The following is a 55,367-nucleotide window of genomic DNA, read 5'->3' as shown; positions in this document are numbered from 1 at the left end:
AGAAGAGCGGCAGCAGTTGCGGCAATATTGATAATCACGACTTGCGTGCGCGGTGCAATGCGGAGCAGGGCAACAGCTCATGCGGCAACATCGATGACCATGATCAACGAGCCTATTGCAACGCCACGACCGGCGGCAGCAGTTGCGGGAATATCGACAACCATGACCTGCGCACCCGCTGCGAAGCCCTGAAACGTTGAACCTTGCAGATCAGTTCGAATTGATGGCGTTACGATATCAATGATAGAGTCCCGGGCCATTTTTCCAAGGAAGACCACTGTGCTACGTAATCGTCTCTTTATCTGTGCTGCATTACTTACTTGCAGCTTTTCCGCACAGGCCATCTCAAAAACCGAATATCTGAAAGGCTGCAAGATCCTTGAAAACGCGGCGATGGTCGTGATGCAGGCACGTCAGGATGGCGCTCCCATGGCGACGCTTTGGGACATTTCGGAAAAAAATGAGAATAAGTTGATCACCAAGATGTATCAGAGGCTCATTCAAGATGCGTATGAAGAGCCACGGCGCGAAACCGCAGAGCAGCAAACGGCCGCGACCACTGAATTCCAGAACAAATACTTCTCTGCCTGCTTGGTCAGTACGCCCAAAGAATGAGTGCCGATTTAAAGATTCTGCGCAGCCAGTGTGAAGCGATGAAGCGCTGATATCCGGTTCCTGTCACCAATAGGGGAAACCGATGCCTGAACAGGCGTCGGTTTTTTTTCGCCTAAACCATGACCATTCATCCAATACACCGCACCTTCGAGCCAGCCACTCTTCCAATGCTGTAACTCACCCAGCAAAGGAAGAACCACCATGCTGAACCATAAAATCGCGGTGTTAACCCTCGCGGCCTTGCTGTCCGGCAGTTCGCTGTACGCGATCGCGGCCGGCGAAACGCCGACCTCGACAGCGAACGACGGCAACAGCCAGACGCGTGATCCGGCGTCTCCAGCCACCAATGCCGACCCGGATGCCGACTCGCTGCCCAAGGGTGGTGATGGTGGCAAGACCGACAATGGGCCGGTGCCTTCTGCCTCCAAGCCCAGCCCTGCGGGTCAACCGTCCGGTAGCAGCGGTGGTGGTAACGGCGGTGGTTAACGGATATTGCGCACTAAAAAGCCCGGTCCTTTTGAGCCGGGCTTTTCTTTGCCTGTCGCTGGCATGGAAATCAGTCGTTTACTTCGTTTTCCAATGCCCGCCACCATTCTCACAATCAATCCGCGCCTGCGCCAAATGCTCCACGTCGTAGTAATACGTGGTCACTTGCGCGTTGTCGGGGATGTTCAGGGCTTTGGCGTTTTTGTCCTTGCTGGTGGAATGCGGGTTGGCCAGGGATTCCTGGGTGATCGTGGCGATACACGTGGCCTGATAGTGATCGGCGCAGTGTTCAACCTTGGTTTTAGTGCTGCTCAGCATGTCCTTGCTTTCGTTGCTGCACGACCAGTCGATTGAGTTGACCGGCATGCCTTCGTATTCATAACAGCTGTGGGTTTCCACCGCTGGCACCGAGGCACTGGAGGATTGGGTCTGGACGTCGCAGCCTTCGGCCATGACGCAGGTGGGGATGACGGCGAAGGTGGCGATCAGAAGCAGGAATCGAATGTTCATCGGGCTTTCCTCTCCAATGGCGCCGTGTCTGATCGAGGATTTGGCGCTGATACAGTTTCGAGATTGTGCGGAGGAGGGAGGTTCCATCGGGTTTTTGATTTGCTCCTATCGCGTACACTGCGAAACAATCGGAAACATTCAGCGCCCAAGGATTGGAACATTGCCCATGATTGAAATCGGCAGCCGCAATAACGCGCCCCCCTCGCAGCATCCATTCCACGACATCTATCTGTTTCACATTGACCCTGCAAAGCCAGACACGCCTTTCTGTTTCGAACAGTCGATGTCCGGCGGGCATATGGAGCATGGCGGTGCGCGATGGTTGGCGCTGGATGAGCTGGACGCCTGGCCGGGAGAGTGGCGTGAGCATTTGAATAAGGCTGATTGCGCGTGGGTTGCCGAGTTGATCGATGCCCATCCAAAAGCCGATCAGGCTGGTTTGGTGTCGCTGATCCTTCAGCGGCATTACGGGTCAGCGAAGCCAGTCGGGCGTCTTAAGGCCATCGGCAACTGGCTCAAACGCAACATCCATGTCGGCGGCCGCTACGGCGTTTAACCCTCGGAGAACCCCATGACCCAGACCCTCGAACGTGCAATCGCCATCGCCGCCACGGCCCACGCCGGACAGGTCGACAAGGGCGGCGCGCCGTACATTTTGCATCCGCTGAAAGTCATGTTGCGCATGACCACATTGGAAGAACGCATCGTCGCTGTGCTGCACGATGTGGTTGAGGATTGCGGCATCAGCCTCGTTGATCTGCGCAAAGAAGGCTTCAGCGAAGACGTTTTGAGCGCTATCGAATCCGTGACCAAAGTGCCGGGCGAATCCTATGAAGACTTCGTCGACCGCGCCGCACAGAACCCGATCGGTCGGGTGGTGAAGCTGGCGGACTTGGAGGAGAACAGCGACCTGTCGCGAATTGCCTCGCCAAGTTGGGAAGATTTGGAGCGGATCGAGAAGTACCGTCGCGCGATTGGACGGTTGCGCGGCTGAAAACGAATACATTCCCTGTAGGAGCTGCCGAAGGCTCCTACATGGGTTGTGGTGTGTCAGGCAGATAGCCAGGAAGGCGACTATGAAATCCATTCTCTGTTTGTTGATTGCTGCCGGTTTCGGCGCGCTGTTGCAGTTCGAAGGCGTGCCCCACGGTTTGTTGTTAGGCTCGATTGTGGTCACCGCATTGTTTGCCAGCAAAACCGATATCGCGCCGGCAACGCCTTATGGACTGGGCTACATCCAGGTCACGCTGGGTATCGCCACCGGGCTGATGTTCGAAGCGTGGGACAGCGAGACGGCCTCGACGATGTTGCCTAGCCTTGGTGTGTTGCTGATTTGCCTGACGGTGCAAATCGCGTTGGCCGGATGGTGGCTGACGCGCGGCGCAGGCTGGAACCGTACCGATGCGCTGTTGGCGGTTTATCCCGGCGCATTGGCAGCGGTGTTCGATTTACTCGAGTCGGAGAAAGCGTCGAGCAAGGTCATCATTGTGCATCTGATGCGCTTGCTGCTGATCACGGTACTGGTGAGTTTCCTGATTCCCGGCCAGGCGGCTGCGGTGGCGGTTGCCGATGGTGATCCTTTAACGACAGGCATGGCACTGACCGCGTTTTCGGTGATCGCATTGAGTGTACTGCTCGGACGCTTGCTGCTGGTGATCGGCGTACCGGCGCCGTTCATGCTCACGGCGATCATTATCACTGCCGTGTTCGTGAAATCGGGATGGCTGCACGGTTTTCATATGCCGGACTGGAGTTTGAATCTGGCGGCGCTGATTCTCGGCGTGCGGATCGGCTCAAGGTTTCAGGGGCTTGGCGTTGCGGAACTGGGGCGTCACGGGCGCACGGCGTTGGTCTCAGTGGGTTTGATGATCGTGGTAGCCGCAGTATTTGCTGAGGTGGCGGCGCGCTGGTTGGGCAGTGATCCGCTGTCGCTATGGCTGGCGTACATGCCGGGGGCGATTGAGACGATTGCGATTGTCGCGTTTGGTGGCGGGCTGAATGTGGTATTTATCCTGACTCATCATTTGAGCCGGATGGTGTTGCTGCATTTTGCCCCGGCGTTGTTGGTGCAAGTGCGGCGGGCGCGGGAGGAAACCTGACCGGAGCCACTGATGCCTGCATGTTGCGGTGTGTCAGTTAGATCCATCCCCCTCACCCCAGCCCTCTCCCCCAGGGGGGCGAGGGGGAAGGGAGCCGATTGTGGGCTGTTCAAAACTTGAGTTCGGCTCGATATTCCAGGTCGGCGTAGCTCGGAAAAACAACTCTGCAGTGGTCAACTAATTCCGGACACCTCGATAGGTGGTTTTGACGCCATCGCCCGCTCGTAAACGGTCGGTGGCAGATATCCCAGTTTCGAGTGCAGCCGTTCGTTGTTGTAAAACCCAACGATGTATTCGGTGATGTCGCGGATCGCTTCAGCGTGGTTCGCGTAGTCACGTCGCCATACTCGCTCCATTTTCAAACTCAAAAAGAAGCGCTCCATCACTGCATTGTCCCAGCAATTACCTTTACGGCTCATGCTCTGCTGCATGTCGTTTCTTGCCAGTAATTCTCTGTAAGTTGCACTCGCATATTGGCTACCCCGATCTGAGTGGGCAATCAAGCCTGGCGGCGGTTGACGCTGCGCGATTGCCAGTTGCATCGCGGTGCACACCAGCTCTGCCGGCATGTTCGGAGCCATCGACCAGCCCACTATCTTGCGTGAAAACAAGTCCAACACCACGGCCAGATACAACCAGCCACTGCGGGTGCGGATATAAGTGATGTCGGCTACCCAGGCCTTGTTTGGCGCTACTGGATCAAATTTTCTGTTCAGTACATTCTCTGCAATCGGCAGGTCATGATTACTATCGGTTGTGTGTACAAACTTGCGCTTCCAGGCTGAACGCAGTCCGTTAGCCCGCATCAATCGACGGATTTTATACAGCCCGACAAGCATGCCTTTACCGCGCAAAGCGTCGCGCAAAGGGCGGCTGCCGTAGCAGCCTCCACTCTCGGCGAAAGACGCCTTGAGTTGCACAAGAACAGGACAACTCTGCCGAACAGGCGCATCAGCACGCTTCTGAGACTCATAGAAGCCTGAACGACTGATGCTCAGCAACCGACAGACATGTGCCACTGAGTAAGCCTTCTGTTGCAGCTGCCGAACCAGTCGATACCTTACTTCAGCTCGCGGGCAAAGAAGGCGGTAGCCTTTTTTAAGATGTCGTTATCCATCTTGAGCTGCCGATTTTCTTGTTCCAATTGCCGGATGCGCTGTTGCTCTGCCGTTAATGGCTTGCCGATTCCGGCCTGCCCCAGTTGCTCTGCCTCGTATTGCTGAACCCAGCGTCGAACGGCTGTCTCACCAATGTTCAGATCCTGGCAAACCTGTACAACGGTGAGTCCCTGATCCTTGATCATCTTCACGACTTGCAGCTTGAAGCTGTCGTCGAATGCCCTGCGTTTTTTAGTCATGAATAACTCCTCGATAGATGTATTTTCCACCTATCGGGGTGTCCGGGGAAATTAGACCACTGCACTCGGTCAGTCGCCTCTCTCCCAAATGGGCGAGGGGGGAAGGGAGTCGATTGTGGGCTGTTCAAAACTTGAGTTCGGCTCGATATACCAGGTCGGCGTAGCTCGAAAAAACAACTCGGTCAGTCGCCTCTCTCCCAAGTGGGCGAGGGGGGAAGGGAGCCGATTGTGGGCTGTTCAAAACTTGAGTTCGGCTCGATATTCCAGGTCGGCGTAGCTCGGAAAAACAACTCGGTCAGTCCCCTCTCCCTCTGGGAGAGGGTTAGGGTGAGGGGCTTTTGCTCTACGTGGTCGATGCGGCACTAGCGGATGTGTGCGTCGAAGCCTTCGCTATCCGGCGCGATATCGCTCTTCAAAGTCAAAGCAGGAATCTCATACTCCCCACCATTCTGCTGCCGAAACCCAATCGGCCTCGTACTCCACAGCTCATCCAGCCGCCGCCCCAGTTCATCACAAGTCTCAGCATACCGCGCCGCATCCATCCGACTTGTCCGATACACCACAAACGGCGGCACCACTTCAAAACCGGGGTAATACAAAATCCCGTGTTGAATCGGAAACAGCAAATCATCCATCGGCCCGTTAATCCCGCGCGGCGCATAGTGCGATTCCCAGCCGCCAGTGGTAACCATCAACATCGCCCGTTTGCCTTTCATTTTCCCTTCGCCATAACGCTCGCCCCAACGACTGTCGGAATGTTCGCCGACGCCGTAGGCAAACCCATAGGCGTACACCCGATCGACCCAGCCTTTGAGAATCGCCGGCATGGTGAACCACCACAGCGGAAACTGCAGAATCAGCGCATCCGCCCACAACAGTTTTTCCTGCTCGCGAGCGATGTCGGCAGCCTGAGTGCCTTCGGCGTAGGCGACTTTCGAGTCGAGCGAAGCGTGGAACGGTTTCGTCGCATCGCGCTCAGGGGCGTCTTCGGCGTCGAGGCTGGCTTTCCAGTTCATCGCGTAGAGGTCGGAGACCTGCACGGTGTGGCCGGCGGCTTGCAGGCGCTGGACGCTGAAGTCGCGTATCGAGCCGTTGAGGGAAGTCGGTTCTGGATGGGCGTAAACCAGTAGCACTTTCATGTTGAAGCTCCGTTAGCTGAGTGACTGCAGGATCGGCGTTCAACCGGTATATTGGAAATGAATGTCTGATATGTCTGGTATAGCCATGAATAATTTGAGACGACTGGATATCAATCTGCTGCTGACCCTTGATGTGCTGCTGTCGGAGCACAATGTCACCCGCGCGGCGCAGCGCCTGAACCTGTCGCAGCCGTCGGTGAGCGTGCATCTGGCCAAGTTGCGCGACATCTTCGGTGATCCGCTGCTGTTGCCCGGGCCGCGTGGCATGCGCCCGACGGCGCGTGCCGATGAACTGCGTGAACCGTTGCGCGAAGCGTTGGAGGCGTTGGAGAGGGCGGTGGCGCCGGCCAGTGCGTTCGACCCGGCGCTGGCGACGCACACCTGGAAAATCGCCGCGACCGATTACGGCGAGTCGACGGTGGTGTTGCCGGCGCTGAGCAGTTTGCGTGAACAGGCGCCGGGCACGCGTCTGGCGGTGATCGATCTGACCCCGGCGCATCTGGTCAAACAGGCCGAGCAAGGCGTGTTCGATCTGGCGCTGCACATCAGCGAAGATGCGCCGCCGGAGCTGCATCGACGGCCGCTGTTCACCGAGCGTTATGTGCTGGCCGGTAGAGTAGGGCATCCAGGTTTGATGCAGGCGCCGAGCCGCGAACAGTTCTGCGCGCTGGAACACGTGATGGTGTCGCGCGAAGGTGGGGGCTTTTTCGGGGTGACCGATCGGGCGTTGGCCGATGTCGGGCTGATGCGCAAAGTGGTGTTGTCGGTGCCGCACTTTCTGATGGCGATGTCGGTGCTGGCGGCCACCGATCTGGTGGCGATGCTGCCGTCACGCCTGGTGCGTGGCAACCCGGCGTTGCAAGTGGTCGACGCGCCGCTGGAAGTACCCGGTTACGAGATGGCGATGTTCTGGGGTGAACGCTCGCATCGCGATCCGGCGCACAAATGGCTGCGCGAGCATTTGCTGGCGTCGGTCTGAGGCGCAGTCAGGCGTGGCCGAGGGCAATCGCAAACGACACGACGATCATGCACGCAAACGCAAAATTGAGATTCATGAGGTATTCATCCTGAGCCTTTTAGAAGTGCGGCCATTCTGAACAGGTTGAAAGCAAAGAAAAAATTCGCCTTGTCGATTCCAATGATCGAAACGATTGATACCCGGTCGGTTTGTGTTTACTTGGGGCTTTCGCTAGTCTTGCGAAACCTGCAATTACAAGCATAAACAGGCACAATCATGCACGATCATTCCGCAGCCGAACTGCCCTCTCTGCGCCGGCAGAAAATCCTTTTGCTCCTCGAACGTGACGGCAAGGTCATGGCCTCCGAGCTGAGTCAGCACTTTGCGGTATCCGAAGACACCATCCGCCGCGACCTCGCCGAACTGGACAATGCCGGGCTGGTGCAACGCGTACACGGCGGGGCGTTGCCGCGTCCGAAAGACTCCGGCAAGGACTACTTCACGCGGCTGGACGAGACGGATGAGGTGAAAATCCGCCTGGCGCAACGGGCCGCGCAGGAAATTGAAGACGGGCAGATTGTGTTGTTCGATTCCGGCTCGACCACGCTACAAGTGGCGCGCTCGTTGCGTGCAGATATCAGCATCACGGCGGTGACCGCTTCACCGATGACGGCGATTGCCCTGTCTGAATTCAAGGCTGTGAAAGTGATTCTCGCTGGCGGCCAGTTGAACCCGCGGACGATGGCGGCGGGTGGGCATGAGGCGCTACGGCTGCTGGCCGGGATCAGGGCGGATCTGGCGATTACCGGGGTTTGTGCGATTCATCCGGAAGTGGGGATCACTTCGCTGCATTTCGATGAAGTGCCGGTGAAGCAGGCGATGCTCGATGGCGCCGCGCGGGTGATTGCGGTGACCACGGCGGACAAGCTCGGGGCGGTGGAGCCGTTTGTGGTGGCGCCGTGTGCGCGCCTGCATACGCTGATCACCGAGCAGCATGTGGCATCCGGGAGTGTGGAGGATTATCGGCGGTTGGGGATTGTGGTGGAGCAGTTGCCGGATTGAGGTTTTGTGGTGGAGCTGATGGCCTCATCGCTGGCAAGCCAGCTCCCACAGGTTTTTGCGGTGTACATGAAATTTGGGTACGCCACGGACACTGTGGGAGCTGGCTTGCCAGCGATGGGGTCAGCAGGATCAACACAGGCTTAGCGAAGTCGCTCAAGCATCTGGTAATACCACATCCCCGCCGCCAACAACGGGTTACCGAGCAAATCCCCCATCGGCACACGAATGTGCTGGCACTGGGCAAACGTATCGAACTGCTCCATCTGCCCGGTGATCGCCCGGCCCATGATTTCGCCCATGATGTGCGTGGTCGCAATGCCGTGCCCCGAGTAGCCCTGGCAATACCAGACGTTGTCCGAGAGCTTGCCAAGTTGCGGGATGCGGTTGATGACGATGCCCATTGCGCAGCTCCACTGGTAATCGATCTGCACGCCTTTGAGCGCCGGGAAGGTTTGCTCGATGCACGGGCGCAGTTCGGCGGCGATGTCCCGTGAGTCCTTGCCGCTGTAGTTGGCTCCGCCACCGAACAACAAGCGGCCGTCGGCGGTGAGGCGGTAGTAGTCGAGGACGAAGCGGCAGTCGTACACCGCGAGGTCTTCGGGGTTGATCTGTTTCGCCAGATCGCCGAGCGGTGCGGTGGTGACGATGCCGCCCATGGCCGGGAAAATCTTGCCCTTGAGCTGCCCCGGTTCGAGCTTGTGATAGACGTCGCCGGCGAGCATCACCTGATTGGCGTCGATCTGCCCGTGAGCCGTGCGCACACCGGGTGTAGCGCCGTGAATGATCTCCAGCACTTCGCTGTTTTCGAAGATCAGCGCCCCGAGACTTTCCGCCGCCCGCGCTTCACCGATGCACAGGTTGAGCGGGTGCAGATGCATGTTGCGGGTATTCTTGATTGCGCCGTGGTAGAGGTCGCTTTGCAGCAGATCACGCACCTGACTGCGGTCGAGCAGGCTGACTTCATCGCCTAATCCGCGCCGTACGGCTTCTTCATGATCCTTACGCAAATCAGTCATGTGGCTGGGCTTGTACGCGGCGTGCAAGTGGCCGTGTTTGAGGTCGCATTGAATGCCGTATTTCTCGACGCGTTGCTGGATGATTTCATGTCCGCGCCAGCGCAGGTGCCAGATGAAATCATCGACTTCATTGCCGAGTTTCGCGCGCATCTGTTTGCGCATCGCGCCGTCGCCGGAAAGGCTGCCGGTGACTTGTCCGCCATTGCGCCCGGTGGCGCCCCAGCCGATTTTGTGGCTTTCGACGATGGCGACTTTGATGCCTTTTTCAGCGAGTTCGACGGCGGTGGCGACGCCGGTAAAGCCGCCGCCGATGATCACCACGTCAACCTTGTGCCGGCCTTGCAGGGTCGGGTAGTCGGTGTCTTGGTTAAGGGTGGCGGTGTAGTAGGAATTGCAGCGTTCGGTCATGTCAGTGTCCACACAAATTCTTCGGTTGTACGCGGTCCCTGTAGGCCTTCGCCTGCTCGCGATAGCGGTGTGTCATTCACCTATGATGTGACTGACATGGCCTCATCGCGAGCAGGCTCACTCCTACAAGGGATAGTGGTGAATATTCAGGCGTCGGTGAGATACCAACGCCAATCCTGCTCACCCACTTCGGCCATGAACTGCCGATACTCGGCACGCTTCACCGCCAGATACACCCCGAGAAATTCCTGCCCCAACGCATCCCGCGCCCACACTGAATTTTCCAGCGCCTGCAGCGACGTCAGCCAATCCGTCGGCAGCAATTCCTTCGCCTGCGCATAACCATTGCCCTCGACCGGCGCACCCGGATCAAGGTCTTCACGAATGCCACGATGAATCCCGGCAAGGATCGCCGCCGCTGCCAGATACGGGTTGGCGTCGGCGCCGCAGATGCGGTGTTCGATGTGCCGGGTGTTGGCCGGGCCACCGGGTACGCGCAGGCTGACGGTGCGGTTGTCAACACCCCAGGTCGGCGCCAGCGGCGCGTAGCTGTTGGCCTGAAAGCGCCGGTACGAGTTGGCGTTCGGGCAGAACAGCAGCAACGAATCGAGTAGCGAGGCGAGCATGCCGCCAATCGCCGTGCGCAGCAGCGGCGTGCCGGCCGGGTCTTCCGAGGCAAACAGATTGTGTCCCGCGCCATCGGCCAGACTGACATGCATGTGCATGCCGGTGCCGGCCAGATCATCGAACGGCTTGGCCATGAAGGTTGCCTGCATGCCGTGCTTGTGGGCGATGGCTTTGACCAGGCGTTTGTAGCGCACCGCCTGATCCATCGCCTCCAGCGCGTCGCCATGTTCGAGGGTGATTTCGACCTGACCCGGCGCGTATTCGGAGATCGCCGTGCGCGCCGGAATGCCGTGCAGTTTGCAGGCGCTGTAGAGGTCGGCGAGGAACGGTTCGATCTGCTCCAGCTCGCGCAAACCATAAACCTGGGTGTGTCGCGGTCGACCACCGTCAGCGTCCAGTGCCGGTTGCGGACGGCCGTTGTGATCGCGTTTGGCATCGAGCAAGTAGAACTCCAGCTCGCAGGCCATCACCGGGTGATAACCCTCGGCCTTGAGCCCGTCGATGACCTTGATCAGCAAGTGTCGCGGGTCGGCGATGCTCGCAGGCATGCCCTCGGTCGGGTGCATGCTGACCTGCACGGCGGCGGTCGGAATCTGCCGCCATGGCAGGCGCACCAGACTGCCTTCCAGCGGATAGGCGCGGCAGTCGATATCGCCGACGTCCCAGACCAGACCGGAGTTCTCGACGTCTTCACCCTGCACGGTCAGACCGAGGATGGTGCTTGGTAGCGGTCGACCGCTTTGGTACACGGCGAGCAGTTCTTCGCGGTGCAACAGCTTGCCGCGTGGCACGCCGTTGGCGTCGAGAATGAACAACTCGATCATGTCGATATCGGGGTTCTGGTCAAGGAACAGGCGTGCGTCTTCGATGGCTGCGAATTTCATAATCAATCACTCACGATGGCGCCGCACAGGCGCGCAGATTCGGGCCGGACACGACGCGGCAAAAAGGCGTAGGTGTCCTGGCAGGGATATCAAGAAGCAGGGGACTGTCGCGGTTCTTTAACGGACGCGATCAGATAGACCGGGCGATATCCGGCGGGCGTGCGGAGTGACGCAGCTTGGAACGGCGCAGGGCCATGGGGAGATTGACGATACGATTCATACGCCGCCCCTGTGAGAGAGGGCGCGCAGGGTAGAGACGTTCAACGATTCTGGTTGTTGTAGTGACGTACTCATAACGCGTGTTTCCGTTGGCGGAAAACGTCGGTGGCGGGGGATGCCCGCCGACCGGTGTGCCCGGATAGTAAGGGGGAATTCGCGGGCGTGTAAACGGGAGATTCGCAGGCCAGGGTTCAGCGCATCAGCTCAAAGCCCAGCCCGGCGAGGGCGCAAACGATCAACACACTGATCACACCGCGTTTGAAAACGAACAAGGCCAATGCCGCCGCAACGGCCAGCGCCACTGAAAAAACATCTGTCGCCCCGTTAAAGCCATTCGGCCAGAACACGTGATAAGCGAAGAAACACGCCAGATTCACAATCACCCCGACCACGGCGGCGGTGATTGCCGTCAGCGGTGCGGTGAACTTCAGTTCGTTGTGCGTCGATTCCACCAACGGCCCGCCGGCGAGGATGAACAGAAACGAGAGCAGGAAGGTGAACCAGGTCACCAGCGTTGCTGCCAGTGCGCCGGCGGCAAAGGCATGTTCGGGGCCGAACGCCGGTTGCACGTAGGCACCGACGAAACCGACAAACGCCACCACCATGATCAGCGGGCCGGGGGTGGTTTCGCCGAGGGCGAGGCCGTCGATCATCTGTGTCGGCGTCAACCAGCCGTAATGCCCGACGGCACCCTGATAAACGTAAGGCAGCACCGCGTAGGCGCCGCCAAAGGTAAGCAGCGCGGCTTTGGTGAAGAACCAGGCCATTTGCGTGAACGTGCCGTCCCAGCCGAACAGCACCGTTAGTAACGCCATCGGTAAACACCAGAGCACTGCGCCGATCAAAGCCAGACGCAGCAGCTTCGGCAGGCTGAAACGGGCGTGTTCGGGGGCCGGCGTATCGTCGTCGATCAACGCCGGGCCGAAGGATTTCTCGCTGTTGCGCGCCCCTGTGTTGCTGAACCGCTGCGGTGCGAACCGTCCGCCCAGATAGCCGATCAACGCAGCCCCGAGGACGATCAAGGGGAAGGGCAGATTGAAGGCGAAAATCGCCACGAACGACGCCCCGGCAATCGCCCACAGCCAGGCATTCTTCAATGCACGCGAGCCGATGCGATGTGCGGCGTGCAACACAATCGCGGTGATTGCCGGTTTGATCCCGTAAAACACCCCGGCCACCGCCGGCACGTCACCGAAAGCGACGTACAGCCACGACAAGCCAATCAGAATGAACAGCGACGGCAGCACAAACAGCGCACCGGCGATGACACCGCCCCAGGTGCGATGCAGCAGCCAGCCGATGTAAGTCGCCAGTTGCTGAGCCTCGGGGCCGGGCAGCAACATGCAGTAGTTGAGTGCGTGCAGAAAACGCTTTTCGGAGATCCAGCGCCGACGCTCGACCAACTCCTGATGCATGATCGCGATCTGCCCGGCCGGCCCGCCGAAACCGATGCAGCCGAGTTTCAGCCAGAAGCGCCAGGCCTGGCGCAGGGTGACGGGATCGGGGCGGGGCAGGTTGTTCGGCGCTGTGCTCAAGCGAGACTCCGGAGTTGAATCCTGGCGGAGTGGCTATCTAATCAGACTTTTAACCCTCACCCCAGCCCTCTCCCAGAGGGAGAGGGGGCCGACCGCGGTGTCTGGCGTTATCCATCGACCTGAAAGATCGAGTCGATTATGGATTTGATGGTCACCCGAAGGGGCCGACCGCGGTGTCTGGCGTTATCCATCGACCTGAAAGATCGAGTCGATTATGGATTTGATGGTCACCCGAAGGGGCCGACCGCGGTGTCTGGCGTTATCCATTGACCTGAAAAATCGAGTCGATTATGGATTCAGAGCCAATCTTTCAAGTCGGTGAATCTCTGCAATATCCCCCAATCAGTCCCCTCTCCCTCGGGGCGGTCCGACGTTTCGGGAGGGCTAGGGTGAGGGGCTTTTGCTTTTCAGGCATGCGCCAGGCTCCAGCGCAACGCCGCATCCCTATCGCTCTCACGGCCCTCGACCCAGTGAGAACCCTCAGGCGTAGTCTCGCGCTTCCAGAACGGCGCACGGGTCTTGAGCACGTCCATGATGAACGCGCACGCCTCGAACGCCATATGCCGATGCTTGCTGCTGACCCCGACAAACACAATCGGCTCACTCACCGACAACGCACCGACCCGATGCACAATCTCCACACCCAACAGCGGCCAGCGCTCGCGGGCCTCTTCGGCGATCTGTTCGAGGGCTTTTTCGGTCATGCCCGGATAGTGCTCCAGAAACAATTCATTCACGCTCTGACCAACATTCAGATCACGCACATAACCAACGAAATTCACCACCGCGCCGACCCGTGGATTGCGCGCGTGCAGATCAGCCGTCAACTGGCCGACGTCGAAGCTTTTGTGCTGGACGCGAATAGCCATCGATCAACCTCCGGTCACTGGCGGGAAAAACGCGATTTCATCGAAATCCTCAATCACCTGACTCGGCTGACACAACTCCTGATTCACCGCGCACATCAGGTTGCCGGCGCCGAGCACTTCACGCCACAGATCGCCGCGCTGCATGAGCATTTGCCGCACGTCTTCCACGCAGCCCAGCGTGTCAGTCAGCGGAATTTTTTCACCGCCCAGATTGAGCCGGTCACGGTAGCTGGCGAAGTAGTTGATCAGGATCATTGCGCGTCCTCCCATTGAAAGTGTCCCGAGCGACCGCCCTGTTTGCTGAGCAGGCGGATATCGCCGATAACCATGGCCCGGTCCACCGCTTTGCACATGTCGTAAATGGTCAACGCGGCAACGCTGGCGGCGGTCAGCGCCTCGAGTTCGACGCCGGTCTGGCCGGTGAGGCGGCAGGTGCTGGTGATCTGCACGCGATCCGGTTCGCAGGCCTTGAGTTCGACGTGAATCGAACTGAGCAGCAGCGCATGACACAGCGGGATCAGCTCGTGGGTACGTTTGGCGGCCTGGATGCCGGCGATCCGCGCCACCGCGAAGACATCGCCTTTCGGGTGACCGTTGGCCTGGATCATTTGCAGGGTTTGCGGGCGCATCTGCACCCAGGCTTGCGCGCTGGCTTCGCGGCGGGTCGCGGCTTTGTCGCTGACGTCGACCATGTTGGCGCGGCCCTGATCGTCAAGGTGGGTGAGGGTGTGGCTCATGCGGAAAACTCCTGGATCGGGCTGTAAATTCGCGGGGCGTTGCGGTGCGGTACATGGATCAGATTGAGTCGGTGTTTGAGTGCCCAGCGCACGGTCAACGCGGTAGGCGCGGACAGACTGACGAGGGTGCCGAGGCGGGCGCGCACGGCTTTGTGAATCAGTTCGAGGCTGCAACGGCTGGTGACCACGACAAAGCCTTCAGCGGCATCGACGGCGGCGAATTGCATCGCGCCGATCAGCTTGTCGAGGGCGTTGTGGCGGCCGATGTCTTCGCGGCACAGCAAGGCTTCACCGTCACGTCGAAGAACAGCGCGGCATGCAAGGCACCGCTGCTGCGGGCCAGTTGTTGAGCGGCTTCGATGCGTTGGCGGATGCCGTCGAAATGTTCGGCCGGCGGCAGTGCTGACGGTTGCAGAATCTGCAGTTGCGGCAACGCCTGCTCAAGCGCTTCGACGCCGCAGATGCCGCAGCCGCTGGTGCCGGTCATTTGCCGACGATGATCCTTGAGGGCCCAGAACGCCCGGCTGGAAATCTTCACATCGGCCTGACAGGCCTGATCGAAATGCGTCAGGCGGATGTCGTAGATCTCGTCGACGCTGTCGATGATCGCGTTGCTCAGGCTGAAGCCACGGATGAAGTCTTCGAGGTTACCGGGCGAGACCATCATCACCGCTTGGCTTAGGCCGTTGTAGGTGATGGCGAGGGCGATTTCCGAGGCCAGCGCGGCGTGGGAGATGGCGGCGTCGGGCAGGTATTCGCGAAACGCCACTTGCGCCGGTTGTGGCGCGGGGGCGTTGGGTTCGCTGGTGGATTCTGTGAGGGTTTCGACGTGGCAGAGCATCTGAAAAGTCCCGAAGCGCTGAAGAGTGTTCAGGCTACGGGGGCGTTAAAAGTGCGTCCAATCGCTTGTTCCGATGTGGTGATTGCTTTGGTCGATCAACCAGGATTTGTCTTGGCTGGTCAGGCCCCATCGCTGGCTTGCCAGCGATGGGGCCGGGACATCCACCCTTGCTTATTCGGCAGAAACCTCAACCCCAAACAACTTCCGCGCCTCGGCAAAACACTTCTCGGCAATCGCCGAACGCGGCTCGGTCTTGCGCATCACCAGGCCCAGCGGCGCAAGCACGCTGGCATCCGGCAACTGCATGAACGACAGGTGCTCGATCGGCTCCTCAAGACCGCTGTCCAGCGGCATGATCGCGCAGCAGAAGCCTTGGTGAATCGCCTGCAACAGCTGATAGGTCGAGTCGCTTTCCATGATCGGCTGCGGGCTGAGCCCACGGCTGCGGAAGCTCAAGTCGATGGATTTACGGTAATGCATGCCGGCGGTGATCATCCCCAGCGGTAATTCGGCGGCGTCTTCCCAGCTCATTTCCGAGCCTTCGAAATGGAAGTGGCGGTTGTCGTAGAGCAGGCCGACGCGGGTCTCGCCGATTTCGAAAAACTCGAAATAGTTCGGGTTGACGTGGTCCAGATAGCAGACACCCAGATCAAGCTGATTGTTGCCCAGCCCGGCGATGATCTCGTCGGAACTGAGCGATGACAGGCTGAACTTCAACTCCGGATACGTCCCCGACAAACCCTGAATGTAATTGACCGGGTTGAAGCTGCTCAGCGGCACCAGACCCAGACGCAAGCTACCGACCAGTTGCCCGCGACACGCCGCCGCTTCGGCGAACAAACCGTCATGCGCGGCGAGCAAGGTGCGCGCCCAGGCCAGCACGCGCTCGCCGGCCTGGGTGAAACCTTCAAAGCGCTGGCCACGGTTGACCAGCACCAGATCCAGCTCATCTTCGAGATTACGCAGGCGCATCGACAACGTCGGTTGGGTGATGTGGCAGCGTGCGGCGGCCTGGCCGAAGTGGCGGGTTTCGTCCAGCGCGATCAGGAACTTGAGTTGTTTGATGTCCACGATGGCACCTGCTCGATGGGGATTTTTTGATTGAGTATTGACGCGGATGCGCGAGACGCACGAAAAGCGCAGGGTGCGACGATCTCACTTGAACAGTTGTTCGTCCAATCGGAAGTATTTAAGGCACTATCGATCAGCTCTATCAGGCCCGGTTTTACTGGCCCTGAACAACGTGAAAGGCACCGATAGAGCTGGTCGATAATGTGGTTGGCCAGAGTGATTAGACAGTACTCATAAGTGGCACTTAGGCTGCTCGGCAATGTTGATTGACTGCTGCCGGAGAACTGCCATGAGTGCCAAAGCCGATGCCCTGTTTGTCCCCCTGAATATTGCCGTGCTGACGGTCAGCGATACGCGCGATTACGCCAGCGATACCTCGGGCCAGTTGCTGGTCAGTCGGTTGCTGGAAGCCGGTCATACGTTGAGCGAGCGCAACTTGCTCAAGGACGATCTGTACAAAATCCGCGCTCAGGTAGCGAACTGGATTGCCGACGAAGGCATTCAGGTGGTGCTGATCACCGGCGGCACGGGTTTCACTGGTCGCGACAGCACGCCGGAAGCGGTGGCCTGCTTGTTTGATAAGCAGATTGACGGCTTCGGCGAACTGTTCCGGGCGATTTCGATTCTGGATATCGGTACGTCCACCGTGCAAAGCCGTGCGCTGGCCGGGTTGTCGAACGGCACGTTGGTGTGCTGCCTGCCGGGTTCGACCGGCGCCTGCCGCACGGCGTGGGAAGGCATTCTTGCCGAGCAGCTGGACAACCGTCATCGCCCATGCAACTTCGTCCCGCACCTGAAAGCCGTGCAAGCCTGCGGGTCACGCGGATGAGCAAAGCACCGTTGATGCCGGTCGAGGACGCCCTCGACCAATTGCTGTGCATGGCCAATGAGCAACGTCTGGCCGACAGCGAACTGCTGGCGCTCGACGATGCGCGTGGGCGGGTGCTGGCCAGTGATCTGGTGGCGACCCTCGACTTGCCGCCGTGGCCGAACAGCGCCATGGACGGTTACGCGCTCAATCTCGCCGATCTGCACCGACAGCCGCTGAAGGTCTCACAGAAGGTTTACGCCGGGCTGGCACCGGACACGTTGCTGCCCGGCACCTGCGCACGGATTTTTACCGGCGCGCCGCTGCCGCCCGGCGCCACCTGCGTCGAAATGCAGGAGAACGTCGAAGTGCTGGAGGACGGCCGCGTGCGCTTCTTGCAGCCGCTGAAGGCGGGGCAGAACATCCGCGCGCAAGGTCAGGAAAATCGCGTCGGCGACATCCTGCTGCGCGCCGGCAAGCGCCTTGGACCGTTCGAACTGGCGGTCGCCGCCGGGCAAGGGCTGGCGCAACTGCACGTGGTGCGTCGCCCGCGTGTGGCGTTGCTGTCGACCGGTGATGAGCTGGTCGAACCGGGTCAGCCGTTGCGCCCCGGCAGCATCTACAACAGCAACCGCGTATTGCTCGGCCACTGGTTGCGGGAATTGGGCTGCGAGGTGATCGACGCCGGCATCCTCCCGGATCGCCCGGCGCAGACGCGGCTCAAACTTGAGCAACTGCAAGTAAGCGTTGATCTGATTCTGACTACGGGCGGCGTGTCAGCCGGGGATGCCGATTGCCTCGGGCAAGTGCTGCGCGACAGCGGCAAACCGCTGTTGTGGAAACTGGCGATCAAGCCTGGCAAACCGTTGACGGTCGGGCATTTTGGCACGGTGCCGGTGATTGGTTTACCGGGCAATCCGACCTCGGCGCTGGTGACGTTTGGCTTGTTGGCGCGGCCGTATTTGCTGCGTATTCAGGGTGTGGAAGATGTCATGCCGCTGAGTTTTACGGTCAATGCAGGTTTCGACTGGCACAAGGCTGGCGGCCGCCGTGAATACCTGCGGGTGCGGCTGGAGGCGGGGCGTGCGGTGCTCTATCCCAATCAAAGCTCCGGCGTCCTGCTAGGTGCAACCTGGGCCGATGGCCTGGTGGAAATCGCCGAGAACAGCAAGCACAACCTCGGCGACCCGCTGCGCTTCATCCCCTTCAACGAACTGTTCTGACCTCACCACCAATCAAACTGTGGGAGCTGGCTTGCCAGCGATGGTGGCAGGTCAGTTGGCATTGATGTTGGCTGACACAGCCTCATCGCTGGCAAGCCAGCTCCCACAATGATTTGTGGTGATACTTGATGTTGAGGATGTACACAGAACCTGTGGGAGCTGGCTTGCCAGCGATGGCGGCATGTCAGTCACATTGACGTTGGCTGACACGGCCTCATCGCTGGCAAGCCAGCTCCCACAATGATTTGTGGTGATGCTTGATGTTGAGGATGTACACAGAACGTGTGGGAGCTGGCTTGCCAGCGATGGTGGCAGGTCAGTTGGCATTGATGTTGGCTGACACAGCCTCATCGCTGGCAAGCCAGCTCCCACAATGATTTGTGGTGATGCTTGATGTTGAGGATGTACACAGAACCTGTGGGAGCTGGCTTGCCAGCGATGGCGGCAGGTCAGTTGGCATTGACGTTGGCTGACACGGCCTCATCGCTGGCAAGCCAGCTCCCACAATGATTTGTGGTGATGCTTGATGTTGAGGATGTACACAGAACGTGTGGGAGCTGGCTTGCCAGCGATGGCGGCAGGTCAGTTGGCATTGACGTTGGCTGACACGGCCTCATCGCTGGCAAGCCAGCTCCCACAATGATTTGTGGTGATGCTTGATGTTGAGGATGTACACAGAACGTGTGGGAGCTGGCTTGCCAGCGATGGCGGCAGGTCAGTTGGCATTGACGTTGGCTGACACGGCCTCATCGCTGGCAAGCCAGCTCCCACAATGATTTGTTGTGATGCTTGATGTTGAGGATGTACACAGAACCTGTGGGAGCTGGCTTGCCAGCGACGGCGGCAGGTCAGTTGGCATTGACGTTGGCTGATACGGCCTCATCGCTGGCAAGCCAGCTCCCACAATGATTTGTGGTGATGCTTGATGTTGAGGATGTACACAGAACGTGTGGGAGCTGGCTTGCCAGCGATGGCGGCATGTCAGTCACATTGACGTTGGCTGATACGGCCTCATCGTTGGCAAGCCAGCTCCCACAATGATTTGTGGTGATGCTTGATGTTGAGGATGTACACAGAACGTGTGGGAGCTGGCTTGCCAGCGATGGCGGCAGGTCAGTTGGCATTGACGTTGGCTGACACGGCCTCATCGCTGGCAAGCCAGCTCCCACAGGGTTTTGAGGTGTCTGGAGAGCTACGGATCAGCTCAGCACATAGTCCACTGGCTTCAGCGCCGGCGGCACTTCGGCGCCCAGTTCGGCGAGGATGTCGCGTTCGATGGTGCGTACCAGCGCATCAGTCGGCAGGTCGTTTTCGTCGCGGCCAAACGGGTCTTCCAGTTCATCGGCAATCGCATCGAGGCCAAAGAACGTGTAGCTGACAATCGCCGTGAACAACGGTGTCAGCCAGCCCAGTGGTTCCGCCATGGCAAACGGCAGCAGGATGCAGAACAGATAAATCGTCCGGTGCAGCAACAGCGTGTAAGGAAACGGCAGCGGCGTGGTCTTGATCCTCTCGCACACGGCTTGCGCCTGGGTCAGGCTGGTCAGGTGATTGGCCAGCAGCATATAGCGCCACTCAGTCAATTCACCGTTCTGATGCAGATCGGAACACTGCTGGCCGACCGTTTGCAGAATGCGCCCACTGTAATCGGGCGTCTGTGGATCAGGTTTCGGCATGATCCATTGGCTGCTCGCATCCGCTTCGCTTTCTTTACGCAAGCGCGCGTTCAACGCATGGGCAAAACCACAAAGATTGAGCAGCAACGGTTTACGCTCAGCCGATTCACGAATCACATGGGTTTCGCGAATCACCGAGCGAATGTGCACGATCACTTCGCCCCAGGCTTTACGCGCCTCATACCAGCGGTCATAACAGGCGTTGTTGCGAAAATTCATGAAGATCGACAGCGACAAACCGAGCAAGGTAAACGGCGTGGCATTGACCTTGGTGAAGTTGCTCGGATGGAGGATTTCCACCAACACAATGGCCGAGGCAAGGAGGGTGACCATCAGCGTGCGCAGGGCGATGCGTTTGGCGATCGAACCCTTGAGGGTGAAGAGAATGGCGAACTGGTTGACCTTGGGTCTGATGATCATGCTTTGCGGTTCCGATAACCGATGAAACTGGCGGGATCAGCCGCCGGTCATGTTCATGAAGCGCACAACCTGAACATCGTCGTTCACTTCGAAATTATGTCGATACGGCTTGAGCTTCATCGCCTCGACGATGGCTTTTTCCAGCCGCTGCGGTTGCCCCGGGTGGGCGCGCAGCAGCGCTTTCAGATCCACCGAATGCTCGTTACCCAGACACAGTAGCAGGCGCCCTTCAACGGTGAGGCGTACGCGGTTGCAGGTGCCACAAAAGTTGTGGCTGTGCGGCGAGATAAAGCCCAGGCGAATTTCCGGCGCTTCGGCCAGCCGCCAGTAGCGCGACGGGCCTTGCGTCGACTCGGCCGAGTCGATCAGGGTATAGCGTTCGGCAATCTTTTCCCGCACCTGGGCGCTGGAGAAAAACGACTCGGCGCGACTGTGTTCACTGATGATCCCCAGCGGCATCTCTTCGATGAAAGAGACGTCGAGCTGACGGTCAATGGCGAAGCTGACCAGATCGTTGATCTCTTGATCATTACGGCCCTGCATCACCACGACATTGAGTTTAGTGCGGGTGAAACCGGCCTTGCGCGCAGCATCGATGCCGTTGATCACCTGCGCCAGATCGCCGGTGCGGGTCATCTGTTTGAAGCGCTGCGGATCAAGACTGTCGAGGCTGATGTTCAGGCGTTTGACCCCGGCGTCGAACAGCGGCGCCGCGAGTTTGCCCAGTTGCGAGCCGTTGGTGGTCATGCACAGTTCGCGCAGGCCGGGCAGGGCGGCGATCTGCTCGCAGAGCTTGACCACGCCCGGGCGGATCAACGGCTCGCCACCGGTCAGGCGAATCTTGCGCGTCCCCAGCGCCACAAAGCTCTGCGCCAGTTGATAGATTTCCTCCAGCGTCAGCACTTGTTGGCGGGGCAGAAACTGCATGTCTTCGGCCATGCAATAGACGCAGCGGAAGTCGCAGCGGTCGGTTACCGACATGCGCAGATAGTCGACGCGGCGGTTGTAACCATCGATCAAGACACGCTCTGACATGACAGCCTCGCAGGAATGAAAACCCCGGTTGAAGGAGTTTGGTCAGCGCAGGTTATGGGCAACTTTGAGTGCCGTCCAATCACTGTTAATGAACAGCTGATTGATGCCGTCGATGATGAAATATTTTTCGCCGAAAGTTGCTTCGTTAGTTTCGCAAAGCCCCGTAAATAAAGGGTTTTAATCCGTGATAGATGCTTTCGATAAGTCGGTCATTAATAGCGATTAGACAATGTTTTGTAACGGTTCATATCCTTGCCCCGGCAAACCCAACGACCCCTTTTCAACCTTGAAAGTCGGCCGTAGCTGTTTAACCGAATCAGGTTCATGCCTGTGTGCATCGTCATGGAGAGTCCCATGTCACAAGTCGACCGTTACAAACCCTACAAAGGCGCCGCTGCCGGATGGGGCGCTGTCATCAGCCTCACCAAGAGCTGGCTGGGCAGTGAAAACGCCCTGAAAAACATCCGCGCCATGCTCAAGACCAACCAGAACGGCGGCTTCGACTGCCCGGGTTGTGCCTGGGGTGAAGCGCCCGGCGCGAGCATGTTGAAGTTCTGCGAAAACGGCGCGAAAGCGGTGAACTGGGAAGCGACCGGGCGTTTGGTCGACCCGGCGTTCTTCAACAAGTACACGGTGTCGAGCCTGGCCGAGCAGAGCGACTACTGGCTGGAATATCAGGGTCGTCTGACCCACCCGATGCGCTACGACGCGCGGGTCGACCGCTACGTGGAAATCAGCTGGGAAGATGCTTTTGCGCTGATCGCTGATCATCTGAAAAACCTCAAATCGCCGCACGAGGCCGAGTTCTACACCTCCGGCCGTGCGAGCAATGAAGCGGCGTTTCTCTATCAATTGTTCGTCCGCGCCTTCGGCACCAACAACTTCCCCGACTGCTCGAACATGTGCCACGAAGCCAGTGCGGTGAGCATGATCGAGACCCTCGGTGTCGGCAAAGGCACCGTGGTCTACGAGGACCTGCATCACGCCGATGCGATTTTCGTTATCGGCCAGAACCCCGGCACCAACCACCCGCGCATGCTCGAACCGCTGCGTGAAGCGGTGAAGCGCGGCGCGCAAGTGGTCTGTATCAACCCGCTGAAAGAGCGTGGCCTCGAGCGTTTCCAGAACCCGCAGAACCCGATCGAAATGCTCAGCAACGGCTGGGAAGCGACCAACACCGCGTACTTCCGCCCAGCCCTTGGTGGCGACATGGCGATGATTCGCGGCATGGTCAAATTCCTGTTGCAGTGGGAACGCGAAGCTCAGGCGACTGGCGGCGAGCCGGTGTTCGATCATGCGTTCATTGCCGAGCACACCACAGGGCTCGACAGCTATCTGGCTGAAGTCGAGGCGACAAGTTGGGAGCACATTCTCGAGCAGTCCGGCGTGCCGTTGCATGACATCGAACTGGCCGCGCGCATGTATGGCCGCGCCAAAAGCGTGATCATGTGCTGGGCCATGGGCCTGACCCAACACGTGCATTCCGTGGCAACCCTGCAGGAAGTCATCAACCTGCAACTGCTGCGCGGCAACGTCGGCCGTCCGGGCGCGGGGCTGTCGCCGGTTCGCGGCCACAGTAACGTGCAGGGCGACCGCACCATGGGCATCAACGAACTGGCGCCGAAGGACTTGCTGGACGCGTTGGAAAAACGCTTCAACTTCGACGTGCCGCGCATGCACGGCCACAACACGGTGATGGCGATCGGCGCCATGGAACGTGGCGAAGCCAAGGTGTTTATCGGTCTGGGCGGCAACTTCGCCCAAGCCACGCCGGACACCCCGCGTACCCACGCGGCGATGCGCAAACTCGACCTGACCGTGCATATTGCGACCAAGCTCAACCGCAGCCACTTGGTCACCGGTCGCGACGCGCTGATCCTGCCGTGCCTCGGGCGCACCGACATCGACATCCAGGCTGAAGGCCCGCAAGGCGTGACCGTTGAAGACACCTTCAGCATGGTGCATTTGTCGTTCGGTCAGTTGAAACCGAAGTCGGCGCACTTGAAATCCGAGCCGGCGATCATTGCCGGGATCGCCGCCGCAACACTGGGCAAACATCCGATTGATTGGGAGTGGGTGGTAGGCGACTACGGGCGCATCCGCAACCTGATTGCCGACGTGATTCCGGGCTTCGAGAACTTCAATGAAAAACTGCTGATTCCGGGTGGTTTCCACCTCGGCAACGACGCCTCGGATCGGGTCTGGAACACCGCCAGCGGCAAGGCGCAGTTCACCCCGTGCGTGCTGCCCGAGCACTTGATCAGCGAGGGCGTGCGCAACCTGCCGGTCAAGCCGCATCTGATTCTGCAAACCATGCGTTCCCACGATCAGTACAACACCACGCTGTATGGCCTCGATGACCGTTATCGCGGTGTTTACGGCATGCGCGATGTGATCTTCGCCAACGAGCAGGACATCCAGCGCCTGGGCTTTGAACCGGGGCAGAAGGTTGATCTGGTGGCGCTGTGGGATGACGAGCGCGAGCGTCGGGTCAGCGGTTTCACCCTGATTGCCTACGACATTCCGCCAGGGCAGGCAGCGGCGTATTACCCGGAGACTAACCCGCTGGTACCGCTGGAAAGCTACGGCGACCGCACGTATACGCCGACCTCCAAATTCGTCGCGATCCGCCTTGAAGCCGCGAAGGTCAGCAACCTGATCCCGTCGTCGCTGGCGTAACCCGCGACTCATAAAAACCATAGCAATTTGACTGGCTGCAGGCGTTCGCGTCTGGCGGTGGCCCGGGTTCGTGCTGCCGCTTTTCAGCCTGGATGAGGACATCATCATGTTCAATCTGGAGGCACTGGACCTGGCGCGAATTCAATTCGCGTTCACGGTTTCGTTCCACATTATTTTCCCGGCGATCACCATTGGCCTGGCGAGTTTCCTCGCGGTACTCGAAGGCCTGTGGCTGAGAACCCGCAATGACACCTACCGTGATCTCTACCATTTCTGGTCGAAGATTTTCGCGGTCAATTTTGGCATGGGCGTGGTTTCGGGACTGGTCATGGCGTACCAGTTCGGCACCAACTGGAGCGGCTTCTCGGATTTTGCCGGGAGCATCACCGGGCCGCTTTTGACCTATGAAGTGCTGACTGCGTTCTTCCTTGAGGCCGGTTTCCTCGGGGTGATGCTGTTCGGCTGGAACCGTGTCGGCCGTGGCTTGCACTTCTTTGCCACGGTAATGGTCGCCATCGGTACGTTGATTTCGACGTTCTGGATTCTTGCGTCCAACAGCTGGATGCAGACGCCGCAAGGCTTTGAAATCGTCGACGGTCGGGTGATGCCGCTGGACTGGCTGGCGATCGTGTTCAACCCGTCGTTCCCGTTCCGGCTGGCGCACATGGCGATTGCCGCGTTTGTCGCCACGTCGTTCTTCGTCGGTGCCTCGGCTGCCTGGCATTTGCTGCGCGGCAATAACACGGCGCCGGTGCGCAAGATGTTTTCCATGGCGTTGTGGATGGCGTTGATCGTTGCGCCGATCCAGGCAGTGGTCGGTGACGCCCATGGCTTGAACACGCTGGAACATCAACCGGCAAAAATCGCCGCCATCGAAGGTCACTGGGAAAACGCCGACAACGGCCCGACGCCGCTGGTGCTGTTCGGCATCCCTGATATGCAGGCGGAGAAGACCAAGTATGCGCTGGAGATTCCCTATCTCGGCAGCCTGATCCTCACCCACAGCCTCGATAAGCAGATCCCGGCGCTGAAGAGCTTTCCGAAAGAAGACCGGCCGAATTCGACCGTGATTTTCTGGAGCTTCCGCGTCATGGCCGGGTTGGGGATGTTGATGATCCTCGTTGGTTTGCTGGGGTTGGCGCTGCGCCGGGGCGGCAAGCTTTATCAGCATCGCGGCTTCCAGCGACTGGTGTTGTTGATGGGGCCGAGCGGGCTGATTGCGCTGCTGGCCGGTTGGATTACTACGGAAGTCGGGCGTCAGCCGTGGGTGGTTTATGGCTTGTTGCGCACTCACGACGCGGCATCGCATCACTCGGTGGCGCAGATGAGCACGTCGCTGGCGCTGTTCGTGGTGATCTATTTCACCGTGTTCAGCGTGGGCATCGGCTACATGATGAAACTGGTGAAAAAAGGCCCGCAGCCGCACCACGAACATCCGCCTGCGGGCGATGAGTTGCAGGCGCCGCGTCGACCGATTTCGGCGGCTACCGCCCCTATGAAGGAGCATTGAGTCATGGGTATTCAAGGTATCGATCTCTCGTTGATCTGGGGAGTGATCATCGCCTTCGGGGTGATGATGTACGTGATCATGGACGGCTTCGATCTGGGCCTGGGGATCCTGTTTCCGCTGATCCCGGATGAGCAGGAACGCGATGTGATGATGAACACCGTCGCGCCGGTGTGGGACGGTAACGAGACGTGGCTGGTGCTCGGTGGCGCGGCGTTGTATGGCGCGTTTCCGCTGGCGTACGGGGTGATTCTCGAGGCGTTGTATCTGCCGCTGATCCTGATGCTCTGCGGGCTGATTTTCCGTGGCGTGGCGTTTGAGTTTCGCTTCAAGTCTTCGCCGCAAAAACGTCATTGGTGGGACAAGGCGTTTATCGGTGGCTCGCTGTTGGCGACGTTCTCCCAGGGTGTGGTGATTGGCGCGTACGTGTCCGGGATTCCGGTAGTCGATCGGCAGTTTGCCGGCGGCGGTCTGGACTGGTTGGCACCGTTTCCGCTGGTGTGTGGCGTGGGGCTGGTGATCGCGTATGCGTTGCTCGGCAGTACGTGGTTGCTGGTCAAGACCGAAGGCATGCTGGAGTCGCGGATGCGTCTGTTCACCCGGCCGCTGGCCTTGCTGTTGATGGCGATGGTGCTGGTGATCGGCGTGTGGACCCTGCAACTGCATCCGGAGCTGGCAACACGTTGGTCGACACACGGGCATCTGCAGGTGTTTGCCGGATTGGTGGTGTTGGCGTTGCTGGCGCTGTTCGGGCTGCTGCGTACGTTGCGTCAGCGCCATACGCACTGGCCATTCGTGTTTACGCTGGTGCTGATGTTGCTCGGTTACATCGGCCTGGCGCTGAGTATCTGGCCGAACATCATCCCACCGTCGGTGAGCATCTGGGCCGCCGCGTCACCGCCGTCGAGCCAATTGTTTGCACTGATTGGCGCACTGTTCATTCTGCCGGTGATCCTGATGTATACCTTCTGGAGCTACTACGTATTCCGCGGCAAAGTGAGGATTGGCGATGGCTACCATTGATTCGCGCGAAGTGAAGAACAGCCGCTGGTACAAGCGTCTGGGCTGGCTGTTGTTGATCTGGCTGGGCAGCGTGGTGTCGCTGGCGGTGGTCGCCAGTGTGCTGAAACTGGCGATGTATGCAGCGGGGATGAGGACCCACTGAGCCTGAAAAACCGCAGCCAGGCTGCGGTTTTTTATTGCCTCAATCTTCCGAGCGACTGCTGACCCTGTGGGAGCTGGCTTGCCAGCGATAGCGGTGGGTCAGTCGACATCAATGTTGAAGGGGCGGGCCTCATCGCTGGCAAGCCAGCTCCCACAGGGTTTTGTGTTGTTCAGGGATGATGAGCATTACACCGATCATTGTGGGAGCGAGCCTGCTCGCGAAGGCGTCAGGTCAGACAATGTTGATGTTGAATGTAAGGGCCTCTTCGCGAGCAGGCTCGCTCCCACATTGGACCTCGGTTCGGCCGAAGATCTACTGATCAACTCAAGCCCCTGTGGGGGCGGTGTGTTTGAGATTTGAGTTACTGGGCGCCGAACATCGCGGTCCAGTAGATACCGGCACTGCTTTTCGGGTCGGTCGCGTAGGCGGCGCCGAGTTCCTGGTATTGCGGGTTCATCAGGTTGGCGCAGTGGCCGGGACTGGCGAGCCAGCCTTCGACGACTTTGTGCACGGTGTCTTGTCCGGCGGCGATGTTTTCGCCGACCTGTTGGCCGCTGTAGCCGGCGAGTTCGGCGCGATCGCCGGGAGTACGGCCGTCGCGGTCCTTGTGGTCGAAGTAATTGTTGTTGGCCATGTCGCGGCTGTGATCCTGGGCGATCGTGCCCAGCGTCGCGTTCCACGCCAGCGGTGCGGCAGCGGCGAACGCCTGACCACCACACTGACGCGCCTGACTACGGGCGACATTGAGTTCACTGAGCAACTTCTGTCCCTCACTTTGCGCGTCACCGAGCTTGGCCGACAGCAGCGGCCGCGCCAGCACGATGCGCCAGTCACGGTCATCGCGGCTGACACCGACATCGACGAACTGCGGATCGAGCACCACCTGACAGAAACTCTCCTGAATTGCCTTCATCGCCGACGCCGCATCACGCGGGCCGTTGAGCGTGATCGCTTGCACATTGACCATCGGGTAACTGGCGCTGGCCATGGCTTGCTGCAGATCGACGGCACCGGTAGCGCGTAATCTCAGTCGTGGATCAGCTGACAGCGGTGGCAGTTCGTTCGACGCCTGACTGCCGCAACGCTGCGGCTGGCTGCGGTAGCTGTTGATCGACTCGATCAGTTGCGATTCATCGCCAGCCATGGCCGGAATGGCAAACATAACGCCCACGGACAAAACGGCAAGACGCAAAACGGATGGCATGAAGCGCATGGAAATCTCCCTGGAGCTGAATGCGCCCATGATGCGCGAAAGGCCCCCGGGGAGTGCAATGTCTTTTTTCTTCATTCAGCGGTTTTTCTGCGCAACTTTGCCGATGGATTTGCCGTCTACACTCACCGAAGACCCCGGGATACGGGTGTCTCCCCGACGTAACACCTTGCCCGACTCGGGCGCTGCCGGAAGAACAGACATGGGATTGAAAGGATGGGCGGGTTGTCTCGTATTCACCCTGTTGGCAGGCTCTGCATGGGCCACCGATCAGGCCCCGATCAAAGCGAAGGCTGAAGAAAAAGCCCAAGTACTGGAAGAGAAAGCGGCGGACAAAGTCAGCGCCGCACCGGCACCGAAAGCCGAAGCCATTACCCCCACCGAAGTGCAGGCAGTGGACCCGGTCGGCGCCGCGCCGCTGGATGATCCGATCACTTGCCTGGCGCGCAGTATCTATTGGGAAGCCAAAGGCAAAGACACGCCGGAAATGGAGGCCGTGGCCAGTGTGGTGATGAATCGCCTCGGCCACGAAGGTTTCCCCGATACGGTATGCGCTGTCGTCAAACAAGGCTCGGAAACCAAGAGCTGCCAGTTTTCCTGGTGGTGCGACGGGCGTCCGGATCAGGTCAAGGAAGATGCCGAATACACACTGGCCAAGGACATCGCCCGCAAAGCGCTGAACCGCCAGCTCAAGGATCGCACCAACGGCGCGCTGTATTTCCACGACCGCAATGTGCATCCGAGCTGGGCCAAGGAATATCGCAAGACCGCCGAAACGAAAAAGTTTCTCTTCTACAAACCTGCCGGCGGCGACGCGCGTTAAGCGCAGACTTGCCGCACACAATCGCGCAGCCAGCGATGCGCTGGGTCAGCGTCCATGCGCGGATGCCAGAGCATCGACACACTGATGTCCGGCATCGCGAAGGGCAGGGCGAAACTGTGCAGGCCCGTGCGCAGTTTGCTCGTATGACGTTGTGGAACGGTGGCAATCAGGTCTGATTCCCGCACCAGCGTCAGCGCTGCCGAGAAGCCACCGAACGAGGTGACGATGTCCCGCGTCAGTCCGAACGCGAGCAGTGCTTCGTCGACCGGGCCGCTGCTGCGCCCACGTCGGGAGATAAGAATGTGCTGGCCACCGGCAAAGCGCTTGCTGGTTATTTTTCCCGCGCTCAACGGATGCCCCTCACGCACCACACCGATCCACTGATCTTGAAACAGGATGCGGCTGTGCAACGTCGGGTCGGTGCTGTCATCGACTACGCCGGTTTCCAGATCGACGCGACCTTCGCGCAACGGCGTGCTGTCCTTGTCGGCTTTTTGCACAAAACGCAGGCGCACGCCGGGTGCTTCTTCGGCGATCCGCGCGAGCAGGGCGGCGGCAAAGGTTTCAACAAAACCGTCGGTGTTGCGCAGGGTGAAGGTGCGTTGCAAGCGGCCGGGGTCGAGCACTTCGGCAGGTCGTAAAACCGCCTCGGCGTCTTGCACCAGATGGCTGACTCGTTCGCGTAATTCCAATGCGCGGGGGGTTGGCACCAAGCCACGACCCGCTCGCACCAGCAACGGATCTCCGGTGGTTTCGCGCAGACGGGCAAGGGCGCGGCTCATGGCCGACGGGCTCAACCGCAAGCATTGGGCGGCGCGGGCGACGCTGCCTTCACGCAGTAACACGTCGAGGGTAATCAGCAGGTTCAGATCCGGGGCGCTCATGACATGGCGTTCCATGCAGGTATTGAGTGCAAAGCATGCGTCTTGCGCCGTGTGTTGTCGAGGCTCAGGCTATGGCCGGTCACCTTTGCACTGTGAGCCTGCCATGTCCCAAGAACCCCTGAGCACTTCGGCCCGATGGGCGCTGACCAGTCTGGCCCTGTCGATGTTGATGCCGTCGCTGGACACCAGTATTGCCAACGCAGGGTTGCCGATTCTAGCGACGGCGTTCGAGGCGACGTTTCAACAGGTGCAATGGATCGTGCTGGCTTACCTGCTGGCGATCACCACGCTGATCGTCAGTGTCGGGCGGCTGGGCGATGGCTTTGGTCGACGTCGATTGCTGTTGATCGGGATCGGCATTTTCACCAGCGCTTCGTTGGCCTGCGCGCTGGCACCGGGACTGGGCTGGCTGATCGGTGCGCGAGCGGTGCAAGGCGTCGGCGCGGCGATCATGTTCGCCTTGACCGTGGCGTTGGTGGCCGATGCGGTGCCCAAATCGCGGGCGGGCAGCGCGATGGGGTTGCTGGCAACAATGTCGGCGACGGGCACCAGTCTTGGGCCGTCGCTGGGCGGGCTGTTGATGACGCATATCGGCTGGCAGGCGATATTTTTGCTCAACGTACCGCTGGGCTTGCTCAATGCGTGGCTGGTGTACCGCTATTTGCCGGCGGATCGGGCAACAGGGCCGCGAGTCGCGTTCGATTATTCTGGCAGCGTGGTGCTGGTGTTGACGCTGGCGGCCTATGCGCTGGCAATGACCCTTGAAGGTTTCACCGTGCCCTTGCTGCTGGCCAGCCTGGGCGGCGCAGGATTGTTCATCGTGGTCGAGATGAAGGCCAAGTCGCCGCTGATTCGTTTGTCGCTGTTTTGCGACGCGCGATTGAGCAGCAGTCTGACGCTGACGTTGCTGGTGACCACGGTGATGATGACCACGCTGGTGGTCGGTCCGTTTTACCTGCACCGGGGTTTGGGTCTCAGCAGCACAATGGTCGGCGTGGCGTTATCGATCGGACCGCTGTTGTCTGCGTTTGGCGGTGTGCCGGCCGGGCGTCTGGTGGATCGTTTCGGCGCGCGCCGGATCGTGCCGGGCGCGTTGCTTGGCATGGCCTGCGGTTGTGGCTTGCTGGCGCTGTTGCCGATGAGTCTGGGGTTGCCCGCCTATTTGCTGCCGATTGCAGTGGTCGCCGTTGGCTATGCGCTGTTTCAGGCGGCGAACAACACCGGGTTGATGGCCGGAGTACGTCAGGAGCAGCGCGGCGTGGTTTCGGCGATGCTCGGGCTGGCGCGCAATCTTGGGTTGATTACCGGGGCGGCAGTAATGGGTGCGGTGTTTGCGCTGGCGGCGGGGGATCCGACGCAAGCGCCGGCAACGGCGATTGCCAGTGGATTGCACATCACTTTCGGCGTCGCCTCAGCACTGATGCTGACAGCCCTGATCATCAGCCGAGCCGAGATCAAGCTGTGGGAGCGACAGCGCGCCGATTCGACCTGCTCGCGGTAGCTGCGGGGTCAGGGAAAGTTGATGTTGATCAAGCTGACCTCATCGCTGGCAAGCCAGCTCCCACAGGGTTTTGGGTTGGCCGGAAATCTGGATTCAGCGCCAATCATTGTGGGAGCTGGCTTGCCAGCGATGACGGCGGAAAAGTCGATGAAGGTGATTGCCGGGCGGGGAAGAACAATTCGAAGCAGGTGATGCCATCGACACTGCTGACGCTATAGCGGCCCTGATGCAACTGCATGATGGTCGCGACAATCGACAGGCCCAGACCATTGGATTGCGCCGAGCGCTCGCGTGACTGATCGACGCGGTAAAAACGCTCGAACAGCCGGGCTAAATGTTCAGACGCAATGGTTGTGCCCTGATTGCGCACCCGCAGATAACTGCCATCCAACTCGGCAATTGCCTCCACCTGCACCGTCGAATCCGCCTCTCCGTACTTGATCGCATTGGCGCACAGATTGGCCAGTGCGCGGCGTAGCAGCATCGGCTCGGCCCAGATCACACCGCTGCCACGGGCCTCGATACTCATCCCGACATCTGCCGCCAATCCTTCAAAGTAATCGGCAATGCGTTGCATCTCATCCGCCGCATCCAGCTCCTGGCGCTGGCTCAGGGCACTGGCCGGATCGGTGCGCGCCAGAAACAGCATGTTGTCGAGCATCCGCGTCAGCCGTTCGAGCTCTTCGACGTTGGAGGCGAGCAACTGCTGATAAGCCTCGATACTGCGATTCTGCTGCAGCGCGACCTGGGTTTCGCCGAGCAGGTTGTTGATCGGCGTGCGCAGTTCATGGGCCATGTCGGTGGACACCTGACTCAATTGCGCAAAACCCGTGGCGAGGCGGTCGAGCATGGCATTGAACGCCTCGATCATCGGCTGCAATTCTCGCGGCGCACCGCTGCTGGCGAGGCGTTCGCCGAGGTTGCCGACACCAATGCCATGTGCGTGCTTCGCCAGTTGCCGCAACGGCAGCAAACCGCGATACACCAGCAAACAACCGACCACCGCCAGTAACAGCGCCGCCAGCGAGGCGAGTCCATAAACACTCAAACGGTAATTGGCGAGCATCGCCGTGCGCTCGCTCATCAGGCGCCCGGTGGTGACTTGCAGATTGCCCAGTTCGCCGGAATCGATACTCGCCGCCACCGCCGAAAACGGCACGCCGTCGACACTCGGCAGATGCTGTACGTCTTTGAGTGTCATCGCATGATCGATGGGCACCGCTGGCAACGTCGGTGTATTCAGGTTGCCCGGGTTGACCACCAGCAGCGGCGGTTGCCCCGGCGTGCCGATGGTCAGCAGTGCTTCGTGGTTGCCGAGCATGTTCTGGAACAGCGCCGGTTTGTTCTTGATCAGCTCCAGAGTGTTGCTGTCGTTGAGAAAGGTGCGCAACTGATCGACGCGGCTGACCAGCGCTGTGTCATCACGGCGGATCAACTGCTGCTCCAGTTCGTTGTACAGCGCAGCGCCGAGGCCAGCCAGCGAGGCGAACGCAAGCAGGGCGAACACCAGCGCCAGGCGCAAGGTCAACGAATACGGCCGAGGGCTGCTCATGGCTGCGTATCGAAGCGATAACCGATGCCGCGCACGCTGTGGATCAGCTTGAGCTGGAACGGATCATCGATCTTCGCCCGCAAGCGGCGAACGGCGACATCGACCACATTGGTGTCGCTGTCGAAATTCATGTCCCAAACCCGTGAGGCAATCAGCGAACGCGCCAGCACTTGTCCGGTATGCGTGGCGAACAACTGCAGCAACGCAAACTCTTTGTTGGTTAGGGTGATGCGTACACCGGCACGGCTCACGCGGCGCTTGAGTACGTCGATCTGCAGGTCGGCGACTTGCAGTTGTTCGTCTTCATGGATCGGCCCGCGCCGGGTCAGGGTGCGCAGGCGCGCCACCAGTTCGGCAAAGGAAAACGGCTTGATCAGGTAATCATCAGCGCCCAGTTCCAGGCCTTTGACGCGGTCAGCGATGTCATCGCGAGCAGTGAGGAACAGCACCGGCGTGTCAGCCTCCTTGCGCAACCGGCGCAGGACTTCCCAGCCATCCATTTTCGGCATCATCACATCGAGCACGATCACATCGAAACTGTGTTCCAGCGCCAGGTGCAGCCCGTCGGCACCGTCGCGGGCGAGGCTGACGCTGTAACCCAGTTCCTGTAATCCGTTGAGCAGGTAATTGCCGGCCTTGGGTTCGTCTTCGACAACCAGAATATTCATCGATCAGTCTCAATGGTCATTGATGCAGCCGCTGCCTTGTACCTGATAGTCCAGCACATGTTCGCGGCCCTGATGGTCGAGATAATTCAATTGCGCCGGGACCACGCCACACGCTTGTGAAATATCAGTGCTGGACAGGACTTTGTCGACATCCAGGTTGACGTAGAAGCCGGATTTGTCATGAATCACGGCGGTGTCGGGCATGTTCGCGGCGAACGCGCTGCCGGTGGCGAGGAGGGCGGTGAAGGCGAGCAGGAGGCTTTTCATGATCAGTCACTCAGTGGTCAAGGTTGATCGGCATTGGCGCCGGGACAACTTCAGGCTACCGAGCGATCCGCACGGCAAACCGACAGCTGAATGACAAAGTTGTAATGAAAGTGACTGCGAATCTCCCTGTAGGAGCTGCCGAAGGCTGCGATTTTTTGATCTTGCTTCTAAAAGTCAAAGTCAAAAGATCGCAGCCTTCGGCAGCTCCTACAGGGGATTTGTGGTGGTCGGTCAGCTCGCGTGGGTATTGAGGATGCTCGCCACCTGCTGCGGCTGGCAGTTCAGATAAGGCGAAGACTTCAACCAGCGCTGATCCGGGTACCACGAAAACATGAACTGGCCGTTCTTCAAGCGGTCGATCACCTGCTTGGCAATCTGTGGTCGTACCGCCGGGCAGCCCTGGCTGCGGCCGATGCGCCCCTGTTTCTTGCTCCACAACGGATTCACATAGCTGGCGGCGTGAATGACGATCGCACGATCGCGGGCCATGTCATTGAAACCCGGCTCCAGACCGTCCATGCGCAGCGAATAACCGTGGGTGCCGCTGTAACTTTCCTGGGTGCGGAACAGGCCGAGGCTGGACTGGTAACTGCCTTCGACATTGGAAAACTGCGTGGCGAAATTTTCCCCGGAGTTGGAGCCGTGGGCGACCAGATCGCGCAGCACCAATTTCTTTTTGCTCAGGTCGAAGATCCACAGGCGGCGTTCGGTGGACGGTTGCGAATAGTCGATGATCGCCAGATGGCGGGACGGCTTCGCACCGTTGTTGACCGCGCATTGCATGGCGTTCAAAGCACCTTTCAGCGCTTGGGGATTGAGTTCTGGCGCGGCGTGCGCGAGGCTGGTGAAGAGAACCGGCGATGGTTTGCCGGCGGCAAAAACTGGACTGGTCACGACGATAGCGGTGGCAGTCAGCAGAAGTCGGCGCAAAAACGTCAACATTTTATAAAGTGTCCTCACTTGCTACATATTTGGCACTTTGGCTCCTGACTCCCAGTCAATACCCGCAAGCCCGCAGATCGAGCCTGACTGTTCAGCGCACCTGATGTAAGGTTGGCCATCATCTAGACGGCCATGGATTGGAGTAAAGCAGTTGTTCAAAAAGTACGCATGCTACTTGAGCATTTGTTTGCTCGCTGCGCCGTTTGTCGCTTGTGCCGATGAGCCGCTGCCACCGCTGGAGACATTGCCAACACCACCGGCGGAAATGCCGGTCGAGCCGCAAAGTCCGTTGCAGGCGGTGTTGATCAGTCTGGCGCAGTCGTGTCCGGCGATTGCCACGCGCCTCAACGGCCCGGCGCTGACGCAACTGCAAGCGTTCTACCAGCAGCAGGACTGGATGCCGGTGTGGGCCAACGAATCCGCACGATTGCCGGTGTTGCATGCGCAATTACAGCTGTTGGCCGATGATGGCCTCAATCCAAAAAACTATCCGATCGCCACCACTGCGCCTCAGGATGGCGAGTTGTGTGCCGACATCGACATCAGTCGCAACTATCTCCAGGCCCTGCAGGATTTGCACTACGGTCTCCTGCTGCAATCGCACTTCGAACCGCTGTGGCATGCCGACGCCACTCCGCGCGACCGTCAGGCGGAATTATTGGCCATCGCCGTTCCCGGCCTGCACGACATTCCCGCTGCGTTCGACCTTGCCCGTCCGCGTCTGGCGCAATATCAGGACCTGCGTCAGCTCTATGCGGCGCAACGGCTCAAAGTCTTGCCGCAATGGCAAGCGGTGGGCAACGGGCCGCTGCTGCGCCCGGCCATGGAAGACAAACGCGTACCGGAACTGGCCCAGCGTCTGTACAGCGAGGGCTATCTGACCCAGATCATTGGCACGCCCGGCAATGCGTATGACGGCGTGCTGGTCGACGCCGTGAAGAGTTTTCAGGCCAACCATTCCTTGCAGGCTGACGGTGTGGTCGGGCCGGGAACAATTGCTGAACTCAACATCAGTCCGCTGACCCGCCGCGAACAACTGCGGGTCAACCTCGAGCGTTTCCGCTGGATGGCCCAGGACCTGGAGCCCAATGGCTTGCTGGTCAACGTCGCCGCCGCTGAACTGACGCTGTATCAGGGCGGCGTGGCGGTGTGGCAAACGCGCACTCAGGTTGGCCGCGCCGAGCGCCAGACGCCGTTGCTCAAATCCCGGGTGACACGCCTGACCCTGAACCCGACCTGGACCGTGCCGCCGACCATCTGGAAAGAAGACAAACTGCCGGAAATCCGCAAGGACCAGACCTTCCTCAGCCGCCAGAACCTGCAAGTGCTCGACGCCAACGGTCAGCCGCTGGCGGCAGCGGACATCGACTGGGACAACCCCGGCAACATCATGCTGCGTCAGGATGCCGGGCCGCGTAATCCGTTGGGGCAAATGGTCATCCGCTTCCCCAACCCGTTCTCGGTGTATCTGCACGACACGCCGAGCAAGGCGCTGTTCGAAAAAGGCCCGCGCGCCTTCAGCTCCGGCTGCGTGCGGGTCGAGCATCCGATGCAATTGCGCGACTTGTTGCTCACACCCGCAGAAAAGGCCCGTACCGAAACCCTGCTGGCCACCGGCACCACCCACGAATTTCGCCTGTCAGCGCCGGTGCCGATCCTGATGACTTACTGGACGGCACAGGTCGACAGCAGCGGCCGCGTGCGTTACTCACCGGACATCTACAGCCGTGACAGCGCCTTGCTCGCGGGCCTTGATCGGGCGCATTGAGCCTCAGCGGGTGCTCCGGTTCCAGAACACCCGCGCCAACCACGCATCGACACTCAACTTGCCAGCGCCAGCGAACACCAGCGGCAGCAGCGCCGCCAGGTAAATCGCCGGCAGCTTGAAGTTGCCGAAACCTTTGTTAGTGATCGCATAACCCTGCGCCAACTCGCTCAGTGACGACCAGTCAGCCGGCCAGTGCACGGCGGCGGTGGCGACGACGGTGACCACGATCAGCGAGATCGCCGAGATCCGCGTGCCGAAGCCCACCAGAATCGCCAGTGCGCAGATCAGTTCAGCCCACATCGACAATTCCCAGTTGAGCGTTGCCGGCAGGTGATCGAACGGGAAGGGGAATTTGTCCTGGATGTCTTCGAACCAGTTCTGCCCGTTGAATTTCTCCAGTCCGGACTCGAAGAACTCCCAGGCGATGAACAGGCGCAGGGTCAGTGGGGCGAGCCAGGTACCGGCGCGGTCGAGGTTCAGGTGCAGGGATTTGACCGCAGTTGAAAGGGTGGTGGTCATGAGGCGTCTCCGGTGAATTGAGTGAAATCGACCGGGTCATTTCAGCTTTGGGGTGTATCGGTGATGTGTCGGCAGGATGGGGAATTGTGCGTTGGGTGTGTCTGCGGCTTCCGGGTATACAGTGCGATACAGGCAAAAGCCCCTCACCCTAACCCTCCCGAAACGTCGGACCGCCCAGAGGGAGAGGGGACTGACCGAGTTGTCTTGCGTCATCCATCGACCTGGGAAATCCGGTCGATTATGGATTCACCCAAGCACGTTCAGGTCGGCGTACATCGTCAATATCCCCCGATCGGCTCCCTCTCCCTCCGGGAGAGGGCTGGGGTGAGGGTAACGGGCTGGACTCATATCGACGAGCCAGTCAGCATGACCAAAAAAACGGACCCACCCTATGCGACGACTCCCCTCCCTGGCCGCCCTGCGCACCTTCGAATGCGCCGCCCGCCACGCGCATTTCGGCCGTGCAGCCGCCGAACTGTGCGTCACCGACAGCGCCGTCAGCCATCAGATCCGCCAGCTCGAAGAACAACTCGGCGTCTCACTGTTCATCCGCGAAGGCCGACAAATCCGCCCGACCATCGCCGCCGGGCGGCTGATGCAAAGCCTGCAACAAGCCTTCGAACTGATCGGCGATGCCTGCGATGAATTGCGCGATCCGTCGTCGCTGGCGGTGCTCAGACTGGCCGTCACTGCCGAACTCGCGCAAAAGTGGCTGATGAGTCGCCTCACTGATTTCTACGCGCGTTATCCGCACATCACCTTGCACCTCTACGAACAACCGATCGACGCCACGGCGCCCGGCGAAGACATCGACCTGGCGATCACCTATGGCACCGGCCCGGTGGACAGCAGCGCCTACTTCGTGCGGCCGCTGCCAGCCTTGCAGTTCTTCCCGGTGTGCAGCCCCGGCCTGTTCAACCAGGGCAGCTTGAAAACCCCGAAGGATCTGGCCCGTCACTGCCTGCTGCACGACGATCAGGACGGCAAGACCTGGACCGCGTGGCTGACCAGCCACGCCGGTGATCTACGTCCGCAGCGTCAGTTGTATTTCGCCCACGCTGGTTTGGCGTTGGAAGCGGCGGCGCAAGGGCAGGGCGTGGCCATGGGCGATAACCTCACCGCGCAGGAGGATTTACAGAGTGGTCGCCTTGTGCGGCCCTTCGCATCCAGCATGACTGCCCTTGGCCAATACGCGTTGGTCTGCGAGCGGCTGCGGCTGGAGCGCCCGGCGGTGGCGCAGATGCTCGAATGGTTCAACGATCAACTGGCCGATTGATGAGTTGAATTCAACTGTTCCGCAATAATCATCGTTGGCGGGCGTACTGTGTGCGCCCTTAGCCTGTGGTCATTCCCATCGCGAAGACGAGGTTTGACCATGGCACGTTTGCTCGACTCCACCCCCAAACAGGACGGCTTCCGTCTGCCCGGCGAATTCGAAGCCAAGTCCGGCTGCTGGCTCGGCTGGCCGGAGCGCACCGACGTCTGGCGCAACGGCGCGAAACCGGCGCAGAAAGTCTGGGTGCAGATCGTCACCGCCATTTCCCACAGCGAACCGGTCACCGTCTGCGCATCGGCCGCGCAGTTCGCCACGGCGCGTCGGCAGTTGCCGCCGCAAGTGCGCGTGGTCGAGATGACCTGCAACGACACCTGGTTTCGCGACAGCGGCCCATGCTTTGTGGTCAACGATCAGAGCGGTGAAGTGCGCGGCGTCGACTTCGAATTCAACGCCTATGGCGGTCTTGACGGCGGCCTGTATTACCCGTGGGACAAGGACGACCAGATCGCCAGCAAGATCCTCGAAATCGAGCGCTTCGACCGCTACCGCGCGCCGCTGATTGCCGAGCTGGGCGGCATCCAGAGCGACGGTCAGGGCAGCATCCTCACCACCGAACAATGCCTGCTCAACCGCAATCGCAACCAGCATCTGGGCAAGGACGAAGTCACCCGACGCCTGACTGATTACCTCGGTGCCGAGCAAGTCATCTGGCTGCCACGCGGCTGCAAGTTCGACGAAACCGATGGCCATGTCGATGACCTCGCCTGCTTTGTGCGTCCCGGTGAAGTGGTGTTGCAATGGACCGACAACCGCGACGATCCGCAGTGGGAAATCTATCAAGAAGCCTACGACATCCTGCGCAGCACCCGCGACAGCCGTGGCCGCGAGTTGATCGTGCACAAGCTGCCGCAACCGGACGTGCTCGAGTGGACCGCCGAAGAAGCCGACGGCCTCGATCAGCAGGACAGCACCCACACTCGTCAGGCCGGCACGAAAATCTGCGCGTCGTACATCAACTACTACGCCGGCAACAGCTCGATCGTTGTGCCGCTGTTTGGTGATCGTAACGACAAGGTTGCCATGGCGACGCTGGCCGAACTGTTCCCGCAGCACAAGATTGTCGGCATCGAGAACTCCCGGGAAATCCTTCTCGGCGGCGGCAACGTCGCGTGCATCACTATGCCGCAATACGCCGGCAAAGGAGTGTGATCATGCGCCTGCACAAACTGACTCAAGCGTTATTGCTGGTGCTTGCACCCCTGTGTGTGCAGGCCGCTGACTCCGCCAAACCGGTGGTTAATCTGTACATCTGGGGCGAGTACCTGGCGCCGGATACCCTGAAGAATTTCGAGGCGCAGACCGGCATTCATGTGGTCGCCGATCACTTTGATTCGCTGGAAACCGTCGAGACCAAATTGCTCACCGGGCGCAGCGGCTACGATCTGGTGTTGACCGCCGGACAGCACCTGTCGCGGGCCATCGAGAGCGGCGCGATCCAGCCGTTGGACCAGGCCCGGGTGCCGCATTTTGCAGGCGTCGGTGAAGAGTTTCGCCAGCACATGGCGGTGTTCGATCCGGGCAATCGCTATGCCGGGATTTACGCTTGGGGCACCACTGGCGTCGGCTATCAGGAGGAGGCGATCAAGCAGCGTCTGCCCGATGCACCGACGGACAGTTGGGCGATGTTGTTCGATCCGGCGGTGGTGGCGAAATTCGCCGATTGCGGGGTGAGTCTGCTCAACGATCCCAACGAAGTATTCGCCGCTGTCATGAAGTACATGGGGCTGGACATCAATCGGCAAAATCTTGATGACTTGAAACTCGCCGAGCAGCAACTGGCGAAGATCCGGCCGTATATCCGCTATTTCGACAATGATCTGAATATCAGCGATCTGGCCAATGGCAATACCTGCGTGGCGATGTCGTGGAACGGCAATGTCGCCATTGCGGCGGGGCAGGCGGAGGCGGCGAAGAAGCCGTTCAAGTTGAGTTACCGGATTCCGAAAGAGGGTGCGTTGATCTGGTTTGATGCCATGGTCGTGCCCAAGGACGCGCCGCATCCGCAGGCCGGGTTGGCGCTGATGGATTATCTGATGACGCCGGAAGTGATTGCGCCGATCACCGACACCATTCACTACGCCAATGCGATCACGGCGGCGGATGGTTTGGTCGATGCCGCAATACGCAATGATCCGGGGACGTATCCCTCGGCCGCCGTCAGGGCCACGCTGTACAGCAAAAATGATAATGGCAAGGCGTTCAATCGGGCGCTGATGCGGGCGTTCAGCCGGTTGAAGTCCGGGCTGTGAAAAGCAGACCCTCACCCCAGCCCTCTCCCGGAGGGAGAGGGAGCCGAGCGAGGAGTCTTGCGTTATACATCGACCTGAAAAACCGAGTCGATTATGGATCTAAGTCTTGGCGTTCATGGATTCAAAGACGTTATTTCAGGTCGACGTAAAATCTCCAATATCCTCCAATCAGTCCCCTCTACCTTTGGGCGGTCCGACGTTTCGGGCGGGTTAGGGTGAGGGCAGTCGATTATGGAATTGAGAAGTCTTGGCGTTCATGGATTCAAAGACGTTATTTCAGGTCGACGTGAATCTCCAATCTCCCCCAATCAGTCCCCTCTCCCTCTGGGAGAGGGCTAGGGTGAGGGCAGCGGTTTAGGCACCCGCCACAAATACCAAGCCGCCACCGTCCGAAAAGGACTCCAGGCCAACCCGATCTCAACCATCTGCCTGCGCGTTGGCTGCACCTCCAACCCCTTCAAACGCCGATACCCCTCACGCACACCAAAGTCATCGGCCGGCAGAATATCCATGCGTTCCAGGCTGTAAATCAGCAACATCTCCACCGTCCAGCGACCCACCCCGCGCAAACTGACCAAACGTTCGATCAACGCCTCATCGTCCATCGCCAGCGCCGTGGCGTAATCCGGCACCACGCCATCCAGCGTCGCCTGGGCAATCCCTTGGATCGTCGCAATCTTGCCCGCGGAAAACCCGCAACTGCGCATGCGCTCAAAATTCGTCGCAAGGATTTGCTCCGGCCGCGGAAACGACTGCCCAGGAAACAACCCCACCAGCCGCCCGACAATCGCATCGCCGGCCTTGGCATGCAGTTGCTGATAAGCAATCGCCCGCACCAGCGACTCGTAGGGATCACGCGCCGGATGCGGTTGATGCCGGCACGGGCCGACCGCTGCGATATGGCGTTGCCAGTCCGCATCGAGCGCGGCCAGAAACTCTCTGGCCGCTTGATAGGCATCAGGCATGTTATTTCAGCAAGCCGTTGACTTCGCCGTAGGTGAAAGCCTTGAGATCATGGGTATCGAGTTTGCCGCTGGCCAGAAAGCTTTTTACCAGCCCACCCATGGCGCCATAGAGGAATTCGGCGATGCCGGAACCCGCGCTCAAGCGGCGCACGCCCAGCGCTTGCAGTTCTTGCGGCGAAGGCAGGCAAGCGAAACCCAGGACATTGACCGGCAGCGTCGTGCCTTTGCAGATGGCCTCGATTTCATAGGCCGAGGTGACGCCCGCCGCGAACAAACCATCCGCGCCGGCCGCTTGATACAGCGCCGCGCGGTGCAGGGTTTCGGCGACGCGATCCTCGGCCGGCACAAGGCTTTTCAGATAGACATCGGTGCGTGCATTGATGAACAGCTGCACCTCGCGCTTGTTGGCCACCTGTCGCGCCACTTCGATCTTGCGCGCGAGCAACTCGGGATCGGCAGAACCGTCCTCGATATTGATGCCCACGGCCCCCGCTGCGATCACCGCATCCAGCACTTCGGCGACGCGCCCGAGGTCATCGGAATAGCCGGCCTCGACATCCACGGTCAAGGGAATGCTGATCACCCGGGCGATGGATTCCACCGTCGACACCAGACGTTCAAGGGGCAGGGTGTTGCCGTCCGGGTAACCGTGAGCCCAGGCCACTGCCGCACTGCTGGTGGCCACGGCTTTACCGCCCAGGTGCTCGACCAGTCGCGCACCGGTGGCGTCGGCGACATTGGTCAGAATCAACAGACCTTGCTGGTGCAACTGGTGAAACTGCGTAGCGAGCGCGTTCATCAAAAATCCTTCTTGTCAGTTGATTCGGTGGGTCAGAATGCCAGTTGTTGGGTGAGTTGCACGGCGGCGTTTTCCAGCCGCAGCAGAAACGCCTTGCGCGGTTGTCCACCACCATAGCCGGTGAGCGAGCCATCCGCGCCGATCACCCGATGGCAGGGCACCACAATCGATAACCGATTGTGCCCGTTGGCCAGACCGACCGCGCGACTGGCGCCGGGTTTGCCCAAACCGGCGGCGATGGCGCCGTAGGTGCTGGTGTGGCCGTAAGGTATCTGCAGCAGCGCCGACCAGACCTGCCGGGCGAACTCGCTGCCGGGCAGGTGCAGTGGCACGGTAAAGGTCGTCAGTTGACCGGCGAAATACTGCGCCAGTTGCTGCTCGATCTGTTGCAGATGTGGGTTGTGCCCCGGCGCGACCGCATAGCCGTAGCGGTGTTGCAGTTCTTCGACTTCGCGGGTCAGCGCCGGGCGATCAAGAAACTCCAGCAGTACCAGGCCACGCCGCTCGGCCATGGCAATCATCGGCCCCAGCGGGGTGGTCAGTCGGGTGAACAGCAGCGGCTCGCTGTGTTCGGCGCGACCGGGGGTGATGTGGAATGACTTCTGGAAAGCATCACGAAAACCGCTGAGCGATTCATAACCGGAATCAAACGCGGCGTGATCAATCGAGGTGCCTTGCTTGATCCCGCCCAGCGCCATGCCCAAGCGGCGCGTTCGCAGCCACGCATGGAAGGTCATGCCGAAGTGCTGCTTGAACCAACGGCGCAGCTTTAGCGGCTCGATGCCTTCAGCGAGTAATTGTGCGTCGCTCCAGCGCAGCTCTGGATCGGCCTCCACGGCGGTGAGCAGGCGCTGCACCCAGTCCGGCGCGATGGCCGCCGCGTCCAGCGGTTTACAACGCAGGCAGGCGCGATAGCCCGCCGACAGACAGTCATCGGCCTGGGCGAAGAACTCGACGTTCTCCGGTTTCGGCTTGCGCGCCGTGCAGCTGGGGCGGCAGAAGATTCCGGTGGTTTTCACGGCCGTAAAGAACACGCCTTCATAGGCAGTGTCGCGTTCGAGCATGGCGCGAACCATTTCGGCGTGGGGCGGCAGGACAGCGGTTTGTATGTTCATGGCTCGAGAGTAAAACCAGATTCTCGATGGCTCCACCGAAAAATCGACAGTGAATTTTCAAATCCCCTGAACTACCGTGTAGGAGCTGCCGCAGGCTGCGATCTTGATCGTTCCCACGCTCTGCGTGGGAATGCAGCCTGGGACGCTCCGCGTCCCAAAATCCCAGATCGCCGCTATCGGCAGCTCCTACCGTTTGTTGAGGTGTGCCCGATGCATCCGTTTTCCATCCAACACATTGATCACATCGTCCTGCGCGTCGCGGATCTGCAACGCAGCATCGACTTCTACGGCCAGGTGTTCGGCGCCGAAGTGGTCAAACGCAACGAACCGCTGGGCCTGATACACCTGCGCGCCGGCACTTCGATGATTGATCTGGTCGACCTGCAAGGCGAACTCGGCCGCAAGGGCGGCGGGGCGGCCGGGGCCGAGCGACGCAACGTCGATCACTTTTGCCTGCGCATTGAGCCATTTGATGAGGCTGCACTGATTGCACATCTGCAAACCTTCGGCCTCACCGCCGCAAAAGCCGAATCACGCTTCGGCGCCGAAGGCAAAGGGCTGTCGCTGTACTGCTTCGACCCGGACGGCAATCAGGTCGAACTCAAAGGCCCGTCCGAGGCTTAAGCGCGTTTGGCCATCAACAGCACCGAAGCCGCCGCCGACAGCAGGCCTGCGCAGCAACGATTGAACATTCGTTTGCCGCGCGGCTCGGCGAACCAGCGGCGCATGTGCAGGCCCATCCACGCGTAGGCGCTGATGGCGATCCACTCCAGCAGCAGAAACAGCACGCCCAGCACCGCAAACTGCGCCGGCACCGGGCGTGCCGGGTCGACGAACTGCGGCAGAAACGCGGTAAATAACAGGATCGCCTTCGGATTGCCCGCCGCCACCAGAAACTCCTGCCGCGCCAATGCAAAAAAACCAACGGTCACGCCCGTCACCTGCTGCTCGGCCTCAGGATTGGCCCGCCATAACTGCCAGGCCAAGTACAGCAAATACGCCGCGCCAATGATCTTGATCGCATGGAACAACCATTCTGAAGTTTGCAACACCACCGACAGACCGGCACCGGCCAGCGCGATCATCCCGGCGAACGCCAGAATCCGCCCGATACCCGCCGTGCAGGCGCGGCGAAAGCCATAACGCGTGGCGTTGCTGATCGATAGCAGATTGTTCGGCCCGGGGGCCATGTTCAGGGCGAAACAGGCCGGAAGAAACAGGATGAGCGTGGCGAGATCCATGGCGGCACTCCAGTAACGAGAACGATATTTTTATCACAGCCTCCGGGCGCCCAGACCCATACAGTCACGCGGTGCTGTCGCGGTACAGCGCCCGGCGCCGTTGGGCAACGCGGTCGAACTTTTTGCAGATGCCTTCACTCTGAATGACTCAGAGGGTGATGGTTTCGGCAGAAATAACTATCCGGCCGGTCAGAAACCGCGATAGCCGTGTAAAATTTCGCCGACGTTGCACTCACCCCGTTTGGCCCCAGGCGGCCCCACCAAGAGCGATCTACATGCAAGCAAAGGCCCGTGAAGTTTATGTGCCACCGGTGCTGCAAGATCTGCGAGCCGGCACTGCCGAGCTGCACATCGCGCTGGAAAAACGCCTTCCCTTTTTCTCCGATACCCTCGATACCCAGGCCTTTGTCCGGCTGGTGCAGGCCTATTACGGCTTCTATTTACCGCTGGAAAACGCACTGCAGCAAAGCGATGCAATCCCCACCGATTTTGATCTGGCGCCCCGCCTCAAAACGCCAACCCTGCGCGCCGACCTGCTAGCTCTGGGCGTATCCGCCGCAGCGCTGCAAAGCCTGCCGCACTGCCAGCAGTTGCCGATCATCGACTCAAGCGCTGCCTGCCTGGGCGTGCTCTACGTCCTCGAGGGCGCGACGCTCGGCGGGCAGATTCTGCGCCGCGAAATCTCTTCACGGTTAGGCCTGGAAGCCAACAACGGCGCGGCCTTTCTCGATATCTACGGCGCCGCCACGGGCCGGCGCTGGCGCGATTTCATCGAATATCTGGGCAATCAGCCGATGAGCGCCGATGAGCGCGCCGCCGTCGTCACAGCGGCACAAACCACATTCAGTTGTTTCGAGCGCTGGCTCGAAAGCCGGGAGGTACTGGCATGAACCCGCAAGACAAAGAAGCCTTTGAAGAACTGCTGGCCAACTGTGCCGATGAGCCGATCCGTTTTCCCGGCGCGATCCAGCCCCACGGTTTGTTGCTAACCCTGAGCGAGCCTGAGTTGGTGATCATTCAGGTCAGCGCCAATGTCGAAACGTTGCTGGCCCGAGAGCCGCAAAGCCTGATCGGCCAGCCGCTGGAAAGCCTGATCGGCGACGCCGAAGCGGCAAAAGTGCGCGAGGCCTTGCTGCAACCGTCGCTTTCCGACTTGCAGCCACTGCGCTTCAGGCTCAACGGCACCGCGTTCGAGGGTTTGTTGCATCGTCATCAGGGCGTATTGATTCTGGAGCTGGAAATCCACGTCGAGAACTTCCAGCCGCGCAACGTCGCCGGCAACCAGACTCATCTGGGGCGCATGCTTCAGCGTCTGCAAGCGGCGACCACGTTGCAGGCGCTGTACGACATCAGCGTCAAGGAAATCCAGGCCATGACCGGTTACGACCGGGTGTTGATCTATCGTTTCGAGGAGGAGGGCCACGGTCAGGTCATCGCCGAAGCCTCCGACCCGTCGATGGAAGTGTTCAATGGCCTGTTCTTCCCGGCCTCGGACATTCCCGAACAAGCGCGCGAGCTGTATCGCACCAATTGGCTGCGGATCATCCCCAATGCCGACTATCAACCAGTGCCGCTGCTGCCAAAGTTGCGCCCGGACACGAACACGCCGCTGGACCTGAGTTTCGCCACCCTGCGCAGCGTGTCGCCGATCCACTGTCAGTACATGAAGAACATGGGCGTGCTGTCGTCGATGAGCATTTCCCTGCTCAAGGGTGACAAGCTCTGGGGCCTGATCAGTTGCGGCAATCGTCAGCCACTGCACGTGCCGCACGAATTGCGCGCGGCGTGTCAGACCATCGGCCAGGTGCTGTCGCTGCAGATCAGCGCCATGGAAGCGCTGGAGATCAGCCGTCAGCGCGAAGAAAAAGTCGAAGCCTTGGCGCTGCTCAATCAAGCGATGATCGACTCGCCGCAGAATGTCTTCGACGGCCTCGCCAATCAGCCGCAGACCCTGATGGCGCTGACCAATGCCGGCGGTATTGCAATCATCGAAGACAAACAACTGCACCGCTACGGCAACTGCCCGGAGCCGGAAGACATTCGCGCCTTGCACAAGTGGCTGCAGGACAGCGGCGAGGCGGTGTTTGCCAGTCATCACCTGGCCAGCGTCTATCCGCCGGCCGCGCAGTTCCAGCAGGTGGCCAGCGGCGTGCTCGCCATGAGCCTGCCGAAACCGGTGGACAACGGCGTGTTCTGGTTCCGCCCCGAGGTCAAGGAAAACATCAATTGGAGCGGCGATCCGCGCAAGCCGCTGGACCTGGAAAACTCCGACGCCGGCCTGCGCTTGCGCCCGCGCACCTCGTTTGAAATCTGGAAAGTCGAGATGGCCGGGATCTCCACCAAGTGGAGCCACGGTGATCTTTTCGCCGCCAATGATCTGCGCCGTTCGGCACTGGAAAACGATCTGGCCCGGCAGGTGCGCCGCGAGCAGGAAGCGGTGCGCGCCCGCGATGAGCTGGTGGCGGTGGTCTCCCACGATCTGCGTAATCCGATGACGGTGATCTCGATGCTGTGCGGCATGATGCAAAAGGCCTTCAGCTCCGACGGCCCGCACACTTCGCGCCGGATCTCCACCGCGATCGACACCATGCAACAGGCTGCCGGACGCATGAACACGCTGCTGGAGGACTTGCTCGACACCTCGAAAATCGACGCCGGACGCTACTCCATCACCCCACAAAAGCTCGATGTCGCGCAGATGTTCGAAGAGGCGCAGGCGCTGCTTGCACCGTTGGCACTGGACAAGGACATCAGCATTTCCTTCGCGGCCGATCCTGATCTGCGCATTCATGCTGACCCGGAGCGGCTGTTCCAGGTGCTGTCGAACTTGGTCGGCAACGCGATCAAGTTCACCCCGCGACTGGGCAGGGTGGGCGTGCATGCCACCTCCGTCGGCAATGAAATCGTCTTCACTGTTCGCGATAGCGGCGAAGGCATTCCCAAGGAGCATCTACCGCATGTGTTCGACCGTTACTGGACGGTGAAAGAGGGCAACCCGACCGGTACCGGCCTTGGTTTGTACATCACTCAAGGCATCGTCGAAGCCCACGGCGGACGGATTTTCGCCGAGAGCGAACCGGGGCAGGGCAGCGAGTTCCGCTTCACCGTGCCGCGTCTGGACTGAGCGTAGATTTTAATGTGGGAGCGAGCCTGCTCGCGAAAGCGGTGGGTCATGTGATCGTTCCCACGCTCCGCGTGGGAATACCTCAACGGACGCTCTGCGTTCGGCTCTGAAGGGGACGCGGAGCGTCCCAGGCTATATTCCCACGCAGAGCGTGGGAACGATCAGGATCACAGGGGCATTTTCTTCAATACCGGGGATCGGGTGCTGGTTAGGGTGAGCACCTTGTTCCTCGATTTGAAGCAGGTGTGCGATGAGTCTGATTGTTTCGATGGCGGCGTTTGCGCTGGCGGCGTCCATCACGCCGGGGCCGGTGAATATTGTGGCGTTGAGTTCCGGGGCGCAGTTCGGTTTTCGCGCCAGTCAGCGGCATGTTGCCGGGGCCACGTTGGGGTTTGTGTTGCTGCTGGTGCTGATGGGGCTGGGCTTGCATGAGGTGCTCAAGCTTTGGCCGTTCATGACCCGGGTGGTGCAACTGGCCGGTGTGGCGTTTCTGCTGTTCATGGCGTGGAAGCTGGCCATGGATGACGGGCAATTGAATGCCGGTGATTCCGGACGGGCGCCGTCGATGCTGTACGGCGCGGTGATGCAATGGCTCAACCCGAAAGCCTGGCTGGCCTGCGTCGCGGGCATGGGCGCGTTTGTCGCCGATGGCGAGGCGCGGCTGGTGTGGCAGTTTGCGGCGGTGTATCTGGTGATCTGTTATCTGTCGGTCGGCTGCTGGGCGTATGCCGGGACGTTTTTGCGTGGGTACTTGAGCAATGCAACGGGGATGCGCTGGTTCAATCGGAGCATGGCGGGGTTGTTGGCGCTGAGTGCTATCTACCTGCTGCTACCGTAAACCCTGTAGGAGTGAGCCTGCTCGCGATAGCGATGTATCAGTCAATATAGATGTCGACTGATAGGCCGCTATCGCGAGCAGGCTCACTCCTACAATGAATCGCGGTGTAGCCGAGAGATCATTAGTCGAACGGCTGCTGAAAGGCGCCGCCCTCAATGTGATACACCTTTGGCTCTTCGGAAAAATATTCCTCCAGACCCAGCATGAACAGCCGATGGTCCTCACTCGCTTCAAACCCCGGCGTGTGATCCTCAAGGGATTGCCAGCGCACAATCAAATTGAACACCTCAGGCGTTTCAATTCCCTGCGCAAGCAAGTGCCCGCCGTAACCCTTGGCGTGCCTGAGCAGTGGCTCGACCCCGGCAAATGCCTGCCGGAAGGCTTCGGTGTTCCCTGTGTGAACGGGCAGTAAAGCGATCTCATAAATCATGGTGTTCTCCTCGGGGCTGGGTTCAGCGATTGGCGAGTTCGGGCGACGGCACGACAGCAATCGCAATTTTCCCTTGAACGCCGTTGTTGGGCGTTTCCAGCCGGGCATGGGCGAGGCCGATGTCGGCCAGCGGATAGACCGCGCCGACGTGCGGGCGCAACTGACCGTTGGCGATCAATGCGCTCAACTCGTCGAGTTTGCCGCGATTCTGTCGGGTGAACACGAAGTGGTAGCTGGCGTTCTTGCCCCAGGCCTGAATCAGGTTTTGCGGCTGGGCAAGGTCCACGATCGACACCACGCGGCCAAGCTGTGCGAGGGCGTCGGGGCTGCGCGCCAGGGTGTTGCCGCCGATGGTGTCGAAGACGACATCGACGCCACGACCCTCGGTTTCGCGCAGGATCGCGGCGACATAATCTTCCTTTTCGTAATCGATCAGCACATCGGCGCCCATCTGCCTGGCGAACTCGAAATTGCCTTCACGCACAGTGGTGAAGACCTTCGCGCCGATGGCTTTGGCCAGCTGAATCGCGACATGACCAACGCCGCCCGCGCCGCCGTGGATCAGAATGCTCTCGCCGACTCTGAGCGCCGCCCGCACGACCAGCGCTTCCCACGCCGTGCCGCCAACCAGACTCAGGCTCGCCGCTTCAAGATGGCTGAGCGTGGCCGGCTTCTTGCCGACAATGTTTTCGGCCGCGACGTGGTACTCGGCATAACTGCCTGGACCGTCGAAAATCTGCGGGGTGTACCAGACTTCGTCACCCGGCATGAACGCTGTCACCCCCGGGCCGACCGCTTCGACAACGCCAGAGACGTCGTGCCCGGTGATGGCTGGCAGGGGCACCAGATCGGCATAGTCGCCACGGCGCACCTGATAATCCAGCGGATTGATGGAGGTGGCGTGCACCCGGACCAGCACTTCTCCCGCGTGTGGCACTGGTTTGGGCACTTCACAAAGTTCGAACGATTGTGCGCCGCCAAATGAAGTAAGGATCATCGCTTTCATTGCATTTCCTCGTTTCGGTAAAAAGGGATATCGGGAATTATCGATATCTTGGGGCAAAAAATTACAGCTCGCTGCCGATGATCTCGGCCAGCGCACTGATCGCTGCTTCGTTACGTTTGTAATAGGTCCACTGCCCAATGCGCCTGACCTCGACCAGGCCTGCGCGTTGCAGCGTCGCCAGGTAATCGGACACCGTCGACTGCGACAGCCCGACGCCTTCCTGAATACTGCTGACGCAAACGCCCACCGTGTGCACGTCACCTTCATCCTGGGGAGGAAAGTGCTTCTCGGGATCCTTCAGGCCTTTGAGGATTTCCAGGCGTGTGCGGTTCGAGAGGGCTTTGAAGATTTCGAGTAGGTCCATGCCGCGAAGATATCGGAATTTACCGATATGTCAATATCTGAATGTGTTGGCCAGCGATTGATCGTTCCCATGCTCCGCGTGGGAATGCTTCATCGGACGCTCTGCCTCCGGCTCTGGAAGGGACGCGGAGCGTCCCGGGCTACGTTCCCCACGCAGAGCGCGGGAACGATCAATCGGGGCAAACCATCAGCCGCGATATTGGCCGGGCGTTGCCGCCAAATGCTGCTTGAACGCTCGCTGAAAATGCGCCTGATCGGCAAACCCGGCTTCCAGCGCCACATCGGCAATCAACTGCCCGCTGCGCAAACGCTCGCGGGCGAACTGGATGCGCTGGTTGACCAAAAAGGCGTGGGGCGTCATGCCGTAATGCTGTTTGAAGGCGCGGATCAGGTACGAAGGCGACAGTTGTGCCGCCGTGCAGATGTCGTCGAGGTTCAGCAGCTCGGTACAGTGTTCGCGGATGAAATCGGCCGCGCGTTCCAGCTTGAAATTGGGTTCGCGCAGCGAGGGGCCGGCGGGATTCAACCGCAGTTGCAGGTCGCTGAAAAACTCCACTGCTGCGCTCTGTTTGCGCAGTACGTCCTGCTGTTCGTCGACCAATGTTTCATAAAATCCATTCAGGTCGTTGAACAGCGCGGTGTCGTCGAGATGAGTAGTGGAGAAACGCCGAAACTCAAGATCACTGGCGAACCCCAACTGATGCTGCAAATCCGTCAGCCAGGGCGTTTCGACGTACAGCATCACATACGACCATGGCTGATCATCGATCGGATTGCACGCATGCACATCGCCGGGATTCATCAGCACCACGGTGCCTGCCGCGACTTCGAACTGCGCCTGCTCATGCACATAGGTGCTGCGACCGGCGGTGATTGCGCCAATGGAAAAGTGCGCGTGGGAATGCCGCGCATAGCAGACCTCGCGGCCATCGGCGATGGCCCGCGCTTCAATGAACGGCAGCGCCGCGTCGCGCCAGAAACGCGGGGCTTTTTCAGGGTTTTTGGCGGCAGCGTGTTTCATCGTTGTTATTCCCGGCAGGCCAGCGCGCCAGTGTATTAGCTCTGGCCGGCAAAGGCCCGTTCGAGTTCGGCAATGTCGAGTTTTTTCATCGTGAACATGGCCTGCATCGCTCGCTGCGACTTGGCGGTGTCGGCATCCAGCATCATGTGCATGAACGCCACCGGCACGATCTGCCACGACACGCCGAACTTGTCCTTGAGCCAGCCGCATTGCTGGGCTTCGACGGGGCCACCCTCGGACAGGTTGCCCCAGAAATGGTCGACTTCTTCCTGATTCTGGCAGTTGACCTGAAACGAGATCGCCTCGCTGAATTTGAACATCGGCCCACCGTTGAGGCCGGTGAAGGTCTGGCCATCGAGTTCGAAACTGACGGTCATCACCGCACCTTCCGGCTTGCCGTGAAATTCCTGACCGACCTTGCTGTAGTGGGTCAGGCCGGTGATTTTCGAATGATCGAAGATCGAGCAATAGAACTTCGCAGCGGCTTCGGCCTGATCGTCGAACCACAGGCAGGGCGTGAGTTTCTGAAAGCGTTGCATGGCAGTCATCCTCGGCAGGTTAGACACGCAGGATTAACAGCGTAGTCAGTCCTTGGTCGATTGCCGGTGCCGTAGATCGACAAGTTAGCGGGCGTCAGATCGTAGTCATAACGACTAGAGATTGAGTCAAATTGACCGGCATCTACGGCGCTTATCTCTACAACGGTCAGACGCCGATTGCGCTGCTGGTGGCGATGCACGCCCTGACCATCCTCGGCCCAACCCTGATCAAGATCGGCTACGTCATGCGCCTGCTGGCGCAGCACCGCATCCGCGGTCCCGAAACCACTGTGGGAGCTTGCCTGCAAGCGATTGCGGTCTGATATTCAACATTGATGTCGCCTGAAATACCGTCATCGCGAGCAGGCTCACTCCCACAGGTTTGTATGGTGGTCGCAAATTCCTGGCACACCCAAAACCACTGTGGGAGCTGGCTTGCCAGCGATTGCGGTCTGATATTCAACATTGATGTCGCCTGAAATACCGTCATCGCGAGCAGGCTCACTCCCACAGGTTTGTATGGTGGTCACAAATTCCTGGCACACCCAAACCACTGTGGGAGCTGGCTTGCCAGCGATGAGGCCAGCACCTTCAACATCAATGTTGACTGACCCGACGCCATCGCTGGCAAGCCAGCTCCCACAATGATTGATGGTGTTTCTGAAATCTCAGCGGCGCTCGGCAACCATCAGCAACGACTGCGGCACTGGACTTTGCGGATGCTGTGGCTCCTGCAAACCGGCCAATTGGAACCCGGCCATGTCCAGCGCATTCAGCCAACTCGACAACGTGCGGAAATACCACGGCATCGGCTGCCACTGACCTTTGAATCCCGCGAACGATTCTTCGCGCCAGCCATCCTGATAATCGCCTGCCGCGACAGACCATGGATGCAGTGTCTGAATGACCACAACACCTGTGGGAACAAGCAAGGCATTCATCGCGGCAAGCAGCGGAATTATGTCTTGATGCAGTAGCGAGAAATTCGCGCACACCAGGTTGTAGTCACGACCGATATCGACCTTGCCATCGACCAGCGCTTCGTAACTCGCAACATGCACCCGCGCCGCCCCCGCCAGACGCGCCGCCTCGATCAGCCGCGCATCGCCATCCACACCGACAGCTTCAATCCCGCGATCCGCCAGCGCCCGCAACAACCAGCCTTCGCCGCAACCCAGATCAAGTACGCGCTGCGGTTGGCGGCCCATGATCGCCAGCAGAGTCGCCTGATCGGTAACCTGCTGACGGCTTTCAATGGCGCCGCTGCGGATCGCTTCGATCCAGGCATCAGCGTTGGCATGCCAGCTCTGCAAAAGGCTGGATTCGGGGGAGGGCATGGCGGTGTCCCGACTTTTGAAAACCACAGTATGGACGCTGAACGCGGGCAAGGGCTTGTAGATCAGCGCATTCACCACAACCCCGAACGCCGATTTTCTTTAAGACATCGATATCAGGTCCATTTTCAGGTCATTTTTTCGAAGCCGCCAAAACCTCCTTGAGCGCTGCATTCGCACGTTCGGCAGTCTGCGCATCCTCGTGTTTTTTCAACTGCTCAGTGACCTCGCCCAACTGTGCCGCGCTGAGCCCGACGCGCAAGCTTGCCGCCATATGCGCGCGCAGTTGCGGTTCCACGCCCGGCGTCGCTGCCAGCGCGCCGACAGTGGCCAGTTCACGGCTTTGCCAGTCGAGGTTGTCGCGCTCGAAGATGTCGCCGAACAGGTGGGTTTGCAAAAACTGGTTAATCACTGGGGCGAACTCGAACACCGGGCCTTTGACCGGAGCGCCCGAGATCTTCGTTTGATTCGCGGTGCCGGCGGCCAGCAGTTCATCCCCGACTGGAATCGCCCGGCCCGGCTCACGCCCCGGCGCATCTTCGATGCCGCGTTGTTGGCGCGCCTGCACCACGGTCATGAGCTCATTCAAGGCATTGAGGCTGCGCGGGAAGCCGACGTAGGCGTAGAGCTGCACGAGAATTTCCCGGGTTTCGCTGATCGTCAGGCCAGCGTCCAGTCCTTGGTTGAGGGCCGCGTTGAGGTTGGGCATGTCGCTGGTCGCCATGAACGCAGCAATCAGTGGAATCGTCTGTTGTTTGCTCGAAAGGGCTTGTCCGGTGGTTTGCGCGGTGGTCATGGATTTCGGTGCCTCGGCTGCTTGGGTGGTAAGGCTGAACATCGCGCCAACGCTCAGGCAGAGCGCCATGAGTGCGGGGAGGGCAGCGCTGCTGCGTGTGTCAGTGGCCATCGTGAAAGGCTCCGTCCACTGTGGTTCTGCGATTCTCTGGGTATCCGTGGTCGGGCCATAACCACGGCTCAGGCCCATGCAGCCAAAGCCGAGGGCGGATACTTCGAGTGAACGGATGCCGAGTGTGCGCTTGTGCATGTCGATCTCCCATTGGGCGTGGGGGAAAGACTAAGCGAGGTGACTGGTGGGGACTAGACGGATAAATCGGGATGGCTTGATGAGTTCTGCTCATCAATCTGCGGAAGGCGGCAAAGCGAAAGTGAGGGTGTGACCCCTCACTCAGTCCGTCTGTTGACTACTGCGGGATGCGCAGCTTGTCCAGCAGTCGGTTGACCAACAGCTCGTTCAGCATGATCACCTGTTGCAGCGCCAGCAGCGGTTTGCGCTCCGGGCCGCCTATCGAGTTGGCGATGTTACCGGCCATGGAGTGGGCGTAGGAAAGCGACTCACAGGCTTCGACCAACAGGGTTTCTTCATCCAGCGTGGGGTCGACCAAATAGACCGGGCGAAACTTGGGTGAGCTTGGCGGAGCCCCTAGTGCTTCGGGCCGGAGGTAGTAGTCGAGGGCGCGGTCGGTTGCCTCTTTGACCTTTTGCGGGTCAAGCGCGGGGTCGTGAGGGATTGGATCTGTGGGCGGTGGATTTGGCGTGATCTTGAACATAGATAAAGCTCCAATTTGAAAAAATGGGAGCCATCACCCTCGCTACCAAACGGCGGGTGGCGGCCATGCGCGGGTTGGTAGACCGGTCAAATTGGGTAACCCGGCGCTCACGGATGAGCCCCACGCATGCCCACCATTCAAAGCCATACCTCAAAAAAAGGAGACAGCATCGACGGTGTCGCAACAACGACAATTTAAAGCGGGCTACCAAACCCGATCACTGTTTTGCAGTGACAGGCCAACGATATAGCCCGGCCCATAGCCGTGTAAGCCGGCGGATTCTGGCGTACGCGTAGGTAACGACGCAAGGTGTTGTAGGGGGGATGGCGTAACGGTTTGTGTGTTTTAAACGCGATCAC

55 protein-coding genes and 2 pseudogenes (1 of these 57 running past the window's edge) are annotated in these 55,367 nt (G+C 59.9%); 25 read left to right on the top strand and 32 right to left on the bottom strand.

Annotated features, from left to right (window positions below):
• The 3 genes from ACZZ0A_RS13800 to ACZZ0A_RS13790 all read left to right on the top strand — a co-directional run.
• Nucleotides 1–200 carry the end of a hypothetical protein gene (locus ACZZ0A_RS13800; RefSeq protein WP_007919295.1) on the top strand. It extends 226 nt beyond the left edge of the window, so only the last 200 of its 426 coding nucleotides appear in the window; its start codon lies beyond the left edge, outside the window; its stop codon occupies nt 198–200.
• A 79-nt stretch (nt 201–279) separates the two neighbouring features.
• Entirely contained in the window at nt 280–615 is a 336-nt protein-coding gene (locus ACZZ0A_RS13795) for a hypothetical protein (RefSeq protein ID WP_007919298.1), read from the top strand.
• Between the two features lie 201 nt (nt 616–816).
• A complete protein-coding gene (locus tag ACZZ0A_RS13790) occupies nt 817–1,101 on the top strand; it encodes a hypothetical protein (protein WP_463543313.1) in 285 nt (94 codons plus the stop codon).
• 78 nt (nt 1,102–1,179) lie between these two features.
• On the opposite strand, the gene ACZZ0A_RS13785 is transcribed toward ACZZ0A_RS13790, so the two are convergent.
• A complete protein-coding gene (locus tag ACZZ0A_RS13785) occupies nt 1,180–1,611 on the bottom strand; it encodes a hypothetical protein (RefSeq protein WP_007919301.1) in 432 nt (143 codons plus the stop codon).
• A 166-nt stretch (nt 1,612–1,777) separates the two neighbouring features.
• Here ACZZ0A_RS13785 and ACZZ0A_RS13780 point away from each other — a divergent pair, with 166 nt between their 5' ends.
• The 3 genes from ACZZ0A_RS13780 (at nt 1,778) to ACZZ0A_RS13770 (ending at nt 3,710) form a co-directional block, all read left to right on the top strand.
• Nucleotides 1,778–2,167: a hypothetical protein gene (locus ACZZ0A_RS13780; RefSeq protein WP_463544097.1), complete on the top strand. Its 390-nt coding sequence runs from the start codon at nt 1,778–1,780 to the stop codon at nt 2,165–2,167.
• 15 nt (nt 2,168–2,182) lie between these two features.
• Nucleotides 2,183–2,605, top strand: coding sequence for an HD domain-containing protein (locus ACZZ0A_RS13775; protein ID WP_123376700.1), 423 nt, complete (start codon nt 2,183–2,185; stop codon nt 2,603–2,605).
• Nucleotides 2,606–2,687: 82 nt separating this feature from the next.
• Nucleotides 2,688–3,710 (top strand): AbrB family transcriptional regulator, encoded by a 1,023-nt coding sequence (locus tag ACZZ0A_RS13770; RefSeq protein ID WP_463543312.1) that lies wholly within the window; start codon nt 2,688–2,690, stop codon nt 3,708–3,710.
• Nucleotides 3,711–3,883: 173 nt separating this feature from the next.
• Here ACZZ0A_RS13770 and ACZZ0A_RS13765 read toward each other — a convergent pair.
• Both ACZZ0A_RS13765 and ACZZ0A_RS13760 read right to left on the bottom strand, forming a co-directional pair.
• Nucleotides 3,884–5,067, bottom strand: a protein-coding gene (locus ACZZ0A_RS13765) for an IS3 family transposase (protein WP_208867554.1) whose coding sequence is annotated in 2 segments (ribosomal slippage) — nt 3,884–4,803 and nt 4,803–5,067 — 1,185 coding nt in all. Because the reading frame shifts where the segments join, the coding sequence is not laid out codon by codon here.
• Between the two features lie 362 nt (nt 5,068–5,429).
• Complete coding sequence (locus ACZZ0A_RS13760; protein ID WP_463543311.1) at nt 5,430–6,206, bottom strand: NAD(P)H-dependent oxidoreductase; 777 nt, start codon at nt 6,204–6,206, stop codon at nt 5,430–5,432.
• Between the two features lie 85 nt (nt 6,207–6,291).
• On the opposite strand from ACZZ0A_RS13760, the gene ACZZ0A_RS13755 reads away from it, so the two are divergent.
• Together ACZZ0A_RS13755 and ACZZ0A_RS13750 are read left to right on the top strand one after the other, a co-directional pair.
• Entirely contained in the window at nt 6,292–7,185 is an 894-nt protein-coding gene (locus ACZZ0A_RS13755) for a LysR family transcriptional regulator (RefSeq protein WP_463543310.1), read from the top strand.
• A 255-nt stretch (nt 7,186–7,440) separates the two neighbouring features.
• Nucleotides 7,441–8,226, top strand: coding sequence for a DeoR/GlpR family DNA-binding transcription regulator (locus tag ACZZ0A_RS13750; protein WP_463543309.1), 786 nt, complete (start codon nt 7,441–7,443; stop codon nt 8,224–8,226).
• A gap of 140 nt (nt 8,227–8,366) precedes the next feature.
• Here the strand turns inward: ACZZ0A_RS13750 and ACZZ0A_RS13745 are convergent, their stop codons facing one another.
• The 8 genes and pseudogenes from ACZZ0A_RS13745 to ACZZ0A_RS13710 form a co-directional block, all read right to left on the bottom strand.
• The gene (locus ACZZ0A_RS13745; RefSeq protein ID WP_007918958.1) at nt 8,367–9,650 is read right to left on the bottom strand and encodes an NAD(P)/FAD-dependent oxidoreductase; all 1,284 of its coding nucleotides are present in this window, start codon (nt 9,648–9,650) and stop codon (nt 8,367–8,369) included.
• Between the two features lie 146 nt (nt 9,651–9,796).
• A complete protein-coding gene (locus ACZZ0A_RS13740; protein ID WP_123376706.1) occupies nt 9,797–11,161 on the bottom strand; it encodes a glutamine synthetase family protein in 1,365 nt (454 codons plus the stop codon).
• Between the two features lie 410 nt (nt 11,162–11,571).
• Nucleotides 11,572–12,915, bottom strand: coding sequence for a chromate efflux transporter (gene chrA, locus ACZZ0A_RS13735; protein ID WP_463543308.1), 1,344 nt, complete (start codon nt 12,913–12,915; stop codon nt 11,572–11,574).
• Between the two features lie 407 nt (nt 12,916–13,322).
• Nucleotides 13,323–13,784 carry a molybdopterin synthase catalytic subunit MoaE gene (moaE, locus tag ACZZ0A_RS13730; protein ID WP_095113580.1) on the bottom strand — a complete coding sequence of 154 codons (462 nt, stop codon included), beginning with the start codon at nt 13,782–13,784 and terminating at the stop codon, nt 13,323–13,325.
• Between the two features lie 3 nt (nt 13,785–13,787).
• Nucleotides 13,788–14,039, bottom strand: coding sequence for a MoaD/ThiS family protein (locus tag ACZZ0A_RS13725; RefSeq protein ID WP_007918946.1), 252 nt, complete (start codon nt 14,037–14,039; stop codon nt 13,788–13,790).
• On the bottom strand, nt 14,036–14,521 hold the full coding sequence (gene moaC, locus ACZZ0A_RS13720) for a cyclic pyranopterin monophosphate synthase MoaC (protein ID WP_127928660.1): 486 nt from the start codon (nt 14,519–14,521) through the stop codon (nt 14,036–14,038). Before moaC ends, ACZZ0A_RS13725 begins: the two co-directional genes overlap by 4 nt.
• A pseudogene (locus ACZZ0A_RS13715) lies at nt 14,518–15,185 on the bottom strand (formate dehydrogenase accessory sulfurtransferase FdhD). Before ACZZ0A_RS13715 ends, moaC begins: the two are co-directional and overlap by 4 nt.
• A gap of 348 nt (nt 15,186–15,533) precedes the next feature.
• On the bottom strand, nt 15,534–16,433 hold the full coding sequence (locus ACZZ0A_RS13710; protein ID WP_007918939.1) for a LysR family transcriptional regulator: 900 nt from the start codon (nt 16,431–16,433) through the stop codon (nt 15,534–15,536).
• Nucleotides 16,434–16,722: 289 nt separating this feature from the next.
• On the opposite strand from ACZZ0A_RS13710, the gene moaB reads away from it, so the two are divergent.
• Nucleotides 16,723–17,262: a molybdenum cofactor biosynthesis protein B gene (gene moaB / locus ACZZ0A_RS13705; protein ID WP_007918937.1), complete on the top strand. Its 540-nt coding sequence runs from the start codon at nt 16,723–16,725 to the stop codon at nt 17,260–17,262.
• Nucleotides 17,259–18,464 carry a molybdopterin molybdotransferase MoeA gene (locus ACZZ0A_RS13700; protein WP_463544096.1) on the top strand — a complete coding sequence of 402 codons (1,206 nt, stop codon included), beginning with the start codon at nt 17,259–17,261 and terminating at the stop codon, nt 18,462–18,464. The genes moaB and ACZZ0A_RS13700 overlap by 4 nt, the downstream gene beginning before the upstream one ends.
• Nucleotides 18,465–19,663: 1,199 nt before the next feature.
• Here ACZZ0A_RS13700 and ACZZ0A_RS13695 read toward each other — a convergent pair.
• Together ACZZ0A_RS13695 and moaA are read right to left on the bottom strand one after the other, a co-directional pair.
• Nucleotides 19,664–20,560, bottom strand: coding sequence for a bestrophin family protein (locus ACZZ0A_RS13695; protein WP_095113578.1), 897 nt, complete (start codon nt 20,558–20,560; stop codon nt 19,664–19,666).
• Between the two features lie 36 nt (nt 20,561–20,596).
• Nucleotides 20,597–21,595, bottom strand: a complete 999-nt coding sequence (gene moaA, locus ACZZ0A_RS13690; RefSeq protein WP_007918429.1) for a GTP 3',8-cyclase MoaA — start codon at nt 21,593–21,595, stop codon at nt 20,597–20,599.
• A gap of 354 nt (nt 21,596–21,949) precedes the next feature.
• Here moaA and ACZZ0A_RS13685 point away from each other — a divergent pair, with 354 nt between their 5' ends.
• From ACZZ0A_RS13685 to ACZZ0A_RS13670, 4 genes are all read left to right on the top strand, one after another.
• Nucleotides 21,950–24,274 carry an FdhF/YdeP family oxidoreductase gene (locus ACZZ0A_RS13685; protein WP_463543307.1) on the top strand — a complete coding sequence of 775 codons (2,325 nt, stop codon included), beginning with the start codon at nt 21,950–21,952 and terminating at the stop codon, nt 24,272–24,274.
• 106 nt (nt 24,275–24,380) lie between these two features.
• Nucleotides 24,381–25,784, top strand: a complete 1,404-nt coding sequence (locus tag ACZZ0A_RS13680; RefSeq protein WP_463544095.1) for a cytochrome ubiquinol oxidase subunit I — start codon at nt 24,381–24,383, stop codon at nt 25,782–25,784.
• Between the two features lie 3 nt (nt 25,785–25,787).
• Nucleotides 25,788–26,804: a cytochrome d ubiquinol oxidase subunit II gene (cydB, locus tag ACZZ0A_RS13675; protein WP_007918423.1), complete on the top strand. Its 1,017-nt coding sequence runs from the start codon at nt 25,788–25,790 to the stop codon at nt 26,802–26,804.
• Entirely contained in the window at nt 26,791–26,946 is a 156-nt protein-coding gene (locus tag ACZZ0A_RS13670) for a DUF2474 family protein (RefSeq protein ID WP_007918422.1), read from the top strand. The genes cydB and ACZZ0A_RS13670 overlap by 14 nt, the downstream gene beginning before the upstream one ends.
• A gap of 361 nt (nt 26,947–27,307) precedes the next feature.
• On the opposite strand, the gene ACZZ0A_RS13665 is transcribed toward ACZZ0A_RS13670, so the two are convergent.
• Nucleotides 27,308–28,159, bottom strand: coding sequence for a CAP domain-containing protein (locus ACZZ0A_RS13665; RefSeq protein ID WP_463543305.1), 852 nt, complete (start codon nt 28,157–28,159; stop codon nt 27,308–27,310).
• A gap of 199 nt (nt 28,160–28,358) precedes the next feature.
• Between ACZZ0A_RS13665 and ACZZ0A_RS13660 the strand changes: the two genes are divergently transcribed.
• The gene (locus ACZZ0A_RS13660; protein WP_123376714.1) at nt 28,359–28,979 is read left to right on the top strand and encodes a cell wall hydrolase; all 621 of its coding nucleotides are present in this window, start codon (nt 28,359–28,361) and stop codon (nt 28,977–28,979) included.
• On the opposite strand, the gene ACZZ0A_RS13655 is transcribed toward ACZZ0A_RS13660, so the two are convergent.
• Nucleotides 28,976–29,863, bottom strand: coding sequence for a LysR family transcriptional regulator (locus tag ACZZ0A_RS13655; protein ID WP_095113573.1), 888 nt, complete (start codon nt 29,861–29,863; stop codon nt 28,976–28,978). The two genes, ACZZ0A_RS13660 and ACZZ0A_RS13655, sit on opposite strands and share 4 nt — an antisense overlap.
• 103 nt (nt 29,864–29,966) lie before the next feature.
• On the opposite strand from ACZZ0A_RS13655, the gene ACZZ0A_RS13650 reads away from it, so the two are divergent.
• Complete coding sequence (locus tag ACZZ0A_RS13650; RefSeq protein ID WP_463543304.1) at nt 29,967–31,364, top strand: MFS transporter; 1,398 nt, start codon at nt 29,967–29,969, stop codon at nt 31,362–31,364.
• A gap of 103 nt (nt 31,365–31,467) precedes the next feature.
• On the opposite strand, the gene ACZZ0A_RS13645 is transcribed toward ACZZ0A_RS13650, so the two are convergent.
• The 4 genes from ACZZ0A_RS13645 to ACZZ0A_RS13630 all read right to left on the bottom strand — a co-directional run bounded on the left by ACZZ0A_RS13645 (nt 31,468) and on the right by ACZZ0A_RS13630 (nt 34,793).
• On the bottom strand, nt 31,468–32,916 hold the full coding sequence (locus ACZZ0A_RS13645) for a heavy metal sensor histidine kinase (RefSeq protein WP_463543303.1): 1,449 nt from the start codon (nt 32,914–32,916) through the stop codon (nt 31,468–31,470).
• The gene (locus tag ACZZ0A_RS13640; protein WP_007918415.1) at nt 32,913–33,584 is read right to left on the bottom strand and encodes a heavy metal response regulator transcription factor; all 672 of its coding nucleotides are present in this window, start codon (nt 33,582–33,584) and stop codon (nt 32,913–32,915) included. The genes ACZZ0A_RS13645 and ACZZ0A_RS13640 overlap by 4 nt, the downstream gene beginning before the upstream one ends.
• Before the next feature lie 9 nt (nt 33,585–33,593).
• Complete coding sequence (locus ACZZ0A_RS13635; protein WP_038366121.1) at nt 33,594–33,851, bottom strand: DUF2790 domain-containing protein; 258 nt, start codon at nt 33,849–33,851, stop codon at nt 33,594–33,596.
• Nucleotides 33,852–34,082: 231 nt separating this feature from the next.
• A complete protein-coding gene (locus ACZZ0A_RS13630; protein WP_007918401.1) occupies nt 34,083–34,793 on the bottom strand; it encodes a murein L,D-transpeptidase catalytic domain family protein in 711 nt (236 codons plus the stop codon).
• A 151-nt stretch (nt 34,794–34,944) separates the two neighbouring features.
• Here ACZZ0A_RS13630 and ACZZ0A_RS13625 point away from each other — a divergent pair, with 151 nt between their 5' ends.
• A complete protein-coding gene (locus tag ACZZ0A_RS13625) occupies nt 34,945–36,561 on the top strand; it encodes a L,D-transpeptidase family protein (protein WP_007918398.1) in 1,617 nt (538 codons plus the stop codon).
• Between the two features lie 3 nt (nt 36,562–36,564).
• Here the strand turns inward: ACZZ0A_RS13625 and ACZZ0A_RS13620 are convergent, their stop codons facing one another.
• Nucleotides 36,565–37,080, bottom strand: coding sequence for an HvfX family Cu-binding RiPP maturation protein (locus ACZZ0A_RS13620; protein ID WP_273915513.1), 516 nt, complete (start codon nt 37,078–37,080; stop codon nt 36,565–36,567).
• Nucleotides 37,081–37,471: 391 nt separating this feature from the next.
• Here ACZZ0A_RS13620 and ACZZ0A_RS13615 point away from each other — a divergent pair, with 391 nt between their 5' ends.
• The 3 genes from ACZZ0A_RS13615 to ACZZ0A_RS13605 all read left to right on the top strand — a co-directional run bounded on the left by ACZZ0A_RS13615 (nt 37,472) and on the right by ACZZ0A_RS13605 (nt 40,665).
• On the top strand, nt 37,472–38,356 hold the full coding sequence (locus ACZZ0A_RS13615) for a LysR substrate-binding domain-containing protein (protein ID WP_007915644.1): 885 nt from the start codon (nt 37,472–37,474) through the stop codon (nt 38,354–38,356).
• Nucleotides 38,357–38,455: 99 nt separating this feature from the next.
• Complete coding sequence (gene aguA / locus ACZZ0A_RS13610) at nt 38,456–39,565, top strand: agmatine deiminase (protein WP_463543302.1); 1,110 nt, start codon at nt 38,456–38,458, stop codon at nt 39,563–39,565.
• A gap of 2 nt (nt 39,566–39,567) precedes the next feature.
• The gene (locus tag ACZZ0A_RS13605) at nt 39,568–40,665 is read left to right on the top strand and encodes an extracellular solute-binding protein (RefSeq protein WP_463543301.1); all 1,098 of its coding nucleotides are present in this window, start codon (nt 39,568–39,570) and stop codon (nt 40,663–40,665) included.
• A 335-nt stretch (nt 40,666–41,000) separates the two neighbouring features.
• Here the strand turns inward: ACZZ0A_RS13605 and ACZZ0A_RS13600 are convergent, their stop codons facing one another.
• The 3 genes from ACZZ0A_RS13600 to ACZZ0A_RS13590 are packed head-to-tail and all read right to left on the bottom strand — an operon-like array spanning nt 41,001 to nt 43,544.
• Nucleotides 41,001–41,630 (bottom strand): DNA-3-methyladenine glycosylase family protein, encoded by a 630-nt coding sequence (locus ACZZ0A_RS13600; protein ID WP_463543300.1) that lies wholly within the window; start codon nt 41,628–41,630, stop codon nt 41,001–41,003.
• Nucleotide 41,631: 1 nt separating this feature from the next.
• The gene (locus ACZZ0A_RS13595; protein ID WP_095113565.1) at nt 41,632–42,429 is read right to left on the bottom strand and encodes an isocitrate lyase/PEP mutase family protein; all 798 of its coding nucleotides are present in this window, start codon (nt 42,427–42,429) and stop codon (nt 41,632–41,634) included.
• Between the two features lie 32 nt (nt 42,430–42,461).
• Nucleotides 42,462–43,544 (bottom strand): bifunctional transcriptional activator/DNA repair enzyme AdaA, encoded by a 1,083-nt coding sequence (locus ACZZ0A_RS13590; protein ID WP_007915654.1) that lies wholly within the window; start codon nt 43,542–43,544, stop codon nt 42,462–42,464.
• A 210-nt stretch (nt 43,545–43,754) separates the two neighbouring features.
• Between ACZZ0A_RS13590 and ACZZ0A_RS13585 the strand changes: the two genes are divergently transcribed.
• Nucleotides 43,755–44,168 carry a VOC family protein gene (locus ACZZ0A_RS13585; RefSeq protein ID WP_007915656.1) on the top strand — a complete coding sequence of 138 codons (414 nt, stop codon included), beginning with the start codon at nt 43,755–43,757 and terminating at the stop codon, nt 44,166–44,168.
• On the opposite strand, the gene ACZZ0A_RS13580 is transcribed toward ACZZ0A_RS13585, so the two are convergent.
• Nucleotides 44,165–44,785 carry a LysE family translocator gene (locus ACZZ0A_RS13580; protein ID WP_463543299.1) on the bottom strand — a complete coding sequence of 207 codons (621 nt, stop codon included), beginning with the start codon at nt 44,783–44,785 and terminating at the stop codon, nt 44,165–44,167. The two genes, ACZZ0A_RS13585 and ACZZ0A_RS13580, sit on opposite strands and share 4 nt — an antisense overlap.
• Before the next feature lie 275 nt (nt 44,786–45,060).
• Here ACZZ0A_RS13580 and ACZZ0A_RS13575 point away from each other — a divergent pair, with 275 nt between their 5' ends.
• From ACZZ0A_RS13575 to ACZZ0A_RS13565, 3 genes are all read left to right on the top strand, one after another.
• Nucleotides 45,061–45,675, top strand: coding sequence for a biliverdin-producing heme oxygenase (locus ACZZ0A_RS13575; protein ID WP_007915661.1), 615 nt, complete (start codon nt 45,061–45,063; stop codon nt 45,673–45,675).
• Nucleotides 45,672–47,909, top strand: a complete 2,238-nt coding sequence (locus ACZZ0A_RS13570) for an ATP-binding protein (protein ID WP_463543298.1) — start codon at nt 45,672–45,674, stop codon at nt 47,907–47,909. Before ACZZ0A_RS13575 ends, ACZZ0A_RS13570 begins: the two co-directional genes overlap by 4 nt.
• A gap of 250 nt (nt 47,910–48,159) precedes the next feature.
• A complete protein-coding gene (locus ACZZ0A_RS13565; protein ID WP_463543297.1) occupies nt 48,160–48,747 on the top strand; it encodes a LysE family translocator in 588 nt (195 codons plus the stop codon).
• Between the two features lie 121 nt (nt 48,748–48,868).
• On the opposite strand, the gene ACZZ0A_RS13560 is transcribed toward ACZZ0A_RS13565, so the two are convergent.
• From ACZZ0A_RS13560 to ACZZ0A_RS13540, 5 genes are all read right to left on the bottom strand, one after another.
• Nucleotides 48,869–49,177, bottom strand: coding sequence for an antibiotic biosynthesis monooxygenase family protein (locus ACZZ0A_RS13560; RefSeq protein WP_463543296.1), 309 nt, complete (start codon nt 49,175–49,177; stop codon nt 48,869–48,871).
• A gap of 22 nt (nt 49,178–49,199) precedes the next feature.
• A complete protein-coding gene (locus tag ACZZ0A_RS13555; protein ID WP_463543295.1) occupies nt 49,200–50,183 on the bottom strand; it encodes a zinc-dependent alcohol dehydrogenase family protein in 984 nt (327 codons plus the stop codon).
• A 61-nt stretch (nt 50,184–50,244) separates the two neighbouring features.
• A complete protein-coding gene (locus ACZZ0A_RS13550) occupies nt 50,245–50,547 on the bottom strand; it encodes an ArsR/SmtB family transcription factor (protein WP_007910618.1) in 303 nt (100 codons plus the stop codon).
• A 186-nt stretch (nt 50,548–50,733) separates the two neighbouring features.
• Entirely contained in the window at nt 50,734–51,567 is an 834-nt protein-coding gene (locus tag ACZZ0A_RS13545; RefSeq protein WP_095113559.1) for an AraC family transcriptional regulator, read from the bottom strand.
• 35 nt (nt 51,568–51,602) lie between these two features.
• The gene (locus tag ACZZ0A_RS13540; protein WP_463543294.1) at nt 51,603–52,106 is read right to left on the bottom strand and encodes a VOC family protein; all 504 of its coding nucleotides are present in this window, start codon (nt 52,104–52,106) and stop codon (nt 51,603–51,605) included.
• Between the two features lie 131 nt (nt 52,107–52,237).
• Between ACZZ0A_RS13540 and ACZZ0A_RS13535 the strand changes: the two are divergent.
• Nucleotides 52,238–52,429: pseudogene (locus ACZZ0A_RS13535) on the top strand (hypothetical protein); the annotation flags it as partial.
• Nucleotides 52,430–52,774: 345 nt separating this feature from the next.
• On the opposite strand, the gene ACZZ0A_RS13530 reads toward ACZZ0A_RS13535, so the two are convergent.
• From ACZZ0A_RS13530 to ACZZ0A_RS13520, 3 genes are all read right to left on the bottom strand, one after another.
• Nucleotides 52,775–53,443 (bottom strand): class I SAM-dependent methyltransferase, encoded by a 669-nt coding sequence (locus ACZZ0A_RS13530; protein ID WP_463543293.1) that lies wholly within the window; start codon nt 53,441–53,443, stop codon nt 52,775–52,777.
• Nucleotides 53,444–53,573: 130 nt separating this feature from the next.
• Nucleotides 53,574–54,485, bottom strand: a complete 912-nt coding sequence (locus ACZZ0A_RS13525; protein WP_463543292.1) for a carboxymuconolactone decarboxylase family protein — start codon at nt 54,483–54,485, stop codon at nt 53,574–53,576.
• A gap of 157 nt (nt 54,486–54,642) precedes the next feature.
• The gene (locus tag ACZZ0A_RS13520; RefSeq protein WP_095113557.1) at nt 54,643–55,008 is read right to left on the bottom strand and encodes a DUF6124 family protein; all 366 of its coding nucleotides are present in this window, start codon (nt 55,006–55,008) and stop codon (nt 54,643–54,645) included.
• Nucleotides 55,009–55,367: the final 359 nt, after the last annotated feature.

Source organism: Pseudomonas sp. AC242 (assembly GCF_979258655.1).
This window is presented reverse-complemented; position numbering and strand designations above follow the sequence as displayed.

Coding starts and splice junctions, on each gene's coding strand:
- ACZZ0A_RS13740 (WP_123376706.1), bottom strand. CDS start 11,161: ATGAAATTCGCAGCCATCGAAGACGCACGCCTGTTCCTTGACCAGAAC.
- ACZZ0A_RS13755 (WP_463543310.1), top strand. CDS start 6,292: ATGAATAATTTGAGACGACTGGATATCAATCTGCTGCTGACCCTTGAT.
- ACZZ0A_RS13760 (WP_463543311.1), bottom strand. CDS start 6,206: ATGAAAGTGCTACTGGTTTACGCCCATCCAGAACCGACTTCCCTCAAC.
- ACZZ0A_RS13530 (WP_463543293.1), bottom strand. CDS start 53,443: ATGCCCTCCCCCGAATCCAGCCTTTTGCAGAGCTGGCATGCCAACGCT.
- ACZZ0A_RS13660 (WP_123376714.1), top strand. CDS start 28,359: ATGGGATTGAAAGGATGGGCGGGTTGTCTCGTATTCACCCTGTTGGCA.
- moaB (WP_007918937.1), top strand. CDS start 16,723: ATGAGTGCCAAAGCCGATGCCCTGTTTGTCCCCCTGAATATTGCCGTG.
- ACZZ0A_RS13665 (WP_463543305.1), bottom strand. CDS start 28,159: ATGCGCTTCATGCCATCCGTTTTGCGTCTTGCCGTTTTGTCCGTGGGC.
- ACZZ0A_RS13680 (WP_463544095.1), top strand. CDS start 24,381: ATGTTCAATCTGGAGGCACTGGACCTGGCGCGAATTCAATTCGCGTTC.
- ACZZ0A_RS13615 (WP_007915644.1), top strand. CDS start 37,472: ATGCGACGACTCCCCTCCCTGGCCGCCCTGCGCACCTTCGAATGCGCC.
- ACZZ0A_RS13655 (WP_095113573.1), bottom strand. CDS start 29,863: ATGAGCGCCCCGGATCTGAACCTGCTGATTACCCTCGACGTGTTACTG.
- moaA (WP_007918429.1), bottom strand. CDS start 21,595: ATGTCAGAGCGTGTCTTGATCGATGGTTACAACCGCCGCGTCGACTAT.
- ACZZ0A_RS13685 (WP_463543307.1), top strand. CDS start 21,950: ATGTCACAAGTCGACCGTTACAAACCCTACAAAGGCGCCGCTGCCGGA.
- ACZZ0A_RS13650 (WP_463543304.1), top strand. CDS start 29,967: ATGTCCCAAGAACCCCTGAGCACTTCGGCCCGATGGGCGCTGACCAGT.
- ACZZ0A_RS13550 (WP_007910618.1), bottom strand. CDS start 50,547: ATGGACCTACTCGAAATCTTCAAAGCCCTCTCGAACCGCACACGCCTG.
- ACZZ0A_RS13645 (WP_463543303.1), bottom strand. CDS start 32,916: ATGAGCAGCCCTCGGCCGTATTCGTTGACCTTGCGCCTGGCGCTGGTG.
- moaE (WP_095113580.1), bottom strand. CDS start 13,784: ATGGCTATTCGCGTCCAGCACAAAAGCTTCGACGTCGGCCAGTTGACG.
- ACZZ0A_RS13590 (WP_007915654.1), bottom strand. CDS start 43,544: ATGAACATACAAACCGCTGTCCTGCCGCCCCACGCCGAAATGGTTCGC.
- ACZZ0A_RS13695 (WP_095113578.1), bottom strand. CDS start 20,560: ATGATCATCAGACCCAAGGTCAACCAGTTCGCCATTCTCTTCACCCTC.
- ACZZ0A_RS13775 (WP_123376700.1), top strand. CDS start 2,183: ATGACCCAGACCCTCGAACGTGCAATCGCCATCGCCGCCACGGCCCAC.
- ACZZ0A_RS13750 (WP_463543309.1), top strand. CDS start 7,441: ATGCACGATCATTCCGCAGCCGAACTGCCCTCTCTGCGCCGGCAGAAA.
- cydB (WP_007918423.1), top strand. CDS start 25,788: ATGGGTATTCAAGGTATCGATCTCTCGTTGATCTGGGGAGTGATCATC.
- ACZZ0A_RS13620 (WP_273915513.1), bottom strand. CDS start 37,080: ATGACCACCACCCTTTCAACTGCGGTCAAATCCCTGCACCTGAACCTC.
- ACZZ0A_RS13700 (WP_463544096.1), top strand. CDS start 17,259: ATGAGCAAAGCACCGTTGATGCCGGTCGAGGACGCCCTCGACCAATTG.
- moaC (WP_127928660.1), bottom strand. CDS start 14,521: ATGAGCCACACCCTCACCCACCTTGACGATCAGGGCCGCGCCAACATG.
- ACZZ0A_RS13745 (WP_007918958.1), bottom strand. CDS start 9,650: ATGACCGAACGCTGCAATTCCTACTACACCGCCACCCTTAACCAAGAC.
- ACZZ0A_RS13580 (WP_463543299.1), bottom strand. CDS start 44,785: ATGGATCTCGCCACGCTCATCCTGTTTCTTCCGGCCTGTTTCGCCCTG.
- ACZZ0A_RS13640 (WP_007918415.1), bottom strand. CDS start 33,584: ATGAATATTCTGGTTGTCGAAGACGAACCCAAGGCCGGCAATTACCTG.
- ACZZ0A_RS13770 (WP_463543312.1), top strand. CDS start 2,688: ATGAAATCCATTCTCTGTTTGTTGATTGCTGCCGGTTTCGGCGCGCTG.
- ACZZ0A_RS13785 (WP_007919301.1), bottom strand. CDS start 1,611: ATGAACATTCGATTCCTGCTTCTGATCGCCACCTTCGCCGTCATCCCC.
- ACZZ0A_RS13780 (WP_463544097.1), top strand. CDS start 1,778: ATGATTGAAATCGGCAGCCGCAATAACGCGCCCCCCTCGCAGCATCCA.
- ACZZ0A_RS13790 (WP_463543313.1), top strand. CDS start 817: ATGCTGAACCATAAAATCGCGGTGTTAACCCTCGCGGCCTTGCTGTCC.
- aguA (WP_463543302.1), top strand. CDS start 38,456: ATGGCACGTTTGCTCGACTCCACCCCCAAACAGGACGGCTTCCGTCTG.
- ACZZ0A_RS13600 (WP_463543300.1), bottom strand. CDS start 41,630: ATGCCTGATGCCTATCAAGCGGCCAGAGAGTTTCTGGCCGCGCTCGAT.
- ACZZ0A_RS13560 (WP_463543296.1), bottom strand. CDS start 49,177: ATGATTTATGAGATCGCTTTACTGCCCGTTCACACAGGGAACACCGAA.
- ACZZ0A_RS13555 (WP_463543295.1), bottom strand. CDS start 50,183: ATGAAAGCGATGATCCTTACTTCATTTGGCGGCGCACAATCGTTCGAA.
- ACZZ0A_RS13525 (WP_463543292.1), bottom strand. CDS start 54,485: ATGCACAAGCGCACACTCGGCATCCGTTCACTCGAAGTATCCGCCCTC.
- ACZZ0A_RS13670 (WP_007918422.1), top strand. CDS start 26,791: ATGGCTACCATTGATTCGCGCGAAGTGAAGAACAGCCGCTGGTACAAG.
- ACZZ0A_RS13575 (WP_007915661.1), top strand. CDS start 45,061: ATGCAAGCAAAGGCCCGTGAAGTTTATGTGCCACCGGTGCTGCAAGAT.
- ACZZ0A_RS13725 (WP_007918946.1), bottom strand. CDS start 14,039: ATGATCCTGATCAACTACTTCGCCAGCTACCGTGACCGGCTCAATCTG.
- ACZZ0A_RS13635 (WP_038366121.1), bottom strand. CDS start 33,851: ATGAAAAGCCTCCTGCTCGCCTTCACCGCCCTCCTCGCCACCGGCAGC.
- ACZZ0A_RS13520 (WP_095113557.1), bottom strand. CDS start 55,008: ATGTTCAAGATCACGCCAAATCCACCGCCCACAGATCCAATCCCTCAC.
- ACZZ0A_RS13545 (WP_095113559.1), bottom strand. CDS start 51,567: ATGAAACACGCTGCCGCCAAAAACCCTGAAAAAGCCCCGCGTTTCTGG.
- ACZZ0A_RS13565 (WP_463543297.1), top strand. CDS start 48,160: ATGAGTCTGATTGTTTCGATGGCGGCGTTTGCGCTGGCGGCGTCCATC.
- ACZZ0A_RS13630 (WP_007918401.1), bottom strand. CDS start 34,793: ATGTTGACGTTTTTGCGCCGACTTCTGCTGACTGCCACCGCTATCGTC.
- ACZZ0A_RS13570 (WP_463543298.1), top strand. CDS start 45,672: ATGAACCCGCAAGACAAAGAAGCCTTTGAAGAACTGCTGGCCAACTGT.
- ACZZ0A_RS13605 (WP_463543301.1), top strand. CDS start 39,568: ATGCGCCTGCACAAACTGACTCAAGCGTTATTGCTGGTGCTTGCACCC.
- ACZZ0A_RS13595 (WP_095113565.1), bottom strand. CDS start 42,429: ATGAACGCGCTCGCTACGCAGTTTCACCAGTTGCACCAGCAAGGTCTG.
- ACZZ0A_RS13540 (WP_463543294.1), bottom strand. CDS start 52,106: ATGCAACGCTTTCAGAAACTCACGCCCTGCCTGTGGTTCGACGATCAG.
- ACZZ0A_RS13585 (WP_007915656.1), top strand. CDS start 43,755: ATGCATCCGTTTTCCATCCAACACATTGATCACATCGTCCTGCGCGTC.